This window comes from Halomonas sp. DP5Y7-2 (genome assembly GCF_019802025.1).
Classification (GTDB): domain Bacteria; phylum Pseudomonadota; class Gammaproteobacteria; order Pseudomonadales; family Halomonadaceae; genus Halomonas; species Halomonas litopenaei_A.
The window spans coordinates 288,358-344,775 of record NZ_JAHVHY010000007.1 but is presented as its reverse complement, the minus strand read 5'-3'; the positions used below and the strand labels follow the sequence as shown (position 1 = coordinate 344,775).

General features: G+C 61.5%; 52 protein-coding genes (2 of these 52 cut by a window edge). 31 read left to right on the top strand and 21 right to left on the bottom strand.

Annotated elements, in window-relative coordinates:
* The 13 genes from KUW18_RS15365 to ihfA form a co-directional block, all read left to right on the top strand.
* On the top strand, nucleotides 1-421 hold the 3' portion of the coding sequence (locus KUW18_RS15365) for an SURF1 family protein (RefSeq protein WP_222238389.1). Its footprint begins 299 nt before the window's first position; only the last 421 of its 720 coding nucleotides appear in the window; its start codon lies beyond the left edge, outside the window; its stop codon occupies nucleotides 419-421.
* Between the two features lie 23 nt (nucleotides 422-444).
* The gene (locus tag KUW18_RS15360; protein ID WP_222561784.1) at nucleotides 445-1,215 is read left to right on the top strand and encodes a hypothetical protein; all 771 of its coding nucleotides are present in this window, start codon (nucleotides 445-447) and stop codon (nucleotides 1,213-1,215) included.
* Nucleotides 1,208-2,362, top strand: coding sequence for a COX15/CtaA family protein (locus KUW18_RS15355; RefSeq protein WP_222561783.1), 1,155 nt, complete (start codon nucleotides 1,208-1,210; stop codon nucleotides 2,360-2,362). The genes KUW18_RS15360 and KUW18_RS15355 overlap by 8 nt, the downstream gene beginning before the upstream one ends.
* Nucleotides 2,355-3,272 (top strand): heme o synthase, encoded by a 918-nt coding sequence (gene cyoE, locus KUW18_RS15350; RefSeq protein ID WP_222561782.1) that lies wholly within the window; start codon nucleotides 2,355-2,357, stop codon nucleotides 3,270-3,272. Before KUW18_RS15355 ends, cyoE begins: the two co-directional genes overlap by 8 nt.
* 320 nt (nucleotides 3,273-3,592) lie before the next feature.
* Nucleotides 3,593-4,060, top strand: coding sequence for a DUF2489 domain-containing protein (locus tag KUW18_RS15345; RefSeq protein WP_206938501.1), 468 nt, complete (start codon nucleotides 3,593-3,595; stop codon nucleotides 4,058-4,060).
* 319 nt (nucleotides 4,061-4,379) lie between these two features.
* Complete coding sequence (locus tag KUW18_RS15340; protein WP_206938504.1) at nucleotides 4,380-5,186, top strand: OmpA family protein; 807 nt, start codon at nucleotides 4,380-4,382, stop codon at nucleotides 5,184-5,186.
* Nucleotides 5,187-5,429: 243 nt separating this feature from the next.
* Nucleotides 5,430-7,328: a threonine--tRNA ligase gene (thrS, locus tag KUW18_RS15335; RefSeq protein WP_222561781.1), complete on the top strand. Its 1,899-nt coding sequence runs from the start codon at nucleotides 5,430-5,432 to the stop codon at nucleotides 7,326-7,328.
* A gap of 97 nt (nucleotides 7,329-7,425) precedes the next feature.
* Complete coding sequence (gene infC, locus KUW18_RS15330; protein WP_315857894.1) at nucleotides 7,426-7,965, top strand: translation initiation factor IF-3; 540 nt, start codon at nucleotides 7,426-7,428, stop codon at nucleotides 7,963-7,965.
* 86 nt (nucleotides 7,966-8,051) lie between these two features.
* The gene (rpmI, locus tag KUW18_RS15325; RefSeq protein ID WP_045991495.1) at nucleotides 8,052-8,246 is read left to right on the top strand and encodes a 50S ribosomal protein L35; all 195 of its coding nucleotides are present in this window, start codon (nucleotides 8,052-8,054) and stop codon (nucleotides 8,244-8,246) included.
* Between the two features lie 36 nt (nucleotides 8,247-8,282).
* Nucleotides 8,283-8,636 (top strand): 50S ribosomal protein L20, encoded by a 354-nt coding sequence (gene rplT, locus KUW18_RS15320; RefSeq protein WP_045991494.1) that lies wholly within the window; start codon nucleotides 8,283-8,285, stop codon nucleotides 8,634-8,636.
* Nucleotides 8,637-8,789: 153 nt separating this feature from the next.
* Nucleotides 8,790-9,809 carry a phenylalanine--tRNA ligase subunit alpha gene (gene pheS, locus KUW18_RS15315; RefSeq protein ID WP_206938518.1) on the top strand — a complete coding sequence of 340 codons (1,020 nt, stop codon included), beginning with the start codon at nucleotides 8,790-8,792 and terminating at the stop codon, nucleotides 9,807-9,809.
* Between the two features lie 66 nt (nucleotides 9,810-9,875).
* A complete protein-coding gene (gene pheT, locus KUW18_RS15310) occupies nucleotides 9,876-12,257 on the top strand; it encodes a phenylalanine--tRNA ligase subunit beta (protein ID WP_222561780.1) in 2,382 nt (793 codons plus the stop codon).
* A 57-nt stretch (nucleotides 12,258-12,314) separates the two neighbouring features.
* Entirely contained in the window at nucleotides 12,315-12,614 is a 300-nt protein-coding gene (gene ihfA / locus KUW18_RS15305; protein WP_206938522.1) for an integration host factor subunit alpha, read from the top strand.
* Nucleotides 12,615-12,726: 112 nt separating this feature from the next.
* Here ihfA and KUW18_RS15300 read toward each other — a convergent pair whose 3' ends face one another.
* On the bottom strand, nucleotides 12,727-14,007 hold the full coding sequence (locus tag KUW18_RS15300) for a uracil-xanthine permease family protein (protein WP_409995837.1): 1,281 nt from the start codon (nucleotides 14,005-14,007) through the stop codon (nucleotides 12,727-12,729).
* 657 nt (nucleotides 14,008-14,664) lie between these two features.
* The gene (locus KUW18_RS15295; RefSeq protein ID WP_206938526.1) at nucleotides 14,665-14,871 is read right to left on the bottom strand and encodes a DUF2788 domain-containing protein; all 207 of its coding nucleotides are present in this window, start codon (nucleotides 14,869-14,871) and stop codon (nucleotides 14,665-14,667) included.
* 141 nt (nucleotides 14,872-15,012) lie between these two features.
* Between KUW18_RS15295 and KUW18_RS15290 the strand changes: the two genes are divergently transcribed.
* On the top strand, nucleotides 15,013-15,477 hold the full coding sequence (locus KUW18_RS15290) for a flavodoxin domain-containing protein (protein ID WP_222163866.1): 465 nt from the start codon (nucleotides 15,013-15,015) through the stop codon (nucleotides 15,475-15,477).
* Nucleotides 15,477-15,845 (top strand): hypothetical protein, encoded by a 369-nt coding sequence (locus KUW18_RS15285; protein WP_206938530.1) that lies wholly within the window; start codon nucleotides 15,477-15,479, stop codon nucleotides 15,843-15,845. The genes KUW18_RS15290 and KUW18_RS15285 overlap by 1 nt, the downstream gene beginning before the upstream one ends.
* 115 nt (nucleotides 15,846-15,960) lie before the next feature.
* Here KUW18_RS15285 and ppnN read toward each other — a convergent pair whose 3' ends face one another.
* Together ppnN and KUW18_RS15275 are read right to left on the bottom strand one after the other, a co-directional pair.
* Complete coding sequence (gene ppnN, locus KUW18_RS15280; RefSeq protein WP_242520577.1) at nucleotides 15,961-17,334, bottom strand: nucleotide 5'-monophosphate nucleosidase PpnN; 1,374 nt, start codon at nucleotides 17,332-17,334, stop codon at nucleotides 15,961-15,963.
* 26 nt (nucleotides 17,335-17,360) lie between these two features.
* Nucleotides 17,361-17,651 (bottom strand): YfcL family protein, encoded by a 291-nt coding sequence (locus tag KUW18_RS15275; protein WP_222163865.1) that lies wholly within the window; start codon nucleotides 17,649-17,651, stop codon nucleotides 17,361-17,363.
* 205 nt (nucleotides 17,652-17,856) lie between these two features.
* Between KUW18_RS15275 and KUW18_RS15270 the strand changes: the two genes are divergently transcribed.
* Nucleotides 17,857-18,774, top strand: a complete 918-nt coding sequence (locus KUW18_RS15270; protein WP_206939245.1) for a LysR family transcriptional regulator — start codon at nucleotides 17,857-17,859, stop codon at nucleotides 18,772-18,774.
* A gap of 54 nt (nucleotides 18,775-18,828) precedes the next feature.
* Here KUW18_RS15270 and gcvP read toward each other — a convergent pair whose 3' ends face one another.
* Nucleotides 18,829-21,723 (bottom strand): aminomethyl-transferring glycine dehydrogenase, encoded by a 2,895-nt coding sequence (gene gcvP, locus KUW18_RS15265; RefSeq protein ID WP_222561779.1) that lies wholly within the window; start codon nucleotides 21,721-21,723, stop codon nucleotides 18,829-18,831.
* 255 nt (nucleotides 21,724-21,978) lie between these two features.
* The gene (gene gcvH / locus KUW18_RS15260; RefSeq protein ID WP_206938536.1) at nucleotides 21,979-22,371 is read right to left on the bottom strand and encodes a glycine cleavage system protein GcvH; all 393 of its coding nucleotides are present in this window, start codon (nucleotides 22,369-22,371) and stop codon (nucleotides 21,979-21,981) included.
* Between the two features lie 754 nt (nucleotides 22,372-23,125).
* On the opposite strand from gcvH, the gene KUW18_RS15255 reads away from it, so the two are divergent.
* Both KUW18_RS15255 and gcvT read left to right on the top strand, forming a co-directional pair.
* Entirely contained in the window at nucleotides 23,126-24,460 is a 1,335-nt protein-coding gene (locus KUW18_RS15255; protein ID WP_261389732.1) for an alanine/glycine:cation symporter family protein, read from the top strand.
* A gap of 81 nt (nucleotides 24,461-24,541) precedes the next feature.
* Nucleotides 24,542-25,651 (top strand): glycine cleavage system aminomethyltransferase GcvT, encoded by a 1,110-nt coding sequence (gene gcvT / locus KUW18_RS15250; RefSeq protein WP_222561778.1) that lies wholly within the window; start codon nucleotides 24,542-24,544, stop codon nucleotides 25,649-25,651.
* 222 nt (nucleotides 25,652-25,873) lie between these two features.
* Here gcvT and KUW18_RS15245 read toward each other — a convergent pair whose 3' ends face one another.
* From KUW18_RS15245 to KUW18_RS15220, 6 genes are all read right to left on the bottom strand, one after another.
* Nucleotides 25,874-26,473, bottom strand: a complete 600-nt coding sequence (locus KUW18_RS15245; protein WP_222561777.1) for an alpha-ketoglutarate-dependent dioxygenase AlkB family protein — start codon at nucleotides 26,471-26,473, stop codon at nucleotides 25,874-25,876.
* A gap of 155 nt (nucleotides 26,474-26,628) precedes the next feature.
* Nucleotides 26,629-27,204 carry a phosphatase PAP2 family protein gene (locus KUW18_RS15240; RefSeq protein WP_222486020.1) on the bottom strand — a complete coding sequence of 192 codons (576 nt, stop codon included), beginning with the start codon at nucleotides 27,202-27,204 and terminating at the stop codon, nucleotides 26,629-26,631.
* Between the two features lie 64 nt (nucleotides 27,205-27,268).
* Nucleotides 27,269-28,429, bottom strand: a complete 1,161-nt coding sequence (locus KUW18_RS15235) for a glycosyltransferase family 4 protein (protein WP_222163859.1) — start codon at nucleotides 28,427-28,429, stop codon at nucleotides 27,269-27,271.
* A gap of 238 nt (nucleotides 28,430-28,667) precedes the next feature.
* Nucleotides 28,668-29,606, bottom strand: a complete 939-nt coding sequence (locus tag KUW18_RS15230; protein WP_222561776.1) for a LysM peptidoglycan-binding domain-containing protein — start codon at nucleotides 29,604-29,606, stop codon at nucleotides 28,668-28,670.
* Nucleotides 29,549-30,424, bottom strand: coding sequence for an acyltransferase (locus KUW18_RS15225; RefSeq protein ID WP_222561775.1), 876 nt, complete (start codon nucleotides 30,422-30,424; stop codon nucleotides 29,549-29,551). Before KUW18_RS15225 ends, KUW18_RS15230 begins: the two co-directional genes overlap by 58 nt.
* A gap of 127 nt (nucleotides 30,425-30,551) precedes the next feature.
* Entirely contained in the window at nucleotides 30,552-31,478 is a 927-nt protein-coding gene (locus KUW18_RS15220) for a LysR family transcriptional regulator (protein WP_222561774.1), read from the bottom strand.
* A gap of 179 nt (nucleotides 31,479-31,657) precedes the next feature.
* Here KUW18_RS15220 and KUW18_RS15215 point away from each other — a divergent pair, with 179 nt between their 5' ends.
* From KUW18_RS15215 to KUW18_RS15205, 3 genes are all read left to right on the top strand, one after another.
* A complete protein-coding gene (locus KUW18_RS15215) occupies nucleotides 31,658-32,359 on the top strand; it encodes a CoA transferase subunit A (RefSeq protein ID WP_206938569.1) in 702 nt (233 codons plus the stop codon).
* A gap of 90 nt (nucleotides 32,360-32,449) precedes the next feature.
* Nucleotides 32,450-33,109 (top strand): CoA transferase subunit B, encoded by a 660-nt coding sequence (locus KUW18_RS15210; protein WP_206938571.1) that lies wholly within the window; start codon nucleotides 32,450-32,452, stop codon nucleotides 33,107-33,109.
* A 331-nt stretch (nucleotides 33,110-33,440) separates the two neighbouring features.
* Entirely contained in the window at nucleotides 33,441-34,718 is a 1,278-nt protein-coding gene (locus tag KUW18_RS15205; protein ID WP_222561773.1) for an MFS transporter, read from the top strand.
* Between the two features lie 66 nt (nucleotides 34,719-34,784).
* On the opposite strand, the gene KUW18_RS15200 is transcribed toward KUW18_RS15205, so the two are convergent.
* The 3 genes from KUW18_RS15200 to KUW18_RS15190 all read right to left on the bottom strand — a co-directional run bounded on the left by KUW18_RS15200 (nucleotide 34,785) and on the right by KUW18_RS15190 (nucleotide 37,224).
* Nucleotides 34,785-35,543 (bottom strand): DUF1338 family protein, encoded by a 759-nt coding sequence (locus tag KUW18_RS15200; RefSeq protein ID WP_222238411.1) that lies wholly within the window; start codon nucleotides 35,541-35,543, stop codon nucleotides 34,785-34,787.
* Between the two features lie 354 nt (nucleotides 35,544-35,897).
* The gene (locus KUW18_RS15195; protein WP_206938577.1) at nucleotides 35,898-36,161 is read right to left on the bottom strand and encodes a GrxA family glutaredoxin; all 264 of its coding nucleotides are present in this window, start codon (nucleotides 36,159-36,161) and stop codon (nucleotides 35,898-35,900) included.
* Between the two features lie 226 nt (nucleotides 36,162-36,387).
* The gene (locus KUW18_RS15190; RefSeq protein WP_206938579.1) at nucleotides 36,388-37,224 is read right to left on the bottom strand and encodes an inositol monophosphatase family protein; all 837 of its coding nucleotides are present in this window, start codon (nucleotides 37,222-37,224) and stop codon (nucleotides 36,388-36,390) included.
* Between the two features lie 98 nt (nucleotides 37,225-37,322).
* Here KUW18_RS15190 and KUW18_RS15185 point away from each other — a divergent pair, with 98 nt between their 5' ends.
* The gene (locus KUW18_RS15185) at nucleotides 37,323-37,796 is read left to right on the top strand and encodes a [NiFe]-hydrogenase assembly chaperone HybE (RefSeq protein WP_222561772.1); all 474 of its coding nucleotides are present in this window, start codon (nucleotides 37,323-37,325) and stop codon (nucleotides 37,794-37,796) included.
* A gap of 136 nt (nucleotides 37,797-37,932) precedes the next feature.
* Nucleotides 37,933-38,700: a 3-hydroxybutyrate dehydrogenase gene (locus KUW18_RS15180; RefSeq protein ID WP_222561771.1), complete on the top strand. Its 768-nt coding sequence runs from the start codon at nucleotides 37,933-37,935 to the stop codon at nucleotides 38,698-38,700.
* A gap of 70 nt (nucleotides 38,701-38,770) precedes the next feature.
* Here the strand turns inward: KUW18_RS15180 and KUW18_RS15175 are convergent, their stop codons facing one another.
* Both KUW18_RS15175 and KUW18_RS15170 read right to left on the bottom strand, forming a co-directional pair.
* A complete protein-coding gene (locus KUW18_RS15175) occupies nucleotides 38,771-39,310 on the bottom strand; it encodes a response regulator transcription factor (protein ID WP_206938592.1) in 540 nt (179 codons plus the stop codon).
* A gap of 21 nt (nucleotides 39,311-39,331) precedes the next feature.
* The gene (locus tag KUW18_RS15170) at nucleotides 39,332-40,591 is read right to left on the bottom strand and encodes an ATP-binding protein (RefSeq protein WP_222163852.1); all 1,260 of its coding nucleotides are present in this window, start codon (nucleotides 40,589-40,591) and stop codon (nucleotides 39,332-39,334) included.
* 334 nt (nucleotides 40,592-40,925) lie between these two features.
* Between KUW18_RS15170 and KUW18_RS15165 the strand changes: the two genes are divergently transcribed.
* Nucleotides 40,926-42,272, top strand: a complete 1,347-nt coding sequence (locus KUW18_RS15165) for an efflux RND transporter periplasmic adaptor subunit (protein WP_222561770.1) — start codon at nucleotides 40,926-40,928, stop codon at nucleotides 42,270-42,272.
* Complete coding sequence (locus KUW18_RS15160; RefSeq protein ID WP_315900679.1) at nucleotides 42,269-45,430, top strand: efflux RND transporter permease subunit; 3,162 nt, start codon at nucleotides 42,269-42,271, stop codon at nucleotides 45,428-45,430. Before KUW18_RS15165 ends, KUW18_RS15160 begins: the two co-directional genes overlap by 4 nt.
* Nucleotides 45,431-45,635: 205 nt before the next feature.
* Here the strand turns inward: KUW18_RS15160 and KUW18_RS15155 are convergent, their stop codons facing one another.
* The 3 genes from KUW18_RS15155 to KUW18_RS15145 form a co-directional block, all read right to left on the bottom strand.
* A complete protein-coding gene (locus tag KUW18_RS15155) occupies nucleotides 45,636-47,186 on the bottom strand; it encodes an alkaline phosphatase D family protein (RefSeq protein WP_222561769.1) in 1,551 nt (516 codons plus the stop codon).
* A gap of 606 nt (nucleotides 47,187-47,792) precedes the next feature.
* Nucleotides 47,793-48,830, bottom strand: a complete 1,038-nt coding sequence (locus KUW18_RS15150) for an aromatic ring-hydroxylating dioxygenase subunit alpha (protein WP_222163849.1) — start codon at nucleotides 48,828-48,830, stop codon at nucleotides 47,793-47,795.
* Between the two features lie 91 nt (nucleotides 48,831-48,921).
* A complete protein-coding gene (locus KUW18_RS15145; protein ID WP_222238420.1) occupies nucleotides 48,922-49,896 on the bottom strand; it encodes a PDR/VanB family oxidoreductase in 975 nt (324 codons plus the stop codon).
* A gap of 263 nt (nucleotides 49,897-50,159) precedes the next feature.
* Here KUW18_RS15145 and KUW18_RS15140 point away from each other — a divergent pair, with 263 nt between their 5' ends.
* The 3 genes from KUW18_RS15140 to KUW18_RS15130 all read left to right on the top strand — a co-directional run bounded on the left by KUW18_RS15140 (nucleotide 50,160) and on the right by KUW18_RS15130 (nucleotide 53,685).
* Nucleotides 50,160-51,068 (top strand): LysR substrate-binding domain-containing protein, encoded by a 909-nt coding sequence (locus KUW18_RS15140; RefSeq protein ID WP_222561768.1) that lies wholly within the window; start codon nucleotides 50,160-50,162, stop codon nucleotides 51,066-51,068.
* A 246-nt stretch (nucleotides 51,069-51,314) separates the two neighbouring features.
* On the top strand, nucleotides 51,315-52,904 hold the full coding sequence (locus KUW18_RS15135; RefSeq protein WP_206938603.1) for a peptide chain release factor 3: 1,590 nt from the start codon (nucleotides 51,315-51,317) through the stop codon (nucleotides 52,902-52,904).
* Between the two features lies 1 nt (nucleotide 52,905).
* Nucleotides 52,906-53,685, top strand: a complete 780-nt coding sequence (locus KUW18_RS15130; protein ID WP_222163845.1) for a TatD family hydrolase — start codon at nucleotides 52,906-52,908, stop codon at nucleotides 53,683-53,685.
* Between the two features lie 28 nt (nucleotides 53,686-53,713).
* On the opposite strand, the gene KUW18_RS15125 is transcribed toward KUW18_RS15130, so the two are convergent.
* The gene (locus KUW18_RS15125; protein ID WP_222561767.1) at nucleotides 53,714-54,742 is read right to left on the bottom strand and encodes a YgfZ/GcvT domain-containing protein; all 1,029 of its coding nucleotides are present in this window, start codon (nucleotides 54,740-54,742) and stop codon (nucleotides 53,714-53,716) included.
* Nucleotides 54,743-54,985: 243 nt separating this feature from the next.
* Here KUW18_RS15125 and KUW18_RS15120 point away from each other — a divergent pair, with 243 nt between their 5' ends.
* The 3 genes from KUW18_RS15120 to uvrB form a co-directional block, all read left to right on the top strand.
* Nucleotides 54,986-55,183 (top strand): hypothetical protein, encoded by a 198-nt coding sequence (locus KUW18_RS15120; protein WP_206938615.1) that lies wholly within the window; start codon nucleotides 54,986-54,988, stop codon nucleotides 55,181-55,183.
* Nucleotides 55,183-55,590, top strand: a complete 408-nt coding sequence (locus KUW18_RS15115) for an OsmC family protein (RefSeq protein ID WP_222163843.1) — start codon at nucleotides 55,183-55,185, stop codon at nucleotides 55,588-55,590. Before KUW18_RS15120 ends, KUW18_RS15115 begins: the two co-directional genes overlap by 1 nt.
* Before the next feature lie 184 nt (nucleotides 55,591-55,774).
* Nucleotides 55,775-56,418 carry the 5' portion of an excinuclease ABC subunit UvrB gene (uvrB, locus tag KUW18_RS15110; RefSeq protein ID WP_222561766.1) on the top strand. 1,387 nt of this gene lie beyond the right edge of the window, so 644 of the gene's 2,031 nt are visible here — the first part of the coding sequence; it begins with the start codon at nucleotides 55,775-55,777; its stop codon lies off the right edge, out of view.

Genomic DNA, 56,418 nt, shown 5'->3' with positions numbered 1-56,418 from the left:
ACCCTTTGTTGACCTGGAGGGACGGCGTTGGTTGGTGGAGCGCGGGTTTATCGAGACCGGCGTTTCAAGGATGGCACCGAGCGCTGATACGCCAGAGGGTACGGTCACGATCCGTGGCGAATGGCAGATCGACAGCCGCCGCGCGCCACGCTTTGGTGACAATCTCGAGGGCACTCGGTTGCAGCGAATCGAGCTGGCCAGCTGGCAGCAGCCTTTCACCTACCCCGGCTGGCTGCACCAGCGGCAAGGCGAGGGCCATCTGCTTGATTGGTGGGTGCCCAGCGTCATGCCCCCCGAGCGCCATCTTGCCTATGCGGTGCAGTGGTGGGCCTTGGCAGGGGTCGCGACGATCGCTTTGGTGGTGGGTGCCAGGCGGATGCGACAGGACCAGCTGATCAAGACAGACCTTGATGCACGGTAGCGACCGAAAAGACGGGAGGGCCCATGACGGCATTGGCATGGCAGCGCACGAAACTGATCGCTCTGATATCGATCTTCGTGGCACCGATGTTGGTAGCGTGGATCATGGCCGAATGGCGTATCGGCATCCCCGTTGAGCGAACGGCACACGGCTCGCTCGACAGCCAGGTGCCGGTGTTGTCGGAGTGGCCCATCGAGGCTCTGGAGACGGGGCAGGGGGTGACAGGGTCTGCTGATGAGGACAGACAGGCCAGCGGCGAACCCATGGCAAGTTCAAGGGCGTGGCGGCTGGTGTTTGATTGCGGTAGTGGCTGCCAAGCAGATGCTGACCGTTGGTGGCGGTTGCACCGTGCATTGGGTAAGGAAGCGCATCGGCTGACCAGGCTTCGCATTGGCGGAACGCCGCCTGCTTTACCCGGCGAATCCCTCTGGCGTTGGTCGACGGTGCCAGAGTGGAGTGGCCAAGGCAGAGCCTGGTTGCTGGATCCCGTTGGGAATGTGGCAGTGGCCTATGCCGATGGCACAGAGACCAGGGCAGTGATGGATGACATCGAGCACCTGTTCAAACGCAATCCAGAGTGGCCAGCCGCGGCAAGGCATCAGCAGGCTACGCCTGGGGTTGCCGACGCACTTGATGGGCCTCCTTCGATGTCCGGATCAATGTCTTTTCTCGGTGGTCGCGTTGATGCAGTCGCTATAGCTGGCGCTGAGGCCTTGGCGGAGACGCGGCCAATGGCCTTGTCTAGTGCACAGGCTTTTACGTCGCTGGTCAGCAGGGAGGTGGCCCATGAGTGATCGGCGGCTGTTCTGGTTGCGAGTGTTGAGCCTGGCGGGGGCCGCTTTCACGGCGGTGGTGATACTGGCAGGGGCATGGACGCGGCTGCTTGATGCGGGGCTTGGCTGCCCGGACTGGCCGGGCTGTTATGGCAACTTCATGGTGCCGGATGCTGACCAAGCGCTGCGACACAGTCCCGACAGTCCGCTGGATGCCACCAAGGCCTGGATGGAGATGATCCATCGCTATCTGGCCAGCGGGCTGGGATTGCTGGTGGTCAGCCTGCTGGTGATCGCCTGGCCCCACCGTCGACGGCAAGGCATGCCCTGGCGCCAGATGCTGCTGCTGTTTGCGGTGTTGATGGTGCAGGGCGCCTTTGGCGCTTATACCGTTACACTCAAGCTGTGGCCTCAGGTCGTCACCTTGCATTTGCTGGGTGGACTGTCTGTGATGAGCCTCTTCGTCTGGCTGCATCTTCGCCTGAGGCGCCTGGCCCGTGGGCAAGGTGTTGGCGCAGCGCGCCGGCCCGGTCGTGTGCTGACCATCGCGTTGTTGCTACTGGTGATGCAGCTGGCATTGGGTGGCTGGACGTCGAGCAATTACGCCGGACTGGCCTGCCAGGGGTTTCCTACCTGCAACACACAATGGTGGCCGGAGACCGATTGGGGGGAAGGTTTTCATCTCACCCAGGCAGTGGGGCCCACTTACCTGCATGGGGCTTTGCATGCTGAGGCGCGAACCACCATCCACCTAGCCCATCGCCTTGGGGCAGGGTTGCTGGGCATCGCCTTGATGGTCGTCGTGGTCTGTTACTGGCGGCGTCGCGAGATGCGGCCCTGGCTGGTGAGCCTTGCTGCCGCGCTACTGCTACAAGTCGCTCTGGGCGTGGCCAATGTACTGTGGTGGCTACCCCTTGGCCTGGCGTTGCTGCATACAGCGGGGGCTGTTTTGCTGGTGTTCACGTTCACGCTGGTGGTCTGGAAACAGCGCTACAGCACGGCCGTGGTGGTCCGCCAACGTCGACCAACGTCGCTGGTGCTGGCTGTGGATGACCTGGACGCCGACCGGCGGCGAGTCGGCAGCGCAGGCTCTTTGATACCTTCACGCCTTGGGCAAGATGTCGGTAGCGAGCCCCAGCGCAAGAAGCGGGGGTGGCTACATGCGTGATGGCCAAGCGGTAGTTCCCGGTATGGCGCCTGTGTCCGTATGGCGTGACCTGTTGGTGCTGTGCAAGTGGCGTGTCGTGGCGGTGATGCTGGTCTGTGTCCTGGTGGGCATGCTGCTGGCGGTGCCCTTGCCGCCGCTCGATACGGTGGTGCTCGGTCTAATGGGGATTGGCCTGTCTGCGGCCGGAGCCGCAGCGATCAATCATGTGGTGGATCGCAAGCTTGATGCCAGAATGGGGCGCACCGCTCGCCGGCCGCTGGCCTCAGGTCGGCTATCAACGCCCCTGGCATTAGGGTGGGCGCTGTCGCTGTGCGTGGTGGGGGTAGGGGTGCTGGCCATCGCCGTCAACGACCTGACGGCCTGGTTGACCTTGGCCTCGCTGGTGGGCTACGCGCTGGTGTACACCGTTTTTCTCAAGCGCGCCACACCGCAGAACATCGTCATTGGCGGTGTTGCCGGGGCCGCGCCACCGCTGCTGGGCTGGACCGCGGTGACGGGCGCCATGGCGCCCGAGCCCCTGTTGCTGGTGCTGATTATCTTTGCCTGGACACCTCCGCACTTCTGGGCCCTGGCGATCTACAAGCGAGACGAATACGCCGAGGCCGGAATTCCCATGCTGCCGGTGACCCATGGCCTGGACTTTGCGCGTTTGCAGGTGTGGCTTTACGGCTGGCTCACGGTCGCGGCGACGCTGTTGCCATTTGTCATTGGCATGAGTGGATGGTGGTACCTGTGCTGCATCCTGCTGCTGAATATACGGTTCATGCATTGGAACCTGAGGGTTTGGCGTGGTCGCGATGAACAGGTGCCGCTGCAGGCATTCTGGTTCTCGATACGCTATCTGTTGGGCGTGTTTCTGGCGTTGCTGAGCGACCACTACCTATCTCTGGTGCTGACACTCTGGGCCTGATGCTCTCTTTCAGGTTCGCCCTTGCAGATGGGCTCTTAGGTATTCCCGGGATTTAGGCCCGGGTGTTAGGTCTCGGGCTTAGGCGTCAATTTCATGCCTCGGTTTTGGCCTTCAATGTTAGGGCTCGGTGGTAGGTCTGGGGCATGGGTTCATCTGATCGTCACTGATAGCCGCTATGCTTCCTCGAAAGGGGGCCGAGACCGATTGCCGCTGTGCAGGTCTGCTGGCGCGGATGGGGACGTCCGCCCTCGGCGAAAGCGGTTCCGCCCATTGTCAGGATGTGTAGAATGCGCCCTTTGACCATTGCAAAGGGGGCTTCTATGTCCACGACGCTTGCACTTGTCCTGCTGGGAATTGGCTGTGCCGTGATTGCAGGCATGGGCGGGTACGCCTGGTCACTGCGCAAGGAAGTGCGTCGCCGCGAGGCCTTCCGTCAAGACGAGGAACGTCGCGCGCGGGAAAACGGCCTGGAAAATCTCGGACTGGTTGCGTCGGCCCTGGTGCAGCGACAAGTCGATGTGACAGAGGGCTGCTGGCGCCTGAAAGTCCTGTTTGAACTGATCGACCCTGCGCTGCTTGAGCGGCGCGAGTTTCGCGTTGTTGCAGAGGTGTACGAGCAGACCCGGCATCTGCACACGCACCAGGCTCGTCAGGCACTTACACCGAAAGAACGGTTTGCCGAGGACAAGCAGAGGTTGGCCGTGGAAGAGGCAAATCGTGAGGATGTGCTGGCTGCGGCACAGGCTGCGCTGGATTTTCAGGCCCGTTACCCCGACAGTCTCAATTGAGCGATCTCGAACACTGTTCGATGAAGTGAATGACGGGCGTCTATCGGCTGTGCTAATTTGATTGTACAGAAGCGATACGTCATGATGTCGCCTGCAAGGGATTGGTCGTGCAGCGCATTTCTTGCACGATGGGCCGTCGGCGGAAGACGTTGAGATATCGAAGGCTATCAGACTGGCTAGTCGCGATATTTCATGCTTTTCTTGCCTATGAGGAAGTAGGGTACCTATCCTGTTTCTCGATCGGCACAACATTGGACCCGCTGAAGAACAGGGTTACCCGTATTCAGCATTGAGTGTCAGAAAGAAGAAGGAGTCTTAAATGAAAAAATCAACGACTGGCTTGCTGCTCGGTTCTGCTCTGGTTGTCGGCCTCTCTGGCTGCGCCAGCTCCGCTTCACAGTCTTCCTCCGGCATGAGCGACGCTAAGCCGTGGTACCAGCACCCGATGGTGTGTGGTATTGCTGGCGGCCTGATCGGCGGCGGCATCGGCTACGGCACCACCAGCGACGACGACGAAGAAACCGGCGCAGCTGTTGGCGCTACTGTCGGCACCGTGGCTGGCGCTCTGCTGTGTGCTGAGCCGAACAAAGAGCCGATGGACGCTCCGAAGGATTCCGACGGTGACGGCGTTTATGACGCCAACGACCAGTGCCCGGGTACTCCGGCCGGTGTCGCGGTTGACGCCGTGGGCTGCCCGCTGGATTCCGACAACGACGGCGTGCCGGACTTCCAGGACCAGTGCCCGGGTACTCCGGCTGGCGTCCAGGTCAACTCCCTGGGCTGCGAAAAGGACCTGGTCCTGCGTGACGTGAACTTCGAGTTCGACTCCGCCACCCTGACAGCTCAGGCTGAGCAGGTACTGGTCGGTATCGCTGAGCGTCTGCGTGCCAACCCGAACGTCGGCGTGCGCATCGAAGGCCACACTGACAGCGTCGGTTCCGACACCTACAACAAGCAGCTGTCTCAGGAGCGTGCCGCTTCTGTTGCTCGCTTCCTGGCCAGCCAGGGCGTGCAGCCGAACCGCATGCGTGCTATCGGCTACGGTGAAGAGCAGCCGATCGCTACCAACGACACTGATGCAGGTCGTGCGGAAAACCGTCGTGTCGAGCTGGGTGAGTGGCAGTAAGTTTGCCCTGACCGAGTCTGTCTCGATCATCTGATCGAGCGCGACGACATCAGCGAGGCGCCTTCGGGCGCCTCGCTGCGTTTGGTCGCGCAAGATTGTTGCGACATTCGCCCGCCGCGAAGGTAGAGCGTGGCATCGACGACGCTGCATCTGGTAGGCTATGTCGCTGTTTCACCCATTGAATCCATTTTGGCGACACGTGATCCCTGGTATGGATCACCACTGCGCACAAGGACAGCTTGCATGCCCATCGTGACACTGCCTGACGGCAGTCAGAGAACCTTTGATTCCCCCCTTAGCGTCATGGAGTTGGCCGAAAGCATCGGCCCGGGACTTGCCAAGGCCTGCGTGGCTGGCAAGATCGACGGCGTATTGGTGGACGCCGCGGACCTGATCGAGACGGACGCCGAGGTGGCGATCCTGACCGCAAGAGACGAGGAAGGGTTGGAGATCATCCGGCATTCCTGCGCCCACCTGATCGGGCACGCGGTCAAGCAGCTCTATCCCGAGGCCAAGATGGCCATCGGCCCGGTGATCACCGACGGCTTCTATTACGACATCGATTTCGGCCAGTCGATCACCCCGGAAGACCTCGAGACCATCGAGAAGCGCATGAAGCAGCTGATCGATGAAGAATACGATGTGGTCCGCGAGTACGTGGATCGCGACAAGGCGATGCTCGAGTTCCTGCATCGTGACGAGCCCTACAAGCAGGAAATCGTTCGCGGCATTCCCGAGGGCGATACCATCCGGCTGTACCGGCATCAGGAATACACCGACATGTGCCGCGGGCCTCACGTGCCCAACACCCGTCATCTGAAGGCGTTCAAGCTGACCAAGCTGGCGGGCGCCTACTGGCGCGGCAATGCGGACAACGCCATGTTGACCCGTATCTACGGCACCGCCTGGTGCGACAAGAAGCAGCTCAAGGCCTATCTGCACCGGCTGGAAGAGGCCGAGAAGCGTGACCATCGCAAGCTGGCGCGTCGTCTTGACCTGTTTCACATGCAGGAAGAAGCTCCGGGCATGGTGTTCTGGCACCCCAATGGGTGGACGCTGTGGCAGCGTGTCGAGCAGTACATGCGCGGTGTCTACAAGGAGGGCGGCTATCAGGAGATCCGCTGCCCGCAGATTATGGACGTGTCGCTGTGGAAGAAGTCTGGCCACTGGGACAACTACGCCGACGGCATGTTCTTCACCGAGTCCGAGAAGCGTGAATACGCGCTGAAGCCGATGAACTGCCCGGGGCATGTTCAGGTCTTCAATTCCGGACTGCGCAGTTATCGCGAACTGCCGGTTCGCTTTGGCGAGTTTGGCGGGTGTCATCGTAACGAGCCCTCTGGTGCGCTGCACGGCATCATGCGCGTGCGTGCGTTCACCCAGGACGACGGGCACATCTTCTGTACCGAAGAGCAGGTCCAGCCTGAAGTGACCAGCTTCCACCGTCAGGCACTGAAGGTCTACAGTGACTTCGGCTTCGAAGACATCGCGATCAAGATCGCGCTGCGCCCTGAGAAGCGTATCGGTGATGACGAGACGTGGGATCGTGCCGAGAACGCACTGCGCGGTGCGCTTGAGGCCTGCGACGTCGAATGGCAGGAACTGCCTGGCGAAGGTGCCTTCTATGGTCCCAAGATCGAGTACCATATGAAGGACTGCCTGGGCCGCGAATGGCAGGTCGGGACCATGCAGGTCGACTTCATGATGCCGACTCGCCTGGGTGCCCAGTACGTGACAGAAGAGGGCGAGCGTAAGCCACCCGTCATGCTGCACCGTGCCATTGTCGGCTCCATGGAGCGCTTCATCGGCATCCTGATCGAGCACTATGCCGGTGCCATGCCTTTGTGGCTGGCTCCTGAGCAGGCGGTGGTGATGATTATCACCGACGCGCAGAAGGAATATGCCGAAGCTTTGACCTCTCGTCTGCAAAAAATCGGTTTACGCGTCAAGTCGGACTTGAGGAACGAGAAGATCGGCTTTAAAATTCGCGAGCATACGTTGCAGAAGGTACCCTATCTCCTGGTGGTCGGAGATAAGGAAGTAGAGGCCGACTCGGTGGCTGTGCGTACGCGCAGCGGCGAAAATCTAGGCACCATGACGGTGGATGCCTTCATCGAGCGAGTTCAGGCCGAGCGGTACTAACGGGTAGGCGGCATGGGCCGCCCCCTCGTGCGAAGCTCGTAAAGGCACGCACCTTCCCAGCTCTCGCACCTTCCAAAGCTATAGTGGAGACGGAACCATCAAGCGAAGCAACCCCAGAGGACGCCCCCAGGACAAGCGTCCGCCAATGAACGAGCGTATCACCGAAGATCAGGTCCGCCTGATCGCTGCTGACGGCGAACAGCTTGGTATCGTGGATACCCGCGATGCTCTTGAGCGCGCCGAGGCTGAAGGCCTTGACCTCGTGCAGATTTCAAATGCCGATCCCATCGTCTGTAAGATCATGGATTACGGCAAGTTCGTCTTCGAGCAGAAGAAGCAGAAAGCTGCTCAGAAGAAGAAGCAGAAGCAGATCCAGGTCAAGGAAGTCAAATTCCGGCCTGGCACCGACGAGGGCGACTACCAGGTCAAGATGAAGAATCTGATCCGGTTCCTCGAAGGTGGCGACAAGGGCAAGGTCACCCTGCGTTTCCGCGGGCGTGAAATGGCGCACCAGGACATCGGCCGCAAGCTGATGGAGCGGATCGCGGCCGATCTCGAAGAGATCGGTACCGTGGAGTCCTTCCCCAAGATGGAAGGCCGCCAGATGATCATGATCATTGCCCCCAAGAAGAAGTGATTCGACGGCCCGTCCAACGAATGGCCAGCTCCAGAGCTGGCCATTGGCCCCGAATTTTCTAAAGAAACTCGAGCGGAGTTATTCTCATGCCGAAGATCAAGAGCAACAGTGGCGCTGCCAAGCGCTTCAAGAAGACTGCTAACGGCTTCAAGCACAAGCAGTCCTTCCGTAGTCACATTCTGACCAAGAAGTCCACCAAGCGTAAGCGTCAGCTGCGCGGCATGCAGCAGATCCACGATGCCGACAAGGCACTCGTGCGTCGCATGCTGCCGTACGTCTAATCCTTGGTGAACCCCCTTTAACGTCAGGAGAGTGCTATGACTCGTGTCAAGCGTGGTGTCGTCGCCCGTCGTCGTCACAAGAAGATCATGAAGCAGGCCAAGGGTTACTACGGTGCCCGTTCGCGTGTTTTCCGCGTAGCCAAGCAGGCCGTCATCAAGGCCGGTCAGTACGCCTATCGCGACCGTCGTCAGCGTAAGCGTCAGTTCCGTGCCCTGTGGATCCAGCGTATCAACGCCGGTGCTCGTCAGCACGGTCTGTCCTACAGCCGCTTTGTTGGCGGTCTGAAGAAGGCCGGCATCGAAATCGACCGTAAGGTCCTGGCTGACCTGGCTGTTCACGAGAAGGCGGCATTTGCTGCCATCGTGGAAAAGGCCAAGGCTGCCCAGTAAGCGCGTTCGATGGATGACCTGACCCTCTTGAAGGAGGGTCAGTGCATGATCGTCCCAGGGGAAGAGCAGCCGCTCTTCCCCTGTTTTTTTGGCGACGCTTTTATCATCGCTACTCTCCACTAAAGAAAGATCAACGCTACCGGAGCTCAACGTATGGACCACCTTCCCGATCTGGTTCAACAAGCTCGCGACGCCATCCAGTCCGCCGAGGGCATGGCCGGGCTAGACGATATTCGTGTCAGGTATCTGGGCAAGAAAGGCGAGCTGACGGCGCTGCTCAAGGGGCTTGGCAAGCTGCCGCCGGAAGAGCGTCCGGCCGCAGGTGAACGCATCAACCAGGCCAAGCAGGAGCTGGCCAAGGAGCTTGAGGCACGTCGTGACACCCTGGCCAAGGCAGAACTGGACGCCAGGCTCGCTGCGGAGCGTCTTGACGTCACTCTGCCCGGTCGCGGCCAGCCCGCTGGTGGCTTGCACCCGGTGACTCGAACGCTGGAGCGGATCGAGGGACTGTTCAAGCGGATTGGCTACGATGTGGCGGTAGGGCCTGAGCTTGAAGATGACCACCACAACTTCGAAGCGCTGAATATTCCTGCCCACCATCCTGCCCGTGGCATGGCCGACACCTTCTATTTCGACGCCACGCGACTGCTGAGAACGCACACCTCTCCCGTACAGGTGCGCACCATGAAGGCAGAGGAGCCCCCGATCCGCATCGTGTGCCCGGGACGGGTGTATCGCAGCGACTCGGATCTGACTCACACGCCAATGTTCCACCAGGTCGAAGGCCTGCTGATCGAGGAAGACGTCAGCTTTGCGGACCTCAAGGGCACCATCGAAGACTTCCTGCAGGCGTTCTTCGAGCGTGACGACCTGTCCGTGCGCTTCCGTCCGTCTTACTTCCCGTTCACCGAGCCGTCTGCCGAGGTCGACATTGCCTGTGTGATGTGCGCCGGAGAAGGCTGTCGGGTCTGCTCCCACACCGGCTGGCTGGAGGTGATGGGCTGCGGCATGGTGCATCCGGAGGTGTTCCGCCACGGTGGTATCGACCCCGAACGCTACACAGGCTTTGCCTTCGGCATGGGGGCCGAGCGCCTGGCGATGTTGCGCTACGGCGTCAATGACCTGCGCCTGTTCTTCGAGAACGATCTGCGCTTCCTGCGCCAGTTCCATTGATCAGAGGCCCGCACAGCGGCCCTGCGAAGAACATTGACTGCGTGAACAGGACGTCAAGGAGTCCTCATGAAAGTATCTGAACAGTGGCTGAGGGAGTGGGTTTCCCCTCAGCTGTCTACCCAGGGGCTGGCCGACCAGATCACCATGGCGGGGCTCGAGGTAGATGCCGTCGAGCCCGTTGCGGCGTCATTCAGCGACGTCGTGGTGGCGCAGGTGACCGACAAGGTCCAGCATCCCGACGCTGACAAGCTGAACGTCTGCCAGGTTGACGATGGCAGCGGTGAGCCGGTTCAAGTGGTGTGCGGCGCCCCGAATGTGGCGGTGGGACAGCGGATTCCCTTTGCTCGCGTCGGCGCCGTGCTACCCGGCGATTTCAAGATCAAGAAGGCCAAACTGCGTGGTGTCGAATCTCGCGGCATGATCTGCTCCGCATCGGAGCTGGGCCTTGAGGAAGGCACTTCCGAAGGCATCCTGGTGCTCCCCGAGGACGCACCGGTAGGGACGGCCCTGCGTGAGTACCTCGCGCTGGATGACCACACCATTGAAGTGGACCTGACGCCCAACCGTGGCGACTGCTTGAGCGTGCAGGGTCTGGCTCGGGAAGTGGGCGTGCTGAATCGTCTCGGCCTGACTGAGCCAACCATTGACCCGGTTGCTGCACGTCACGACGAGACCTTCCCGGTACGCGTCGAGGATGCTCAGCGTTGCCCGCGTTATATCGGTCGCCTGATCAAGGGTGTCGACATCAGCCGCCCGACGCCAATGTGGATGATTGAGCGTCTGCGCCGCAGCGGCGTGCGTGCGATCGATCCTGCCGTTGATGTCACCAACTATGTCATGCTCGAGTTGGGACAGCCGTTACACGCCTTTGATCGTGCCAATCTTGAGGGTGCCGTCGTGGTGCGCCTGGCGCGCCAGGGTGAGGAGCTGGTGCTGCTTGACGGCCAGACCGTGTCTCTCGATCCGAGCACCTTGATCATTGCTGACGACAAGGGTCCTCTGGCCTTGGCGGGCGTCATGGGCGGCGAGCACTCCGGTGTGGGGGCCGAGACGCGAGATATCTTCCTGGAAGGCGCGTTCTTTACTCCTCTGGCGGTCGCAGGCCAGGCGCGCTCCTACGGGCTTCACACTGACGCGTCCCATCGTTTCGAACGGGGCGTCGACCCCGAGCTGACGCGACGTGCCGTGGAACGTGCGACTGCGCTGCTGGTCGAGATCTGTGGCGGCGAGCCGGGCCCGCTCAACGAGCAGGCGGATGACGCTCATCTGCCCGGTCAGCGAGACGTCACGCTTCGCGCTGAGCGGTTGGCGAAGGCACTGTCAAAGCGCCTGGACGACGCTGAGGTCAGCGAAATCCTGGAGCGTCTCGGTATGGCGGTTGACGCCCATGATCGTGGTTGGACGGTCAAGGTGCCGAGTTGGCGCTTTGATATCACGATCGAGGAAGACCTGATCGAGGAGGTGGCCCGCATCCATGGCTACAATCGTCTGCCGGTACGCCGTCCCGCAGTACGCTTGGGCTTGAAGGCCGATCATGAGGCGCACAGCCCGCTGGGCAGATTGCGCAGGCAGATGACGGCCCGTGGCTACCAGGAAGCGATTACCTACAGTTTTGTCGCGCCTGAGCTGCAGCGGACCTTGCTGCCTGAAGCGGTATCGCCGGTTCTCGCCAACCCCATCTCCGCGGACCTGTCGGTGATGCGTGCCAGTCTGTTTCCGGGGCTGGTGAGGGCGCTGGAACACAACCTCAATCGTCAGCAGACCCGTGTGCGCCTGTTCGAGAGCGGCCTGGTCTTCCGCGGCGAGCTCGATGACCTGGAACAGGTGCCGATGCTAGGCGCTGTCGTTTGCGGTTCGCGTCTGCCCGAGGGTTGGACTGGTGGCCGTGACAAGGTCGACTTTTTTGATCTCAAGGGAGATCTGGAAAGTCTGTTGGAGGTCAGCGGTGACGCCGACGCCTGGCGTTTCGAACCAGGCGAGCATCCCTCGCTCCACCCGGGGCAGTGCGCGCGGATCCTGCATCGCGGTGAAGAAGCCGGCTGGATTGGTACGCTGCACCCCGCGGTCAAGGGCAAGCTGGGCCTCAAGACTGACGCCGTGTTGTTCGAGGTTCGCCTGGATGCACTCAGCCAGGGCCGTATCCCGGCCTTCGCACCGCTGTCGCGCTACCCCGAGGTGCGGCGTGACTTGGCCTTCGTCATCGATGAGGACCAACCGGTACAGGCGCTGCTCGACCGGGTCAGGGCCGAGGCGGGTGAATGGTTGACGGATCTGGCGCTTTTCGACGTCTATCAGGGCAAAGGTGTAGCCGAAGGTCGTAAGAGTGTGGCCTTGGGCTTGACCTGGCAGCATCCATCGCGCACGCTAAATGACGAAGAAATCAATCAGTTGGTCGATGCCATCGTGGCAACGGCTCGGCAGGGAGTCAATGCTGAGCTGCGTGCTTGACGCTTTAGCCTGACGGGCGCGGACGGTTGGCGTGACCATCACCATGAGGATGACGACATGGGAGCGTTGACCAAGGCAGAACTGGCCGAGCATCTGCACACGGAACTTGGCCTGTCCAAGCGGGAGGCGAAAACCATGGTGGAAGCCTTCTTCGAAGAGATCCGTGCCTGTCTGCGAGAGAATGAGCAGGTCAAGTTGTCGGGGTTCGGCAACTTTGATCTGCGCGATAAGCGCGAACGTCCTGGCCGTAACCCCAAGACCGGGGAAGAGATCCCCATCTCGGCGCGGCGTGTGGTGACCTTCCGGCCTGGCCAGAAATTGAAGAGCCAGGTAGGTCATCCAGACGACGAGGAATGACCGGCTGTAAAGCTGAAGCGCCGCCTGATATCAGGCGGCGCTTTTTTTGGTGCTGGTCCCGCTGTATCGATGGGCTGGTCATGTCGGTAGCCCGATGCGGGTTGTCGACCGCTTAGCCGTTGTCAGAGCCGGTGGCCGCCGCGCTGGGTGTCGCTGTCGTCGGTGGCTCGTCTCTCTCGGCGGCCTCTTCGGCCAGCGTCTTGCGTGGCAGCAGCAGGTTGAGCAGAAAGGCGCTGAGGGCCGCAATGACGATGGGCGCACCGCTCACGACATTCTTGAAGGTTTCCGGGAATTGCTCGATGGCGGCTGGCTCCGAGGCGATGCCAAGGCTCAGTGCCAGTGATAGGCCAACGATGGTCATGTTGCGGGCCGTCATCTCGTCTTTGATCAACAGCTGAATGCCGGTCACGGTGATCATGCCAAAGACCGTGATGGTGGCGCCGCCGATGACAGGGTAGGGGATGGTCGTCATCAGGGCGCTGAATTTAGGACTGAACCCCGCCACCAGCACGATAATGCCGGCAAGCAAGAAAACCGTGCGGCTGACCACCTTGGTAATGGCGACAATCCCGACGTTCTGGCTGTAGGTGGAGGTCGGCAGGGCACCGAAAAGGGTGCTGATGGTGGTTGTCAGGCCATTGCCGAGAAGGCCTCCGGTAAGCTCCTTGGTGGAGAGCTCCCGGTTCATGCCGGCGACGCTGGTCGCAGATAGATCCCCAATGGTCTGCACTGAGTTGATCACACAGATGACCACCATGGAGATGATCGCAGCAGAGTGAAACTCCATGGCAAAAGGCATGGCCTTGGGCACTGCCAGCCAGGGCGCGTTATGGATCGGGCTAAGGTCGATCATGCCCAGCGGGATGGCAGCCAGATATCCCACCAGCATGCCGATGATGATGGCGGACAGCTTGATGATCCCGCGACCAAACTGTGATGCCAGCAGCACGGCAATCAAGGTCAGCAGTCCGAGCCCCCAGTTGGAGAGATTCCCGAAACCCTCTGCATTGACGTTGCCGCTTCCTGCAATGTAGCGGATCGCGATGTCATACAGCGACAGGCCGATGACCAGTACCACGGTGCCCGCCACGACCGGTGGAAACAGGTGACGAATGAACTGTATGAAGTAGCCCACTATCACCATGGTAATGCCGCCGATAAGTTGGGCGCCGAGAATACCTTCGATGCCATATTGGCTGCCGACGGCGATCAGCGTCGGAACGTAGGCAAAGCCGACACCGAATATGGCCGGCAGGCGAGCGCCAAACTTCCAGAGTCCGTACAGGTGGAACAGGGTACAAGCGCCGGAGGCCAGGATAGCGACCTGGATGAGCTGGAGTTTCTCGGCAGGGCTCACCCCCACCACGCCCGCCACGATAAGCGGAGGAGTGATGACTCACGCAATCATTGCCAGCACGTGCTGTAACGAGATGGGAAGCGCCTTGGCCAGGCCTGGACGCCCGTGGAAATCAAACAGTGTCTTGGGAGGAGTGTGCATGTTCTCGGCCATTGTCATCGTTGTTGTTGTGCCAACAAGATCGGCCGGCACGAACTGTTGGCCAGACGTAGGGGCAGGGCGTGGGCGCTGCTCCTGATCCTGATGGCGAGGCGGTTGCTGTTGCCTACCTGGCTCTAGGCTAGTGTATTCACGACAATGTCGCGTGTGTATACAGGATAAGTGCGCGATGGTGCGTCATGATTTGATCGATATCACACAGAGGCGAAGAAAAAGACGACTCGAGTTGAGGTTCTGGTTCAACTCGATGGGAGAGCGCCGCGTGGGCAGGGCACCCAGCCGCGTATGTCTTTGTTGTTGGTAGAGGGCCTGGCGGCAGACAATTCTGTGCTGATTGGCTGGGCTGTGCGGATCGGCTGTGCGGATCGGCTGTGCTGATTGGCTGCGCTGTGCTGATTGAGTGGTCCGCGCAAGTGGTTCGTACGCTGAGGTCCGTACGGATGCTGATGGGATATATGGCAAACGGCGCTCCACGACCTGCTGGCGTGGACCTGGGCGGGGCGCAGCAGGGGGAAGAGACCGACCTTGGCGGGTCTAGACGCCGTGGCTTTCGAGGTACCAGGTGATCGCCACCTTGGCCACATAGCCGAGCATTCCGGCCCCGAGCACGATGAACAGCATCAGGGTGCCAAAGCGCCCCGCCTTGGATTGCTTGGCCAGATCCCAGATGATGAAGCACATGAACAGCATGAGTCCGCCGATCATGATGGGGGTGATCCATGTCTCGAAGGTGTCTTGCATAGAGGTCTCGCTGTCTGGGGAGGCGTCTTGCTTGCGCCTGCCATGGTAGCGCCTTGCCGGGCAGATTGCAGGTCGCCGGGGATGCGTCGGTCTCGGCCAGCATGCTAGAATCCGACCAGAATTCTCAGGTAATTCCTTTACATGCCTACACTCAAGATACTGGTTGGCACCATGTATGGTGGTGCACTCGACGTGGCGGAGCAGGTCAAGCCGCTGTTCGAGGAGGCCGGGTACGACGTCTCGGTTCTCGAAAATCCCTCTCTGGCTGATGTCACCGACGATGCGCCGGATCTCGCCCTGTTCTGCGTGTCGACGACAGGTAGCGGTGATTTCCCCGGCAATTTCGTCAGTTTCGTACGCGAATTGCAGGACAAGAGCCCGGGGCTGGGCCACCTGCGCTATGGACTGATCGCCCTGGGTGACAGCTCCTACGGCGACACCTTCTGTGGTGCCGGCCGCCGTCTGGATCAGCTGCTCGAGGAGCAAGGCGCGACCCGCCTTGATGACCGACTGGAGATCGACGCCATGGAAACCTTCATGGCTGACGATGAAGCCTTGCCCTGGGTCGAGGGCTGGATTTCTCGCCAAGATCTCAAGGTGGCATGATGGCACGGGCAATCGCGAGCCCTGCTCGCCTCAGCCTGATGGTGGGTCTGATGCTGGTATTGGCGCTGACCCTGCCACGTTATCAGATGGCCGGCCTGGCGACCCGCGAGACGCTGGTCTACATCGTGCTGGGTGTGCTCGCCCTGGCTTCCCTGTTTCAGTGGCGCCTGCTCGATGGCGCCGGGCGCTCTCGCTTTCTGCGCATGTTGTTCACGCTGCTTGGCTGCATGGTCGTGGCGCTGGTCGCCATGGTGATCTACAAGCTGGTGGTGGGCGGCGTGGCCCTGGGCGTCATCACGTTATCCCAGGGAGCGACCGCAGGCCTTTTGTTGCATGCTGTAGTACTGGTGTTTTCCAAGCGAGATTGAGCTGAGTTCAGCTGACGCCAGCCAGGGCGAGGTCCTGGCGCGGCCGACGCGATGACAAAACGCCCTGAATCATGGATCCAGGGCGTTTTTTTACCTGCCAAGAAGGCGATATCCGTCAGCCGGATCTACCTCCAAGGGTGTAGCACGGCACGTAGTCGCCGGCCAGCTTCATGCGTCCTTGGGCAACGAAGGAGGTCAGCAGGGCGTCCAGCTTCTCCATCAGATCCGCTTCGGCGTGCAAGCGGAAGGGGCCGTGTGCTTCGATGGCGCGAATCCCTTGCTCCTTGACGTTACCGGCCACGATGCCTGAGAACGCGCGGCGCAGGTTGGCGGCCAACTCATGCTTGGGCAGTTCACGATTGAGCTCGAGCCCGGCCATGGCCTCGTGGGTGGGGACGAACGGCTCCTGGAAGTTTCGGGCAATGGTCAGGCGCCAGTTGTAGTAGAAGGCATCCTGACGGGCGCGCCGATACTCCGTGACCTTGTCGATGTTGGCGCGCATGGTGCGGGCGACCTGGGTGGGGTCGTCGATGATGATCTGGTAGAGCTCGCGCACGGACTCACCCAAGGTATAGACCAGAAACTCATCGATACGCTGAAAGTACTCCGCGGCACTCGCCGGCCCGGTGAAGACCACCGGCAGCTCCATGTCGACATTGTCGGGATGCAGCAGGATGCCGAGCAGATACAGAATCTCTTCCGCCGTGCCCACGCCGCCGGGGAAGACAATGATGCCGTGGCCCAGGCGGACGAAGGCTTCGAGGCGCTTCTCGATGTCCGGCATCACCACCAGCTCGTTGACGATGGGATTGGGCGCTTCGGCAGCAATGATCCCGGGCTCGGACACGCCGAGGTAGCGTCCTGGATAGCGCCGCTGCTTGGCGTGGGCAACGTTGGCCCCCTTCATGGGGCCTTTCATGGCACCGGGACCGCAACCGGTGCAGATGTCCAGGTCACGCAGGCCGAGATGGTATCCCACGTCCTTGGTGTATTCGTATTCCTCTCGAGAGATGGAATGACCACCCCAGCAGACGACCAGGCTAGGGTCGCGGCTCGGCTTGAGCGTGCCGGCCTTGCGCAGAATGTGGAAGACGGCGTTGGTGGTGCCTTCTCCCGTGGACAGGTCGAAGCGCGACTGGTTCTGGATCTCGTTGTAGACGTAGACGATATCCCGCAGCACGCTGGAGATGTGCTCGCGGATGCCGCGGATCATGCGGCCGTCGACAAAGGCTTCGGCCGGGGCGTCGGTCAGCTTGAGGCGCACGCCGCGGTCTTGCTGGAGCAGCTCAATGTCAAAGTTGGGGTAGGTTTCCAGCAGTGCCAGGCCGTCATCCATGGGGTTGCCGGAATTCAGTACCGCCAGCGTGCAGCGACGCAACATTTCATGCAGCCCGGTTTGAGAGCTGTCGCGGAGGCGGTTGACTTCATGCTGGGACAGGATTTCGAGGCTGCCCTCAGGGGAAATCGTGGTGGAAATGGTCTCGGCCATTTTTGGGCTTCCTTGTCAGAGGCGATTCAAGGCATCGGTGCCTTGTCGCACGCCTGGTTGAAGAGTTCGCGCACGGCTGTTTGGTCCGCGTCGCTCATGCCATCCTGGGCAAAGGCGCCATCCAGCCATTCATGGAAGACGGCGTCGAAGTCGTCGCTGCTTACCTCGCTGGGGTTGTAGTCAAGCTGGTCCACCACCAGGGGGATCTGCGGAATCAGATACCCGAGGGGAAACAAGTCGTCGGCACTGGCCTCACGCTCCATGTCCAGCAGGGCATCATGAATGGCGTCGGCACGTGCGGCGATGGGGTCATGCATGGAAAGTGACTCTTGTGCTGTGGTGGAAGGTGCTGTGGCTGACATCGAACTCTTGATCATGGTGTGATGCTATCACGGCCGTGCGTTCAGGCGCACCGCTGCGGCCCCCGGGTGGAAGTGGTAAACTATGCCGCGTCACCCGGATTGTGCCTGGCCCCGTCGCCTGATGGCCCAGGACGCCGGCGAATCATCCTGGCGTCATTCCATGTTCAATGCCCTGTATTTTCGTACCTTCATCACGCTGGTGGAAACCGGTAGTTTTACCCGTACCGCTCAGCGTCTCGAGATGACCCAGCCTGGGGTCAGTCAGCATATTCGTAAGCTTGAGCGGTACCTGGACAAGCCGCTGCTGGAGCGCCAGGGGCGACGTTTCCGGCTGACCGAGGCAGGGCGCCGTGTCTACGACTACGCGGTGAAGCTGTTTTCAGAGCACGAGCAGTTCCGACATTCTCTGGACGACGAGAGCCTGGACAGCGGTGAGTGCCGGCTGGCGTCGCCGGGCAGCATCGGCCTGATGCTGTATCCGTTTATTCTCGGCCAGCAGCAGCGCCATCCCGGGCTTACCGTCTCCTACTGCTTTGCCTTTCATCAGGAAATCCTGGCCGATGTACTGGCCGGGCGACATGACCTTGGGATCGTGACGGAGGCAACCCGGCATCCGGACCTGGTCTGCGAGCCATGGCACGACGAACCCCTGAGCCTTGTGGTGCCGGCAGACTTTACCGGTACCACCCTCAACGACCTGCTCGGACTGGGCTTCATCAGCTATACCGACGGCCTGGACAAGGCGGTGAGCCTGCTGCGTGCCAATTTTCCCGATGACTTTCGCTCGATGAGCCACTTTCCCCGCCAGGGCTTCACCAACGAGGTAGGCATGGTGCTGGATGCGGTGGCTCGAGGGCTGGGTTTCAGCGTGGTGTCTCGGCTGGTGCTGGAGACGTCGCCGTGGCAGCGCCAGGTGCGCGAAATGACGCTCAGCCAGCCGTTGGATGAGACGCTCTATCTGGTGAGTCGTCGCGGTGCTCAGGTGCCGAGTCGTTACCACCATTTACTGGAAGCCTTCCGTGAGCAGCGCCACCTGGAACGCTTCGGTCATCCTGATGGGCGAGCGCTGGAAGGCTAGCTTCAACGCACGAACCCCGCCAATTGGCGGGGTTCGTGGTCTAGCGAGGTCCGCTTAGTCGCGATACTCGTCGATGCTCGGGCAGGAGCAGATCAGCTGTCGATCGCCCAGCACGTTGTCCACCCGGTTGGCGGCGGGCCAGTACTTGGCCCCTTTGACCGCCTCGGACGGGAAGGCCCCGATTTCCCTGGAGTAGCCGCGGCTCCAGTCGGGGTCCATCAGGTCCGCCATGGTATGCGGCGCATGCACCAGCGGGTTGTCGTCGAGCGCCCATTCACCCTTCTCGACCCGAGCGATTTCCTCACGAATGCCGATCATGGCGTCACAGAAGCGGTCGAGCTCGTAAAGAGACTCGGACTCGGTTGGCTCGATCATCAGGGTGCCTGCCACCGGGAACGACATTGTCGGTGCATGGAAGCCATAGTCCATCAGGCGCTTGGCAATGTCTTCCTCGCTGATGCCGGAGGCCGCCTTGAGCGGACGAATGTCGATGATGCACTCGTGTGCCACTGTGCCGCTTTCGCCCTTGTAGAGCACCGGATAGTGTCCGTCGAGGCGCTGGGCGATGTAGTTCGCGCCGAGGATTGCCAGTTCGGTGGCCTCGCGCAGGCCCCGTGCGCCCATCATCTTGATGTAGGCCCAGGAGATCGGCAGGATCGATGCGGAGCCAAAGGCCGCTGCCGATACCGCGCCTGAGTCCGCCTCGACGCCGTCGAGGGGGGTGACGCTGTGATTGGCAACATGGGGGGCGAGGTGCGCCTTGACCCCGATGGGGCCCATGCCGGGGCCGCCGCCGCCGTGGGGAATGCAGAAGGTCTTGTGCAGGTTGAGGTGGCTGACGTCGCCGCCAAAGTCGCCCGGGCGGGCGAGACCCACCTGAGCATTCATGTTGGCACCGTCGATATAGACCTGGCCACCGTTGGCGTGAACGATATCGCAGGCGTCGCGCACTCCCTGCTCGAACACTCCGTGGGTCGACGGGTAGGTCAGCATGATGGCGGACAGGGTGTCGGCGTGCTGCTCAGCCTTGGCCTTGAGATCGGCAAGGTCGATGTTGCCGCGCTCGTCGCATTCCACCACCACGACCTTCATGCTGCACATGGCAGCGGAAGCGGGGTTGGTGCCATGGGCAGAGCTTGGGATCAGACAGACGTCACGATGGCCTTCGCCCTGCGCCGCCTGGTAGCGACGGATGGCCACCAGCCCTGCGTATTCGCCCTGTGCGCCTGAGTTAGGCTGCATGGAAATGTGGTCGTAGCCAGTGATTTCGACCAGGAAGGCCGACAGCTCGTCGATCATCTGGCGATAGCCCGCTACCTGGTCCTTCGGCGCGAAGGGGTGGATGCGGGCGAACTCCGGCCAGGTGATCGGCATCATCTCGGTGGTCGCGTTGAGCTTCATGGTGCAGGAGCCCAGCGGAATCATGGCGTGGGCCAGCGACAAATCCTTGTTTTCGAGGCGCTTCAGGTAGCGCAGCATCTCGGTTTCGCTGCGATAGCGCTGGAACGTCGGGTGCTCGAGGAAGCGACTCTCGCGGCGGCAGGCGCTGGGGATGCCGCTGGCCTTGTTGTCGAGCACGCCATCGTCCAGTTCGCGCACGCCAAGTCCGTGTTCTTCGCCCAGCAGGACGTCGAACAGCACGTCCAGGTCGTGGGCGGTGGTGGTCTCGTCCAGGCTGACGCCGACGTCGCCGTTGTCGAAGTAGCGCAGGTTGACCTCGTGGGTCATGGCGCGACCCAGGATCTTGCCACGATCAACGCCGGTCAGGCGTAGCGTGTCAAAGTAGCTGTCGTTGGCGAGGGAGACGCCTTTCTGTTCCAGGCCCGTGGCCAGAATGGTGGTCAGGCGATGAATACGGCCGGCAATGGTGCGCAGTCCCTCTGCACCGTGGTACACCGCATAGAAGCCGGCGATATTGGCCAGCAGCGCCTGGGCCGTACAGATGTTCGAGGTGGCCTTCTCGCGGCGAATATGTTGTTCGCGGGTCTGCATCGCCATGCGCAGCGCGGTGTTGCCGCGGGCATCCTTTGACACACCGATGATACGCCCGGGGATCGAGCGCTTGAGCTTGTCGGTGGTGGCGAAGAAGGCGGCGTGAGGCCCACCGAAGCCCATGGGGACACCAAAGCGCTGGCTGGAACCGACTACGATGTCGGCACCCATCGCACCAGGCTCCTTGAGCAGTACCAGGGCCATCAGGTCGGTGGCCACGCAGGTCATGATGCCGCGGTCCTTGGCCTCGGCGATCAGCGGCGCCAGGTCATGCACGCGGCCGTCGTTGCCCGGGTATTGCAGTAGCGCGCCGAACACATCGTGCTGGCCGAGCTCTGCTGCCGGAGCGGTAACGATGTCGTAGCCGAACCACGAGGCCCGGGTCTTGAGCACGTCCAGGGTCTGAGGGAAGACGTCGTCGGCGACGAAGAAGGCATTGGTCTTGGCCTTCTTGTTGGAGCGACGACACAGCGCCATGGCTTCGGCGGCGGCGGTAGCTTCATCCAGCAGGGAGGCATTGGCCAGCTCCATGCCGGTCAGGTCCATGACCATCTGCTGGAAGTTCAGCAGGCCTTCCAGGCGGCCCTGGGAAATTTCTGGTTGGTAAGGGGTGTAGGCGGTGTACCAGCCTGGGTTTTCCAGCACGTTGCGTTGAATGACGGCGGGCAGGTGAGTGTCGTAGTAGCCCTGACCGATGTAGCTCTTTGCCACCTTGTTCTGGCGCGCCAGCCGGTACAGATAGTCAAGTGCCTCGGCCTCGGCCTTGGGCGGGTCCAGGTCGAGCTCACGACCCAGACGGATATTCGCGGGGACTGTCTTGTCGATCAGGGCATCCATGCTATCGACGTCAAGCGCTGCAAGCATCTTGGCTCTGTCAGCGGAGCCGGGACCGTTGTGACGACGAAGAAAGGCATCATGATCGGCCAGTTCGGCCAGGCGACGTGTATCGAAAGCCATGGAACACCTTGAATGTGGTGGATCGACGAGATCCAGTGTGAGTGAAGCGTTAGAAAAGATGACAGAAGTGCCTGAGCTGATGCGCCTGTGCGTCACAGGCTGCCAACGTCCTCAGCGATACGGCAGTGGGGGCAGGGAGGGCGCTATCTGCTGCTTGCCCTCTGACCTGTACCCTCAGCCCTCAGCTCTTCCTGGGCGGTAACCGGGGCCCTGGTAGGCCCCGGTGGTGGTGGCGTGGCTCGCCACCAAGCCGGATCAGCCTTCGGCGTCGACCACTGCCTGATAAGCCTCTGCATCCAGCAGATCGTCGAGAGCGCTCTTGTCGTCCAGGCGCACTTTCATGATCCAGCCATCTTCGTAGGGAGCTTCGTTGACGGTCTCCGGCGAGTCTTCCAGAGATTCGTTGACCTCGATGACCTCGCCGTCCACCGGCGCGTACAGGTCGGAAGCCGCCTTGACCGATTCGATGACGCCAAACTCGTCACCTTTAGACAGGCTGCTGCCGACGTCAGGCAGGTCAACGAACACCACGTCGCCCAGGGACTCCTGCGCGTGGTCGGTAATACCGATGGTGACAGTTCCGTCGCCGTTGTCCTGAATCCATTCGTGGCTGTCGACGTAGCGCAGGTTGGCGGGGATTGAGCTCATCTCGATTTCCTATACGAAAAAGGTTTTCCGGTTTCGCGCATGCTAACGCCATTCAAGGCATTTGGCGAGTCCATGACAAGAGAATACCGAGTCGGTTGACGTATCCTCACGACATAGGGTGGATCGAAGCGCTCGTCGCGTCCAGCCCGGCGGGAAAGTTCGTGATGCAGTTCGCTGGCAGGTCACGCCTCTTCCTCACCCGACGTAGCGCTGGCCAGGGCTGCTTGGCGCTTGAGGGTGACGGGTCAGGCGGGCGGTGGGCAGCAGACATGGCGGGGGACTATGCTGATATTGCAGAACGGAGGTGTGCGCCCCGTGCTGCGGGCAATGTTTGCCAGGAAGCGCCGTCTTGGATATGGTGTCAAAAGTTTCCAATAAGAAACTTTGATGGAGGTGTCGCAAGCTCGCAACGCAGCAAATCGTCGGCGTGGGTCTTTATTCGGTGGTTGGCTTATGCCGGTGTCGACGGGCCTGTCTTATGCAGCTTGGGCCAGCGTTTGCGAACAGGGGCTTGCGTGAAACAGCGTGACTGGTGCGCGTGTAGCAATATCCGCTATCTTAGGCGGGTCCGTGCTACCTAATCCGCTGGCAGATCCGTTGTTTCGATAGAGTTTTATCGGAATGCGGCAGGGCAGCAGCGGGTAGCGCATCAATACGTGGCGCATAATAACAAGTGCCGAGTCAAAGGGAGACTTCCGTGGACGCACTCAACAACATCTTCTCCGCCATTAATGGCGTGGTGTGGGGGCCAGTCATGCTGGTCCTGCTGCTGGGGGTAGGCATCTATCTGCAGATCGGTCTGAAGATCATGCCTATTCGCAAGCTGGGTATGGGCTTCAAGTTGATGTGGGGGGGACGAGACAGCAAGGCGTCCTCCCAGGACGAGGGGGAAATTTCTCCCTTCAACGCCCTGATGACGGCGCTGTCCGCGACGATCGGTACCGGTAATATCGCCGGCGTGGCGACGGCGATTGCGCTGGGTGGTCCAGGCGCGGTGTTCTGGATGTGGATCACCGCACTGGTCGGTATGGCCACCAAGTTTGCCGAGGCCGTGCTGGCGGTGCGTTATCGCGAGACTGACGAGAACGGCTTCCACATCGGCGGGCCGATGTACTACATCAAGAACGGTCTTGGCCGCAAATGGCTGTGGCTGGGTGGCGCTTTCGCCTTCTTCGGCGCCGTGGCCGCCTTTGGTATCGGTAACACGGTGCAGTCGAACTCCGTCGCCGATGCGCTGGATTCCAGCTTCGGTATCCCGCACTGGGTCACCGGTCTGGTGATCATGGTGCTGGCGGGTGCCGTTATCCTGGGGGGGATCAAGCGCATCGCCAAGGTGGCGGGCAAGCTGGTGCCGGTCATGGGCATCGCCTACATCATTGCCGGCGTCTGCGCGCTGTCCGTGAATGCCGACCAGATTGGTAACGCCTTCTCCGACATCTTCTATTACGCCTTCAACCCCCATGCAGCAGTGGGTGGCTTTGCTGGTGCAGCGGTGATGGCGGCCATTCGTTTTGGTGTGGCACGCGGTATCTTCTCCAACGAGGCGGGCCTCGGTAGTGCCCCCATTGCTCACGCCGCGGCGCAAACCAAGAATCCGGTGCGTCAGGGCCTGATCGCCATGCTGGGTACCTTTATCGACACCATCATGGTGTGCACCGTGACGGCGTTGGTCATCTTGACCGCCCCCATCTGGGAGACCGGTGAACAGGGTGCCTCGCTGACCGCGATGTCCTTTGAAAACGCCTTGCCTGGTGGATGGGGTGACATCATCGTCTCCATTGCCCTGGCGGTGTTTGCCTTCACCACGATTCTGGGCTGGTCCTTCTACGGCGAGAAGTGCTTCCAGTTCCTGTTCGGCACGCGCTCCATCATGCTGTATCGCATTCTGTTCGTGGCTGCCATTCCGGTAGGTGCACTGGCGCAGCTTGGCTTCATCTGGCTGATGGCAGACACCTTCAACGCCATGATGGCGATTCCCAACTTGATTGCCCTGGCCCTGTTGTCGCCGGTGGTGTTCAAGCTGACCAAAGACTACTTCGACGGCAAGGACATCCTGCCGGGCGAAGACCTCGACCATCACAAGTCCTGAACCCAGGCCGTCGGCAGGAGGTGCCTCAAGGGCACCTCCTGTCGTTCGGGGGTTCTTTCATGAACCACGAGATGAGACGCCATGAGTGACCTCAAGACCACACCGCTGAATGCCCTTCACCGCGAGCTGGGGGCCAAGATGGTGCCCTTCGCTGGCTATGACATGCCTGTTCAGTACCCCCTGGGGGTGAAGAAGGAGCATGAGCACACTCGGGCCGCCTGTGGCCTGTTCGACGTGTCGCACATGGCACAGATCCTGATTCGCGGCGATGACGCATTGGTCGCCCTGGAATCGCTGGTACCGGCGGACCTGGTGGGACTGCCGGAAGGCATGCAGCGCTATGGTCTGTTCACCAGCGAGGAGGGTGGCATTCTCGATGACTTGATGACGGTCAATGCCGGGGACCATCTCTATCTGGTGGTGAATGCGGCTTGCCGGGAGCAGGATATTGCGCACCTTCGCCGCGGGCTGCCGGATCATGAGATTGAAGTGGTAGACCGTGGCCTGCTCGCCCTTCAGGGCCCAAAGGCTGCCAATGTCATGCAGCGCCTGTGCCCGGCGGCTTGTGATATGGTGTTCATGCAGCATGGCCGTTTCGACATCGATGGTATTCCTGTGTGGGTGAGTCGCAGCGGTTACACCGGCGAGGACGGCTTCGAGATTTCTGTGCCGGCAGAACAGACGGATGCGCTTGCCCGCAAGTTGCTGGCAGAAGACGAGGTCGAGGCGATCGGTCTTGGGGCCCGGGACTCGTTGCGCCTTGAAGCGGGGCTTTGCTTGTACGGTCACGATATCGATACCACCACGACTCCGGTCGAGGCAGGGTTGATCTGGGCGATCGGCAAGCCAAGGCGTCGCGGTGGCGAGCGTGCCGGCGGTTTTCCGGGGGCGGACATGGTGCTGCACCAAATTGAGGTCAAGGACCATCAGCGCAAGCGGGTCGGGCTACTGGCCGAGGGCCGGGCGCCGGTGCGTGAGGGTGCCGAGCTGTACAGTGAAGACAACCAGCTGTTGGGCAGCGTGACCTCTGGAGGCTTTGGGCCCAGCGTGGGCAAGCCCGTGGCCATGGGCTACGTCACGCTCGACCACGCGGAGTTGGGCACCACGGTCTACGCCGAGGTGCGTGGCAAGCGGCTGCCGATGACGGTGACACGGATGCCGGTCATCACGCCTGGCTACTATCGGGGATAGGCCGCCAGCGAGCGTTCGTCACTTTAGGCCTGAGCTGTCAGCGTAGTGAATTTTATACCGTTATCTTGTGTGTCAGATTCGGGGACAACAGCCACAAAGCCTCAGCTGAACGCAAGCATCTCTACGAAACGGCGCCCATCGGCGCCGTTTTTTGTGTCAGCACGACACTATTGCGATCTCGGTGCGCCTTCGTTGTCCGGCCACTACGTCAGCTGTGACGTGTCAGGAGGCCGTGTCGAGGTGGCGAAAGGTCAAGTTGACCCGCTGGCCGACGCTGCTGCGGGGCAGCAGCGCATGCTCCAGCTGCTCCTGACAGCCAGGTCCCATCCACAGCAGGCTGCCATGGTCGAGCCAGACATTGAACGCCGGTGATCGGCGGTCCTTCCAGCGAAAGCGCATGGGTCGGCTGGCGCCGAGGCTAATGGAGGCGATGACGGGCAGGGGGCCAAGCTCTCGCTCATTGTCGCAGTGCCAGCCCATGCGATCGTCTCCGCTACGATAGCGGTTGATCAGTACGCTGTTGAAGAGAGGCGTTGCGGGAGGAAGCTGATCATTCAGTCGGTCCCGCAGATCAGCGACCAGCGGGTGCCAGGGGCATGGCAGAAAGTCGTTGCCGGAGAAGCGATAAGCGTGGTCGCCCATCCATACCTGCTGGCGCGGGATTAGATGGGTCTTGCCGTAGAGGCGGATAGCGGGGCGCTGCCAATCCAGGTCCCTCAGCAGTCCTTCGAGGGTGTCAGCGGCGACGTCGCTCGGCAGAAAGCGTGAGACATACTCCAGCGGGGGCGACGTCAGAATGTGATGGGCATCAGGGTTGGGCATGGCGTCAGCATAACAGCCCTGCAGGGCCATGGCATGAGGGCCAGGCTCTTGATATGAAAAGCTGTGGCTCTTAGGAAGGGACGCTGTGAAAGCGCTGGGCGCTGTGTCAGATTAGGGCGGACCCGCTGGCAGGCAGTACAGGGTCCGCATTCGGTTCACGACGTGGTTGCTACCATCAGCACGGAGGTGGTCGAGAGCCCCAGGCTGACCAACGCCATGGCATATCCCAGCGCGGCACCGGCGACGACATCGCTGTAGTAGTGCAACCCCAGGCCAACCCGGGAGATGGCAATCAACCCGGCCAGAGGCAATAGCCAAGGCAACAGGGCGGGACTATGCACTGCTGCAAGGGTGCAGAACATCACGGCGTGCATGGTATGCCCGCTGGGAAAGCTGTAGCGGTCTCTGGCGGGCTCGTTGCATTGGATGCTGCCGCCGAAGGTAATGAAGGGACGCTCACGACACAGGCGCGTCTTCAGCAGCTTGTAGACCGCGATGGCGACAAGCGCAGTAGCGATGTATTCGAACATCAAGCGCAGTCCGATATCACGGCCATGCAAGGCCGGCAGGGCGATGATCAGCGCCACCCACACCGGCCAATCGCCAAGCTTGCTGGCGATTTTCAGGGTAGACAGCCAAGGCCGATAGATGCTGAATCCGGCGGTGCGCTGGCAGAGCTGCCACTCGAGCATGTCGAGTCGGTCGAACCACTGAGGAATCTTGTTGGTCATCTCGTGTCTCCTCTCCGTTACATCAATCAGCGCCCGGCCCGGCGTGGCGTGGGTCATGCCACTCTCAGGCTTCGGCAGGGTTCGAGAGCTGTCCGCGTGCATGGCGTGCGTGTTCGTGGGCGTCCAGGAAGGTCTGAGCGATAGTGGGCCAGCGGTAGGCCAGTGCTCGTTCCCGAGCCGCTCTGCCCAGCCGCGCGTAGCGGGCCTGCTGTTGGCATAGCGCCACAGCCTCTTGGCGGAAGGTCTGGTTATCTCCCGGCGGGATACTGACTCCATCGTGATCGGTGCTGATCAGCTCTGCTCCTGCGGCATGGCGAAAGGCGACGACGGCGAGCCCGCTGGCCATGGCCTCGAGTATTACGTTGCCCCAGGTTTCCGACAGGGAGGGAAAGACGAAGATGTCGGCGCTGGCGTAGTGTGTCTGCATCTGGGCTGAGTCAATGAACCCCGTGAAGATGGCGTCAGGCAGCGCCTTCTCGAGGCTCGCTCGTCCAGGACCATCGCCCACCACGACCAGGCGCATGTCAGGACGAGCCTCCAGCATGTCGAGGAAGGTGTCTCTGAGCAGATCGAGGTTCTTTTCTGGCGCCAACCGACCGACGTACAGGGCTACCGGCTGGTGCTGACCGACTCCCCAGGAGTCCCGGAGCTCCTGGCTCCGCTTGTCAGGAGTGAAGCGGTCACCTTCGATACCACGCGCCATCACAGACACGCGCTCGAATCCTGCCGTCGCCAGTTCACGCGCCTGCTGATGTGTCGGCACCAGCGTGGCGGCGCAGCGGTTGTGGAAGTGGCGCAGGCGCTGGCGGACCAGCGGAGCTAGCCAGGGCACACCGTAATCCTGGCAATAGTGGTCGAAGTTGGTGTGCCATCCACTGACCACTGGTATGTCCAGTTTCTCGGCGGCACGCAAGGCCGACCAGCCTAGCGGGCCTTCGGTGGCCACATAGATGGCATCTGGCTTGGTCGTCTGCCACAGGCGCTTCAGCGTGCCGACGCTGGCCCAGCCAATTCGAACTTCCTTGTAGCGTGGCATCGACATCCCGCGCACACGTAGCTCGTGCTCCATGCCCTCCGCCTTGGCGGCGCTGGCATCGACCGGCTCCGGGCGCACCAGCTGCAAGGTGACGCCGAGGGCAAGCAGCTCCCGGCTGATACGTCCGAGTGTGTGGGCGACTCCGTTGATGTCGGGAGACCAGGTTTCGCTGACCAGACAGATGCGCATGGCGTTCCTCGTGCCCGTCGGGCCCCACTTGGCCCGCTCGAGGACGAGCATGCAATGCGCCCATGACAGCTCTGGGTCAGCCACGTGAATAGCCTGTTACTACAGGCGGACGGAGCGGGTGGCGCGAGCAGGAAAAAGCAGCTGCAGAGAGAAGCGACGGAAAGACGCGGCGCAGGGCCAAGGGGTGAGCCGTCGCTCTGGGAGTAAGAGCGACGGCAGAGGGCGACGGCCGAGGCGTTTAACGCAGGATGGTGCCAGGATCGATGGGTTTGCCCCCATGGCGCATATCGAACAGCAGGTCATAGCGGCCGGTCGACGAGTGCTTGCCGACCGAGCACAGCGGCGTCCCGCGGGTGACCTGGTCGCCCTTGGATACCAGAATGTCGCCGCACAGCGCATAGACGCTCTGCAGGTTATCGGCATGGTGGACGATGACCACCTTGCCAAGCTGGCGCATGCTGTCAGCGAAACTGACTTCTCCATCGGCGACCGCCTTGGCATTTGCACCCTCGTCGGTGGCCAGCAGCATCGGCTGCAGCCTGCCGCGACTGTCATTGCCGTAGCGGCGTACTACACGATAGTCGTCCAGCGGCCATGGCCAGCCACGTGCCCGCGATGTCACCGGGCCAGGGTCCGGCAGGCGGGCGCTGCTGGAAGGCGCGCTCGACGCAGCGGTCGCTCGGCTGGTCGATGCGCTGCTGGCGCGCAGTGGAACCTGAATCAGTTGCCCGACCTTGAGATCAGTAGCGCGGACACCGGGGTTCGCGCTTTGAATGCGCGCCGTGGTCGTGCCGAAGCGTCTGGCGACGGCGCTGTAGGTATCGCCGGGCCTCACCTGATAACGGTAGGGGCCGCCGGAGGGCGCGCGTTCCTGTCGTGACGGCACCAGCAGGCGTTGCCCCACCGCCAGATGACGAGAATCGACACCCGGGTTAAAGCGCTGAAGACGCAGCAGCGGAATGCCAGCCCTGCGGGCGATCGTGCCGAGGGTGTCGCCGCGTTGAACGCTGATCCAGTCTCCTGCGATGGAGGCGCTCGCCACATGGCTGGATCTCGCGCTGGGGGTGCTGTTGGCGCCGGAACCAGCGCACCCGGTGATCAGCAGCGCCATGCTGGCGATCACCAGCGGTGCGAGGCGAGCGAAGCGTCCTTGTCTTGCCAAAGGGCATTGAGCCATGAATGGAAGCGTTCCTTGTAGATCGGGTCGTCGTGGTAGCGGCCATCCAGCATCCAGTCAGCGACGTCCAGGCGACGCACATCAAGCCGAATGGCCTTTTCCTTGCCACACAAAAAGCGCCAGAAACTCGGCGCGCTCGACTGGTAGTCGATCGTGACGTCGAGGATCGCATCCAGGCGATCTCCCAGCAGGGCCAGCACCTGCGCGATGCCCCCCGCCTTTGGACGCAGCAGATGGGTGAACGGACTCTGGCGCGCATCACGCTTGGCCGGCGTAAAGCGGGTACCCTCGACAAAGTTGATGATGGCGATGGGGACATCCCGCGCACGCTCGCACATGCGCTCGGTGGCCTTGCGGTCACGTTCCGCCAGGGCCGGATTGGCCGCCAGCTGTTCCTTGCTGTAGCGCCGCATAAAGGGAAATTCCAGGGCCCACCAGGCCATGCCGACTACCGGAATCCAGATCAGCTGCTGTTTAAGGAAAAAGCGAGGCATGGGAACCTTGCGATGCATCGCCATCATCAACAGGAAGATATCGGTCCAGCTGCGGTGATTCGACAGGATCAGGTACCAGGACTCCGGAGACAGATCGTCAGGCACCGTTATCCTGACGTCAGGGCGTACCCAGTGGCGTATCCACCACAGGTTGAAGCCTATCCAGTTCAGAGCGATCGCGTTTAGGCCGCCCAGCACACGACGCTGCAGATGGCGTCCTGGGGTGATCAGCTTGAGCAGGGTCAAGCACACCAGGGGCAGGGTCCAGAACAGGGTGTTGGCCACGAGCAGCAGAATGCTGACCAGTCCCTTGAGGCTAGACATCAAGTTACATACCTCATCTCAGAATTGTGTCGCTTGGTTCGCTGCAGGGGGGCAGCGGGGAGCTCGCCAATCCTAATGGATATGCCGCTGGCTGCCCAGCCGAAGGCGCATCCTCGGCGCTGGCCACTCACTGTTGCGCCTCTTGCTGCGCTGTACGGGAAGGTAGCTGTGGGGGCGGCGTGGCACCCTCCAGGATATCGACCATGGCGCGGGCGGCGACAGACAGTTCATGGGGATTCCAGGTCACGATACCGACCCTGCGCTCGATCGCCGGGTCGGAGAGTGGCCGACAGACGGCTCCGGCTTCTTGCATCTGCGACATGCACAGTGCTGGCACGGCACTGACCCCAAGCCCGTTGGCGACCATGCGCCCCACACTTGCCAGCTGATGGGTCTCAAAGGCGACCTTGAGCGCGCCATGGCGGCTGCCCAGCTGTTGTTCCAGCAGGCGCCTGACCATGGAGGGACGCTGAAGGGCAACAAAGTCCCAGTTCATCAGGGTGTCCCAGGACAACGATGAGTGCTGTACCAAGGGAGAGCGGGGGGGCAGCACCGCGATGAAGCGATCGCTGAACAGCGGGGTAAAGTGCAGGCTGCCTGTGGCTTCCGGCTCAAAGGCAATGCCCATCTCGACCTGGCGTTGGCGGACCATGTCGATGACCTGCTCGTTGACCACATCGTGCACGGTCACGTTGATACGTGGGTGACGGCGGTGAAAGACCGCCAGGGACGGCGCCAGCAGATTGCCCGCAAAGGCGGGCATGGCCGCCAGCGAGAGGCGACCCAATTGCAAGGTAAAGCGCTGGCGCAGGGCGTCCTCAGTGTTATCCCACTCCACCAGCAGGCGCTTGGCCAGGGGCACCAGCGACTCGCCTTCCGGTGTCAGTCGCACGCTACGGGTGGTGCGGATCAGCAGGCGCCCGCCCAGGCTGTCTTCAAGCCCCTTGATGGCCAGGCTAAGGGCGGGCTGAGACAGGTGCAACTGCTCGCAGGCCTGGGTGAAACTCAGCGTCCTTGCGACGGCGAGAAAGGCGCGGAGTTGCTTCACGGTCATGGCGTGCTACCAAGGTCAAATTTATAAGGATGGTAAAACAATCAATAAATAAAACAAACTTAACAAATATATTATCCCGGGCAACACTGCCATCAGTGCTACCTTGTAGCAGTGTCCTGCTGCCCATTGACGGCTGCCAGGCATATCCTTCACTGATCATCGACAGACGAGGCGCCCACATGGCCGGATTCGACAAGCGCGTGTATTCCTATGAAGAGGCGATGGACGGCATCGAAAGCGGAATGACGGTACTGGCCGGAGGCTTCGGCCTCTGTGGTATCCCTGAAAATCTGATTGCCGAGATCAAGCGTCGCGGGGTCAAGGACCTTACCGTCGTATCCAACAACTGCGGCGTGGATGGCTTCGGCCTTGGTGTGCTGCTGGAAGATCGTCAGATCAGCAAGATTCTGGCGTCCTATGTGGGTGAGAACGCGCTGTTTGAACGTCAGATGCTTGACGGTGAAATCGATGTCCAGCTGACCCCGCAGGGCACCCTGGCGGAGAAGATGCGCGCTGGTGGCGCCGGGATTCCCGCGTTCTATACCGCCACTGGGTACGGGACACCTATCGGCGAGGGCAAGGAAGTCCGCGAGTTCAATGGACGTCACTACATTCTTGAGGAAGCGATTGTCGGCGACTTTGCCATCGTCAAGGGCTGGAAGGCGGATCGCTACGGCAATGTCGTGTATCGCAAGACTGCCCAGAACTTCAACCCGATGGCGGCCACCGCAGGCAAGATCACCGTGGTCGAAGTGGAAGAGATCGTCGAGCCTGGCGAGCTGGATCCGGCCGAAATTCATACGCCGGGTATCTATGTGGACCGCCTGATCCAGGGCACCTTCGAGAAGCGCATCGAGAAGCGCACGGTGCATCAGGGCTGACAGGCCAGTAGATTCAGACCCGTTGAGGGTGCTTGCCGAGGTAAGCGCCAACGGGCAACCAGCTCCATGACATAGACAAGAGGCATCAAGATGGCACTTACTCGTGAACAGATGGCACAGCGTGTCGCCCGTGAACTCGAAGACGGTTTCTACGTGAACCTGGGCATCGGTATTCCCACCCTGGTCGCCAACTATGTGCCGGAAGGCATGGACGTCATGCTGCAGTCCGAGAACGGGCTGCTCGGCATGGGCCGCTTCCCGACCGAAGAAGAGGTCGATCCGGACATGATCAATGCGGGTAAGCAGACCGTGACGGCGCGCCCTGGTGCGGCCATTTTCTCGTCTGCAGAATCCTTCGCCATGATTCGCGGCGGTCACGTTGACCTGACCGTACTGGGCGCCTTTGAGGTAGACCAGAACGGAAACATTGCCTCGTGGATGGTGCCCGGCAAGTTGATCAAGGGCATGGGCGGGGCCATGGACCTGGTGGCCGGGGCAGAGAACATCATCTGCACCATGACCCACGCCTCCAAGGATGGATCGTCGAAATTGCTGGAGTCGTGCACCTTGCCCCTGACCGGTGCGGGTTGCATCAAAAGGGTGCTGACCGATCTTGCCTACCTCGAGATTGATGACGGCGCCTTTATCCTCAAGGAGCGCGCGCCTGGTGTGAGCGTCGAGGAGATCAAGGAGAAGACCGCCGGCAAGCTGATCGTTCCAGAGCACGTACCGGAGATGGTATTTGACTGATTGACGTGTCAGCTTGAACACGCGTTATCGCGGCCCGGCTCTTGCCGGGCCGCTTTCGTTGAAGTGCTTCAAGGGGTTGTCGATTTTGTGACCATCTTGAGCATGCCCCCCCTGTGGCCGGGCCCCTGGGCCATTCAAACGCCTTGATGCACAGCCTTATCCACAGATTTTGTGGATGAACCTCCTGCGAGGGATGGTCTCCTCTCAACGGATCGGTACAATGCGGCGCCGTTGCCCCCGTATCGTCCCTGTCCTGTCCCTGTAGCCCACCCACGCAGAGTGGACGACAGGCAGGTCGATCGTCCACGTCCCATACCCACGGAGGTTCCCCTTGCGCGCGCTGCCCGCCACGCTACCTGTGCTTTTTCTGTGTGAGATGTGCTTTCTGCTAGGTCACGGCCTGATCATGACCTTGCTGGGGGTCAGGATGTCACTGGAAGGGTTTCCTTCGCAGATGGCAGGCCTATTGATGTCGAGCTTTTCGCTGGGGTTCGTGGCGGGAAGCTATTGGCTCGAGAAGCGCATCCGCAGCGTCGGCCATATTCGCGTGTTTGCGGCCTGCGCCGCCTCCCTGGCAGTCACGGCCATGCTCCATGGTTTATGGGTAAATCCCTGGGCTTGGCTGGTGTGGCGGCTGATTGGCGGTGGTGCCACCGCGGGCCTGCTGATGGTGATGGAGTCATGGGTATCGGGTGAGTCCAGCAATGACAATCGGGGCAAGGTACTCGGCTGGTACATGGTGATCTCGACGACCTCACTGGCGGGTGGGCAATGGATGCTGAACATCGCCGACCCGGCCGGGCCAGTATTGTTCTCGGTAGTCGGTATGCTGTTTGCCCTGTCCCTGGTGCCGCTATCGATTCATCGTATCCACGGGCCCAGCCGCCATGGCGATATTACCCCTCGCAAGATCAAGCTGAAGACGCTCTATCGTCGTGCTCCGGTCGGGCTGGTCGGCGCCTTCACTGGCGGTCTCATGGTCCAGGCCTTCTTTGCCATGACCCCCTACTATGGACAGGAAATCGGTCTGACAACGGCCCAGACCGCGAAATTCATGGCGGTGACCACATTGGTGGCGCTGGTGGCCCAGTGGGGCCTCGGTCGCGTATCGGATCGGCTGGACAGGCGGCGCGTCATCCTGTGGATGGCCATCGTCATGACCGTCACCGGGGCGCTGATTTCGGTAGTGGCGGGCGGCAGTTTCTGGTGGTTGCTGGCGATCGCCTGTGGTCATACCGCCATGTTGCATACGCTGTATTCATTAAGCCTTGCCCACACCAACGACTGGCTGGAGCCGGAAGAAGTGGTAGCCGCCAACGCCAAGCTAATGATGTGGTACGGCATCGGCTCGGTCATCGGCCCCTTCAGTGCGTCGCTGGTGATGCAGGCGGCAGGCCCTGATGGCCTGTGGCTGTTCCTGGGCATGGCGGCGTTTTCGCTGGCCATGTTTGTGATGGTGCGACTGCATGATGAACGAGATCGCCACGTGGAGCAGGAGCCCTTCGTGGCTCAGCCGGTCATGGAGACACCGCATTTCGCCGAGGTCGATCCACGCTACGAACCGCAGCAGCTGGAACTGGATCTTGAGGCTGAGTCGACCCCGAGCTGACAGCCGGTGCGCCAGGTCGAGTGCATGTCGTCTTGGATATGCACGCAGGTGTTGACGCTATGTGCGCTAGAGGATTTCGCAGCGACTGTGGGGTGGCAGCATCACGTCGGCGGTGCGCTCCTGGCCGGCACTGGCCTGTTTTTCCAGCAGCAGCAGTCCACCCAACTGCACCCGATGTTCATCACCATGGGCGAAGGCCAGTCGGCGTGAACAGGTAGGGTAGAAGCGATGCTCGACCATGGCCGACATCGGCAACGGGAGGTCATCGTCGTCGCCGAGGGCAAGTCCTTGCTGGCGCACCGCATTATCCAGCTGTGACAGGGGTCGTCCCAAGTGGTGGCAGTCTAGCGCCACGTGATGGACCCTGGGGCCCATCACTGACAGCCAGGCAGCCAGCGGGTGGGCTGCATGCAGGCGTTCATACAGCGACCAGTCAGGCATCGGCCAGGGACGGCAAGCACCGGGAAGGGGCAGGGCCGAAGGGTGGCCCTGCTTGACCAGCGATAGCAGCGCGTCCCGAGGCGCTCGCGAGAGGCGGGTGGTCTGCAGCTCCACGATGATGATACGCGGGCCATCGCCAAGCCCCCCTAGCAAGCAGGCCAGCAGGCCTCGCTCGGGCAGGGCATAGCGGTGCAGCGGGCGGTAGTCATGGGCTTCCAGCATCGGCAGCAATGACGCGAGATTCCATGGCGACTGGCTCAAGGTCACCAAGGTAAAGCTCTCGATCGGCGCATCCACTGGCCACAGGCGCAAGGCACTGACATCCGGATGCTGGTGAATGTAGTCCAGCCTGAGTTGCTGAACGAGGCGCTGCTGCTCTGTCATTGCCGTTCCTTGCCTGCCCGATACCTGAGCCATGAGTATAGGCATGGCGTCGTCAGGACCATTCAACGACGCGAGAACGTTTGTCTGCTTGGATCTTGGATGACGTCGTTTTTGCTCGCTTGAGCATAAAAGCCTGCGCATAAAAAAACGGCGAGGGGTCCGATGGATCCCTCGCCGTGCTTTTACCAAGAGCTTTCTCGACGTGTTTTTTCACGTGTCTTTCAGGTGTCTTCCACGCGTCCTTCGCGTCGTTCAGCACATCAGGCTCCCCGATCACCGCCTACCGCGGTGTCTTTACCGCGTAGCCGTTCACGGTGGTGCCTGGCCAGGTGTCCAGCCGACTCCCGGTGGTGGTCAGGCAGGCAACATGGCGTTGTCACGGACGTACTGATCGAATTCCGTGAAACCACCGACGTGGGTCTGGTCCACGAAAATCTGCGGCACGGTGGTCACAGGCTTGCCAATGGTCTTTTCCATGTCGGCTTTAGTGATGCCTTCTTCATGGATATCTACGTAGCGGTAGCCTTCGATGCTGCCGGCATCGCTCAGGGTGTTGGCAAGCTCCTTGGCGCGCACGCAGAAGGGGCATCCAGGACGACCGAAAATAACAACAAACATGACATCTCCTTGCATACGCAATGCATTGACGAGTGGTGTCTGTGACCCGCGTGAAGACGCTTCGAAGACGACCTTCAAAGGCGTTGGTTAAGCCCTATCGGTTGGTCGTAGGTGAGAACAGCACAACGAAGCGAGCAGGTCGACGAAGAAAGTGGCGCGCATTGTGACGGATTGTGCTGTCGAAGGCCAATAGGTGGAACATATCTCTCCCTATCGGCCATCGCTATCACGCCTGGTCGGCGCTGTCCTCACGCAGCTCGCCGGCGTCGGCACGGCGCAGTAGATCGGCCAATTCGGCGTGGATGCTCGGTGCGCTGACCAACAGGTTTTCACCGTACAGGTCCTCCGGCAGACCACCAGGACAGGGGTAGAGGTGTCCGGTGGTGGCGCCAGCCTCGGCGGCAATTAGCCAACCGGCGGCGAAATCCCAGGGGGATACGGTTTCGTAATAGGCATCCAGCCGACCGCGAGCCACGTCACACAGGTCCAGCGCGGCGGAGCCATTGCGGCGGATGTCGCGGCAGCGATGAAGCACCGCGCCGAGTCGACGCATCAGCGGGGGACGGCTGTCACGCCGATAGGGAAAACCGGTACCGACCAGGCTGGCGTCCAGGCTCTTCGCCTGGCTCGCCTTGATCGGCTGGTCGTTGCACCAGGCACCCTTGCCGCGAACGGCGGTGTAGGTCTCTCCCAGGAACGGGGCATGCACCACGCCGAGTTGGGTGACCCCATCCTTGACGTAGGCAATCGACACCGCCACATGACACAGCCCGTGGGCAAAATTGACGGTGCCATCAATGGGGTCGACCACCCACAGGTCGCCACCTTGCTCCAAGGCATCCTTATCGGGCGAGAGTTCCTCGCTCAGGCGCTCTTCGCCGGGGAAAGCCGACTCCAGTCGCTGGCTGATCATGGTGTCGACGGCGACGTCGGTATCCGTGACCAGCTCCTGTCCGTCCTTGTAATGGTGCTGTAGATCGTCATTGTCGCGGGCGTCAGCGATCATCTGACCTGCGGCTTTCGCGATCTCGATGGTAACGGCCAGGCGCTCCTCGAGGTTCATGGGGCACTCCTTGCAGGGGACAATGGTGTAGAGTCTACCATCGCCACGATCTCACGCCGATATCTCGCACCCCGTGCCGCGTCAGTAGAGGAAACATCATGAGCGCCCTGACCCGCGATCAATACCGTCGTCTCGAGGCCCTGGCGGTCACCTATCGCGTTGCCCACCAGCAGGCATTGGACGTGTGCGCGGGCTCGCGCCGGGGGCTGAAGGTCGACGCGCTGTGTTTCGGGGGCTGTCCCGGTCATCCAGACTGGCTGCTGGGTGCCTGGCTGACGCCATGTCATCTGTCCCTTGCGCTGGTCAGAGATGTGTCGCAGCCGTCGGCGTCCGAAGCGCCAGGCCTGGGCGACCGTCCCGCCAACGTCCCCACCGATGAGGCTTTCCGTTCTCCATGGTATGTGACCCTGCCACGTGGTGAGTTCGCATTTTATCGGGAGGCGCTAGGCGACAGCTGGCTGTGGCGATGTGAGTTGCTGTCGGATCTGGACGATGTCGATGATATGGGCGAGGCCTGTCGCCTGGCTCAGCGGCTGATGGACCGCGTCATGACGGAAGCTTCCCCAGGCTGAACGATCCCTTGTTTCGACTATGGGATGGCTGGCGCTGCACTGCAGCACTATCTATGCTGGTGCCCTAATGTACGGCGCCGTTAGTGGCGAACCGTACGGGCGATAACCTGCAGACGCCTCGCGCAAGGAGAGAGAGATGAGTGCCAATTCCCCGACCAGGGTCGCGCTGGTGACCGGCACCAGCAGTGGCATCGGAGCCGCGGTCGTGGCCGAGCTACGAGCCCAGGGACATGAGGTGCTGGCCGTCGACTTCAACCCGGAAGGGCGCCAGACTGCAGAGGCCGAGGGCGCCGCCTTCTATCAGGCTGACCTGACCCAGGGCGAGGCGTGTCGCGGCGCAGTGGATGAGGCGCTGGCACGTTTCGGTCGCGTGGATATTCTGGTCAACAATGCGGGCATTCAGCATGTCGCACCGATTGTCGATTTTCCCCAGGAGCAGTGGCGCCGGATCATCGATCTCATGCTCACCGCCCCCTTCCTGCTGACCCAGGCCGTGTGGCCGTCGATGCGTGACAATGGCTGGGGGCGGATCATCAACATTGCCTCGGTGCACGCTCAGGTGGCGTCGCCCGGCAAGTCGGCCTATATCAGCGCCAAGCACGGCATGATCGGGTTGACCAAGACCGCTGCATTGGAAGGGGGCGCGCAGGGGATTACGGCCAATGCGCTGTGTCCTGCCTATGTGAAGACACCGTTGGTGGATAACCAGATCAGCGATCAGGCCAAGCTGCATGGCATGGAGGAGCAGCAGGTCATTGAGCAAATCATGCTCAAGAACGCTGCGGTGAAGCGGTTGATAGAGCCCAGCGAGGTCGCTTCTCTGGTGGCGTACCTGGCCTCGGATGCGGCTGGCGCGGTTACCGGTGCCAGTTGGAATATCGACCTGGGCTGGACAGCACAGTAGTCATCGCGGAGACGTCACATGGGTCAGACGCCGACCAGTCGACCGGCGTCTGACACATCGCACCAGCGCGTCAGCGCCTGACCGGGCGCTTCTGCAGCTTGCGTTGCAGGGTTCTGCGGTGCATGCCTAGCGCTCTGGCGGTGGCTGAGATATTGCCATCGTGCTCCTGCAGAACCTTTTGAATATGCTCCCAGGTAAGCCGGTTGATCGAGGGAGGGTTGTCCGCCACTTCCGTCTCGGGGTTGCCTTCACGCTGCTCTAGCGCGGCCAGCACCTCGTCGGCGTCTACCGGCTTGCACAGGTAGTTGACGGCACCCAGCTTGATCGCCTCCACCGCCGTCGCGATGCTGGAGTAGCCGGTCAGTACCACGACGCGACACTGGGGAACGACTTCCAGCAGTTCGGGCAGCAGTTTCAGCCCGGACTCCTGGTCGAGTTTCAGGTCCAGGGTGGCGACATCGGGCTGGTGACTGCGGGCCAGTTCCAGCGCCTGGGTGGCGTCCAGCGCCACCTTGACGTCATGTCCTCGGCGCTGCATGGCGCGTTCAAGGACGTGGCAGAAGACGTCATCATCATCAATGATCAGTAGCCTGTGTGCGGTGTCTTGCATGATGTCCTCTATCGGGGAGACTCAGCTGACGCGGGGCAGTGACACCTCGGTCAAGGTGCCGCCTTCGGGGTGATTATACAGACTGACGCCACCGCCGAAGCGATTGATGGTGGCATGGGTAAGAAACAGTCCAATACCAAGTCCCTTGCTCTTGGTAGAGACGAAGGTGTCGCCCAGCTGATCGGCAATCGACATGGGAATGCCCGGACCGTGGTCGCGAATGTCGATGACGACCTGGTCCGCCGTCCAGTCGAGCTGGATCGCGATGTCGTCCGGTCGTGCATCGGCCGCATTGTTCAGCAGGTTGGTCAGCGCCTGGTCCAGGGTGGTATCGACGGCAATCATCGGTTGTCCCCGGCGTCGCAAGACACTGACTTCATGGGTGACATCCGGTCGCAGGACACGCCAGCGATCGATCACCCCTTCAAGCCAGGTCCTGGCATCGAGTCGTTTGGGCTCATCCTTGCGTTGCAGGTCGGCGCTGTCGACGAGATGGCGCAGGCGGGCCTTGCAGGTATCGACCTGCTGGCGCAGCAGGTCAATATCCTCCACCAGGCGTGGATGGTCGGCATGTTCACTCTTCAATTCGGACAGCACGACCGCCATGGTCGACAGTGGGGTACCCAGCTCATGGGCGGTGCCGGCGGCCTGTGTTGCCACGGCCAGCACCTGTTCGGAGCGCAGCGCGGCCTCCCGAGTTCGGGCCAGGGCCTGCTCCCGATGGCGCAGTGCGTGGGCCATCTTGTAGATGAAGAAGGTGACCAGACCGGCAGACAGGAAGAAATTGAGCCACATGCCGAGCACATGCAGGTTCACGCTCGAGGCATAGTGAGAGCCCAGCTGCGGTACGGGGTGATAGACCACCATCAGCGCGCTGTAGCAGGCCATGGCCGTGATGGCCAGAATCCAGGCATGACGCCAGGGCAAGGTGGCGGCGGCGATGGTTACCGGTACCAGATAGTAGGTGATAAAGGGATTGGTGGCCCCACCAGTGAAATAGAACAACAGCGTCAGGCCGGCGACGTCCAGCAGCAGGTGGAGTAGATACTCGTGGTGGCTGACATCCCGGGGGCGGCCGAGTCGCCACCAGGTGGCGATGTTGATGACGCCCATGGCCACAATCACGGCGATGACGGCAGGGACATCCAGGGCGAAGTCCAGCAGCTCGATACCCACGATGATGGCCACCAGGAAGCCGGTCCAGGTGATTCCCCGCACGAAGGTGAGGCGAACCAGATTACGGTTTGGCGTCGATAGGGGTAGCGGAAGTGCGGCTTGCATGATGTCTCCCTCATTAAGTGGCGGCATGATACCGCATCGCGCAATGGACCGTCGTATGTCTCGAGCTTGCTTGCCCAGATCAAGAGCTTTGGAGCCTGGCGATTGCGTTGTCACCCCAGCTGAGCAACAGTGGCAAGCTGATGTGGCGGCAGCGCTGAGGCCGCGTCGCTGACCTGGGCAGGCGGAACAACACTGGTAGCGCAGTGTCGGCAACGCAATGACAGCGCTTGCGGGAATATCGGTAGCGCAGACATTGCGCTGGTGCGGACATCGACGGCACTCACGCTTGGCCAAGCCAGCGGCCGTTGATGCAAGAACAAGGGACTGGATGTACATGTTGAAGCGACTGTTACCGCTGTTGATTCTAGGGCTCGGGGTCGGAGGATTTCTGCTGCTCAAGGCGACCCGGCCGACGCCGCCACCGGTGACGGTTGCAGAGCGGGAATGGCCAGTATCGGCAATGACGCTCTCTCTGGGGCGCCACACGCCCAGACTGGCGCTGTATGGGGAAGTGGTCGCGCCCGACCGGGTCGAGCTGATGGCCTCCCTGGATGGGCATATCGCCGAGCGCCCTGTGCGCGAGGGCGAACACGTGGCCGAGGGTGACCTGCTGGTGGCGCTGGCTGACGAGGATGTCGACCCGGTGGTGGCGCGGGCGGAGTCTGAGGTGGCGCGACTGGACGCGGAGGTGGAGGCCGAGCAGGTTCGCTTCGACAGCGACGGCAAGGCGCTGGCTCGGGAGCAGGAGCTGCTGAACAATGCCAGAAGCCAGCTTGAACGCATGCGATCCCTGGTCAACCGAAACCTGGCCTCCCGTGCTGAGCTGGACGCCGATGAAAATGACATTGCCCGCGCTCAGGTCACTCTGGTGAGTCGTCAAGGCGAGCTTGACGGTCATCCGGCCAGGCTGGCCAGCCTGGAAGCACAGCGACGCCAGGCACAGGCTGCCTTGTCAGAGGCGCGTCGAGACGCCAGGCGGGCCAGGGTCCAGGCACCCTTTGCGGGGATAGTCAGTCAGGTCCAGATTGCCCCTGGGGACCGTGTCCGCGATGGAGACCCGTTGCTCGAATTGATACCTCTTGCTGGCCTCGAGGTGCGGGCGAGGGTGCCTCGTGGTGTGCAGGCGGAGTTGATGACAGGTCTCGACCAGGGCGTCGACGTCTACGCCTTTGACGACGAAGGGGGACGCTATCGGCTACGGGCCTTGTCCGGTCAGGGAGATCCTGCCGGTACGGAAGCCATCTTCGAGGCGCTGCCGTCGACGCCACGTCTGCGTCCTGGGGCATTGGTGTCGCTGTTCGTCGAGCGTCCGGCGGTTGCTGACAGCGCCTTGATCCCGTTCAGCGCCGTGTATGGGGCGGACCGAATCTATGTGATCGAGCAAGGCCGCCTGGTCCCCATCAGCGTGACCCGGCACGGCGAAGCGCCGGGGCCAGGCGGTGGCTCCTGGATGATCATCAGCGGTGAGGGCCTGGCCGATGGGCAACGCTTGGCCACGACTCACCTGCCCAATGCCATCGAAGGGCTGCGGGTGACGGATCTGTCTTCCCGTGAGTCCGAATCAACCTCCCAGCCGCCAGCCCAGCGTTCATCTCAGACCCAGACTCCGTCACAGGAGCAGAGTACCACCGACACGGCCACGGTTGCCGGCAGCGCATCCATCGAGGAGGACGCGCCGTGAGCAACGACCCACGGTCCTCGGGTGTCATCGGTTTCTTCACACGTCATCGGGTCGCCGCCAACCTGGTGATGGTGGTCATGCTGATGGGTGGGGTGCTTGGGCTGAGCCGGATGAACATCCAGTTCTTTCCGGACTTTGCCCTGGACATCGTGTCGGTACAGACGGTCTACACCGGTGCCTCGGCCGAGGACGTCGAGCAGGGCATCACGATCCCGCTAGAGCAGCGGCTGCGCAACCTTGATGGACTCAAGCGAATGACGTCGACCTCCGCCCAGGGGGTGTCGAGCATAACTCTGGAGTTCTACGAGGGGACCGACCCGGTGCTGGCGCTGGACGATGTACGCGAGCAGGTTGACGGCTTCGATAACTTGCCGAGTGCTGCAGAAGAGCCCCGGGTGGCCCGGGCCAAGGAGTATGAACCGGTCGCCCGCCTGCTGGTGTCTGGTGACGTGGATGCGCAGGCGCTGCGGAGCCTGGCAAGGCGCTTCGAGGACGAGCTGCTGGCGGCGGGTATCGATCGGGTGGTCCTCGATGGCATGCCTGAGCAGCAGATCAGTGTGCAGGTGCCTGTGGAGCGTCTGGGGCAGCTTGACTTGACGCTGCCGGAGGTGGCCCAGCGTCTCGATGGTATGTCCGTTGACCTGCCGGCGGGACTTCTCGGCAGCCAGGACGGCGAGCGGGAATTACGTGCGGTGCAGCAGCGCCGTGATGCCCAGGAGTTTGCCGATATCGCGGTGCGTGGCGGACAACGCGTGCGCCTGGCACTGGGAGATATCGCCTTTATCCGTCAGGAAGATCGTCCCCGGCAGATGGCCATGCAGTATGCAGGGCGACCTGCGATCGAGCTGGTGCTGCAGCGCTCCGAGAGCGGCAACTCGCTGGAGGCCGCCACCACGCTGCAGCAATGGCTGGACACCACTCGGCCCAATCTGCCCCAGAGCATCAAGCTGGATGTCTACGATGAGAGCTGGCAGTTCCTCTCCGAACGTATTGGGCTGTTGATCAACAATGGTCTGGGCGGCCTGGTCCTGGTCCTGGGCCTGCTCTATCTATTTCTTCCCGCCAGGGTGGCCCTGTGGGTCGCCATTGGCATTCCGACGGCGTTTCTTGGCGCCATGGCCGTGTTCTGGCTGATCGGTGGATCCGTCAACATGATGTCACTGTTTGCGTTGATCATGGCGCTGGGGGTGATCGTGGATGATGCCATCGTCGTCGGTGAGGACGCTGATGCCCACTTCCGGGCCGGTGAACCCGCGCGGCTGGCCTCATCGGGGGCCGCTAACCGCATGTTATGGCCGGTGGTCGCCTCATCCCTGACCACCGTCGCAGCCTTCATGCCACTGCTGATGGTGGGGGGCATCATCGGCAATATCCTGCGCGATATCCCGGTGGTCATGATCTGCGTTCTGGTGGCCTCGCTGCTGGAGTGTTTCGTGGTGCTCCCGGCCCATCTTCGAAATGCCTTTGGCGTGACTGCCGAGAAGGCTGGCGGGGGGTGGCTTAACCGCCTTAGAGCTCGGTTCGATCGTGGCTTCGACCGTTTTCGAGAGGGGCCGTTTCGGCGCTTCTCCCAGACGACGCTGCGCCATCGGGCCGTGACCCTCTCTGCCGCCATCGCCCTGGTGATACTCACCATTGGTCTGCTGGCAGGGGGACGCCTCGCCTTCAACTTCTTTCCCGCCCCGGAACCCAGTGTGCTGTATGCCAACCTCAGCTTTGTGACGGGTACCGCCAGGGATCAGGTGGAGGAATATCTGGAGGACATGGTAGATGGCCTCGACGACACCGAGCAAGCGCTCGGCGGGGAACTGGTCAAACACGCCGTAGTGCGTATTGGCAGCACCCTTGCGGTGGACGGTAGCGGTCGTACGGGGGATAACGTCGGCAGCATTTTGGTGGAGCTGGTGCCATCGGATCAGCGAGATGTGCGCAACCTGGCCTTCATTCGTGCCTGGCGTGAACGGCTAACAGAACGTCCTGGGCTGGATACCCTGACCATCGTCGAGCAGACCAGTGGTCCGCCCGGCAAGGACGTCAACGTTCGCCTGACCGGTGAATCTGCCGAGGAGCTCAAGCGCGCGGCCGAGTCGCTGGCGCTGAGCCTGGAACAGATACCCGGCGTGCTGGAGCCCGAGGATGACATGCCCTGGGGGCGCGAGCAGCTGATCTACTCCGTCAACGACTATGGCCAGGCCCTGGGCCTTTCGACACGGGAGCTGGGGGATCAGCTGCGGGCTGCCTTCGACGGGGTGCTGGTTCAGACCTATCAGGACGGTGCCGATGAAATCGAAGTCAGGGTGCTGTTGCCGCAGCAGCAGCGTGATCACCTGGCAACGCTACCGCGGCTGATGATTCGGGTTGATGATGGACGTCTGGTGCCCCTTGACCAGGTCATGACGCTGAAGCACCGGCAGGGTTTCGAGGCGCTGAGGCATGCGGATGGTCAGTTGGCTATTGAGGTAGGGGCCGATCTCGACAGCGAAGTCACCAACACCGAGGAAGTGATTGCGGCGCTTGAGGCGTCGGTGCTCCCGGCGCTGTCTGAACGCTACCACCTGCGCTACAGCTACGAGGGCTTGGCCGCGGACCAGCGGGAGACCTTTGCGGACATGCAGACCGGGCTGATCATCGGTCTTGGCCTCATGTACGTGGTGCTGACCTGGGTGTTCGCCTCCTGGAGCCTGCCCTTGATCGTGATGGCAACGATTCCGCTGGCGCTGACCGGTGCGCTGCTGGGTCACTGGTTCATGGGGCTCGACCTGACGATCCTGTCGATCTTCGGCCTGTTTGGACTGTCCGGCATTGTCGTCAACAATGCCATCATTCTGGTCGCGTTCTATCGCATTCAGCGAGAAAAAGGGCTTGGCATCGACGCGGCGTTGAACGAGGCGGTGGTGCAGCGGGTTCGCGCGGTCTTCCTGACCTCACTGACGACCATCGGCGGCTTGACGCCACTGCTGTTTGAGACATCGCTTCAGGCCCAGTTCCTGATTCCCATGGCGGTCACGATCGCCTTTGGCCTTGGGGTGTCGACCTTGCTGGTACTGGCGGTGATTCCAGTGCTGCTCAGCTACCTTGAGCACCTCAGAGAGTGGCTTTATGCCCGCCGCCACAGATCGCCAGGGCAGCCATCGCCAGATCAGCCACAGGAACCTTGATGCTTGATGCCCGACAGGTCAGCGATCGTCGGCATCCGATAGGCTCGTTCTGGGAAAGGGACGTCCTGGGTTAGGGGCGTGCTGGGACAAACAGACGGCAGGTGCACGTCCAGCAAGCGGGCAGGTAATCGATTCCAGCATCACCTGCCCGCAGTCTCATCAGGCGCCTGCTCTGCGCGCCTGAAAGGTGGGTTGATCCAGCGGCTTATGCCGTCTCAGGTGTCAGGACTTGCTGATGCAGGGTGGCGCCTTCCACGTCCTTGAGGGTAACGGTCAGGGCCAGGCTGTCACCGTCCAGGTCGACCTGGCCGAAGAACTGGTACCCCTCGCTTGGCGGCAGGTTGACGCGACCATCGGCGGGGGCCTTCTGGAACACCACTTGCGGTCCGAAGGTGCCGTCCAGTGCGTTGGGGCCAAAGGTGCCTGCGTGAAGCGGTCCGCTGACAAACTCCCAGAACGGGGTGAAGTGCTTGAAGCTGGCGCGCTCCGGTGCGTAATGGTGAGCGGCGGTATAGTGCACGTCGGCGGTCAGCCAGACCACATTGGTAATGCGGTGGTCGGCGATGGCCTTGAGCAAACGCGCGATCTCATGCTCACGGCCGGACGGCAACCCGTTATCTGCGTTGGCGACCGCTTCAAAGTTGTCGCCATCACCGACCACCAGGCCGACTGGCATGTCGGAGGCAATGATCTTCCAGGTGGCCGTGGACGCCTTCAATGCCTCGATCAGCTCATCCACCTGGCGCTGCCCCATCAAGGCCGATGCCGGGTCCGTGGCGGCCTGTTGATTGGTGCTATTGGCGGCGCGATGGGTGCGCATGTCGAGCATGAACATCTCGAGCTCTGGCCCATAGTGGAAACGCCGGCGGATCATCTCCGGGGCTTCTGGCCGCTGACGAATCGGCATGTGTTCCAGGAAGGCGCGACGCGCTCGTGCCGCCAGCAGGGAGACGTTCTTTTCGCTGTAGCGGGGATCATCAAGGATTTCCCCGGGGTACCAGTTGTTGACCGTCTCGTGATCATCCCATTGGGCAAACATCGGCACCTGGGCATTGAAGCGCTTGAGGTTGTCATCCAGCAGGTTGTAAACATACTGGCCGCGGTACTCTTCCAGGGTCTCGGCAACCTTGCTCTTGGCTTCGGTCATGCGATTGCGCCAGACGCTACCGTCTTCCAGATTGACCGTTTCCTCGAGCGGGCCGTCGGCGTAGATAGTGTCCCCGGAGTGCAGGAAGAAGTCCGGAGACTGCTTGAGCATGGTGTCGTAGATGCGCATGCCGCCCCGTGACTCATCGATGCCCCAGCCCTGACCGACGGTATCCCCGGACCACACGAAGCGCACCGAGCGTGCGCGCTGGCCTGGCATGACCAATCGGCCCACCGTGGGCTCGCTCAGGGCTCGGGCATCGCCGAGCGCTGCGTAGCGCACGCGGTAATGCACTTCTTCCATGTCGCCCAGCCCGGTGATATCCAGCTTCGTGGTCAGGCCACTGGTGGGCAGGGCGGTAGGACCCTGTAACGTGCGGGCGTTGGCGAATGTCGGGTTGTCCGCGATCTCCACCAGCATCTGGGCGGGACGGTCTACACGGGACCAGAGAATGGCGCGGTCCTGGGTAACATCGCCGGTCATCACCCCTGAGGTCAGCAGGGGGCGGCGTGCCTCGGCTAGCACAATGCCTGGTGCCGCGGTCATCAATCCTAGTCCCGCGCCGGCCTTAAGGCCTAGGCCGAGAAACTGGCGTCGTGTGGTAAACATGGGGCTCTCCTTGTCATACGGTCCGGGGGATGCTGTCGTCAGCGGGCAGAGGTCGCGACAGGGGCTATCGACAGGGGCTATCGACAGGGGCTATCGACAGGGGGCTTTCGACAGGGGCTATTGATAGGGGCTATCGAAGAACTACCGATAGGGACTATCAAGAGACGTTGTCGACTTCCCAGATCAGGTGCCTGGCGTGGGCAATCGGTTGCGTATCAGGGTGGCGACCTGAGGCGGCAACCCGTCTTAAGCGTTGCTGCTCAGAGCCCTTCTGTTTTGTCCCCTCTGTGCTACCCACTGATTGGGCGCGCAGCCAGGCGTGGATAGCGTGGCCTGGATAGCGTGGAGTGGGTCAAACCGAGCGCTGACGACGGGAAATAGTGTCGTGCCGGCGCGTGACAAACTGATCGCAGAGATATGTCACTACGGTGTCTGGTGCCCGTGGCGATGACAGTACCGTTAGTCGGTGGCGTCCAAGGGAGGCTTCCGAAGGAGACTTGCGTGTAGGCGCTAACGGCCGGCGCCACCCGGCAGACGAGGCTCCCGGGTGGCGCTGGTGGGTGGGTGCACGCGCCCGTGAGCGGGCGCCATGGCAGCGATGAAGGATCAGGCAGAGTCGGTGGGTTGTTCTGCCGCGACCCGGCGCTCGACCATCTTGCGGATTCTGGCAGGGGCGTTGTCGATACCTAGACGGACCCGCTCACGAATGCCGGTACGATCCTGTTCCTTCTGAATTTCCTCAAGAATGTCGAGGTCCTCGTTGAAGGTCAGGGTCATCAAGTGCTCCACGTCGCGATCGACGTCGTCGTTGGTGGGGTGATAGTTGCGCACGTGCAGCCAGAAGTAGTGGGTGGTCGAGTCGGTTTCAGGCGTCAGGAAATTGAAACTGTAGGAGCGTAGTCCCTTGTCCTTGTTGTCCTCGGTAGGTTCGACGCCGGTATCGATGCCGCCGAAATCGACGTAGGACACCGACGGCATGTGCAGGTAATAGTACTGCCAGCGGTCGGTATTCCCCTTGAAGTTACCCATCTTTTCGAACAGCGGGACCGGCGGCTCATCCTTGATCCAGCGGTAGGCCAGTACGTGGCTGTCGCCCTGCTCTACCTTGACGCTGACGTCGCTGGCGCTGGCACCACCAATGGTACGCTTGTGCACATAGGTCGTATGGGCTGGATCCACCAGGTTGTCGGTGATGTTCAGATAGTTCGACTTGAAGTGCAGATACTGGCCATCCACCAGTCCCCAGCCGTCTTCACCGTAGTGGGGCACCTCCACAATCTGCGAGGGGTCGGCAAGCTCGGGTTCACCCATCCAGATCCATACGGCGTTGTAGCGTTCCACGACCGGGAAGGCTCGCACCTTGGCGCTGGGCGGAATATTGGGCTGTCCAGGGATGCGCGAACACTTGCCTGTGCAGTCGAACATCATGCCGTGGTAACCACATTCGACCTCGTCGCCTTTCAACTCGCCCAACGATAGTGGCGCCAGCTTGTGAGGGCAGCTGTCGAGAAGGGCGGCGGGTTCGCCGTTCTCGCGGCGATACATGACCACGGGTTCATTGAGAATGGTGCGTGGCAGTAGCTTGCGCTGCACTTCTTCGCTCCAGGCGGCGACGTACCAGGCATTGCGAATGAATTGAGCCATGGTGTTTCTCCTCTCTTGTTATTCGGTCCTGTTGTTCGGTCGTGTGTTTCGGTGGTATCTACTCGATGGGGCTATCAATGGATCAAGGGGGCTACGCTTTGAGTGACAGACTGGGGGTCGTGGATCGCGATACGCAGATGCACATGGAACTATTTGACTCGTGGTCTTCTTCGCTCAGGCAGTAGTCGCGGTGCTCTGGGGTGCCGTCGATGACATCCACCGCGCAGACCCCGCACTCACCGCGATTGCAGTCGTACAAGGGGTCCAGGCCGGCGGCGATCATCACTTCCAGAATGGTCTTGTCCGGCGGCACCTCGAGGGTCATGCCGGATTCGGTCAGTTCAACCTGGAAGCCGGTGTCACCTGTCTGCTGTGCGGTACTCGCAAACAGTTCAAAATGCACCTGTTCCGCTTCCCAACCGTTGGCCTTGGCCGTTGCAATGACGGCGTCGATCAGCCCGCGAGGGCCACAGACATAGACGTGCTTGCCGGGGGCTGGGGGACCCATCAGGGTAGCGAGCTGCAGGCCTTTGCTCGGGTCTCCACCGTCGAAGCACAGGTGAGCATGCTGACCGCACAGGCTTTCGATATGTGCTCGATAGGCCATAAGCCCCGGCGCTCGAGCGCCGACATGCATCTCATAAGAAGCGCCCTGTGCCTGCAACTGTGCGGCCATCGAGAGTATGGGGGTGATACCGATGCCGCCGGCGATCAGGACGTGGTGCGTGCCATCCTGTGCCAGAGGGAAGTCGTTGCGTGGACAGGATGCGCCAACAGTGACACCTTCCTTCAAACCATGCATGTAGGCGGAACCACCGCGGCTTTCCGGCTCCAGCTGCACGGCAATCTCGTAGTGAGAGGTGGGGTCCTGGCTATTGACCAGGGAGTAGGCACGCTCATCCCGACTGCCGTCAGCTAGCTGGACCTCTACTTTCAGGTGTGCGCCGGGAGTGAAGGCTGGCAGCGCCTGGCCGTCAGGGGATACCAGCTCGAAGGCTTTGATGGTGGGAGTCAGCTGGCGAATCCGGCGTACGGTCAGTGTGAGGCGAGTCTCTGCGGTTGGCATTATTGTTTCCTCTCTTGGCATCACGGCTGACTCCACTGTAGGAAGCCCCGACCACGAGAAAAACGCGGATATTGGAGAAAATAATTGCGTCGATGGGATAGTGGCTGGAGTCGTGTCTGAGATGGCCCTCAAGAGAGCCCTTAAGAGAGCCCCGCACGAGACAAGGCGTCAGCTGAGCGACGGTTATGCTGGCGCTGAGCAAGGTGACGATAGCCAGGATCGGCTCTAATCGTGGGTGTCCATGGAACAAGGAAGCGAGCGTCATGACCTACCCGAATGCCAACAGCATGCTGTGGTTCGCCTGCATCGTGGATCTAGGAAGCTTCGGGCAAGCCTCTGAGCGGCTGGGAATACCCTCCAGCACCTTGAGTCGCAAGTTGAGGGAGCTGGAACGCAACTTGGGGATACGGCTGCTGGAGCGCACCACCCGGCGTATGCACCTGACCGAGGCCGGCGCGGTGTTCTATCAACACTGTGTGGCCATGCGGCGGGAAGTCGAAGATGCACAACTGGCCGTGGGCCAGCTGCAGTCGACCCCGAGTGGAGTGCTGAAGGTGGCGTCGCTCTACACCTTTGGTTCTCAGTACCTGGCGCCGTTGTTGGGAGGTTTTCTGCAGCAGTATCCAGATATCCGCCTGCAACTGACCCTGAACGATACCTCGGTGGACCTGCTTGCCGAGGGAATGGATATCGCGCTTCATGTGGGGCCGGTGGAGCAGGGGGGCTATCGCTTTCGTAAACTGGGCGAAGCGGTGATGCGGCTGTACGCAAGCCCCAGGTACCTGGACCGTCATGGACGGCCTAGTCACCCGGACGAACTGGTCAACCACGTAACGCTTGCCCAATCGCCCAACCCCGAGAGAGAGCGGGTGGTGTGGCAGCTCTGGCAGCCGGAGCATGAAGCCCTGCGTGTGCAGCTAAGGCCTGCGCTGGTCTCCAACGAACCGCTGTCGGCGCTGAACACTGCTCTTGGGGGGCATGGGATCTATTTTGGGACCTCGCTGATGGCCAGGCCCCACCTCGCGGAAGGGGCTCTGGAGGCCGTACTGCCGTCCTGGCGTGGCCCGACGCTGGAATTTCACGCGGTGTTTCCCAGTCGTAGTGGGCTGCCACCCAAGGTGCGCGTGTTTATTGACTATCTGGCGGAGCATATAGAGGAGAGTCTGGCCTAGGGCTCGTCTGAAAAGTGCCTGCGCCTAGCTCCTGGGCGTTTTCGGCCAACTCAAGGGAAACTGGACTGGCCCGTGGAGGTTTCCCGGATATCCATTCAGGCTCAGGCTCAGGCTGGGGAGGGGCGGCAGCGGATGTCCCGTCTGGGTGGATGCAGGCAGGGGCCTCGTCGCGGTATCATGGCGACTTTGCACACGGCGCCTAAGTGCCCGTGTCCCCACTCGACGAGCAAGCAGGCGTAAGTCTTCATGTCCAACCCCAAGCAGGCTCAGGAAACCGGGCTTCGGCGTACCTTTGCCATCATCAGTCACCCGGATGCGGGTAAGACCACCATCACCGAAAAAATGCTGCTGTTCGGAAATGCCATCCAGATGGCGGGGTCGGTGAAGAGCAAGCGTGATGATCGTCATGCCACCTCGGACTGGATGAAAATGGAGCAGGAGCGGGGGATCTCGGTGACGACCTCGGTCATGCAGTTCCCCTATGGCGGACGCATGGTCAACCTGCTCGACACTCCCGGGCACGAAGACTTCTCTGAAGATACCTATCGCACCCTGACCGCGGTGGACTCTGCCCTGATGGTCATCGATGGCGCCAAGGGGGTCGAGGATCGCACCATCAAGCTGATGGAGGTCTGCCGCCTGCGTACCACCCCGATCCTGACCTTCGTCAACAAGATGGACCGCGATATCCGTGATCCCATCGAGGTGATGGATGAGGTCGAGACCGTGCTGAACATCCAGTGCGCGCCCATGACCTGGCCGATCGGGATGGGGCGCCAGTTCAAGGGCGTCTATCACCTCTACAATGATGTCATTCACCTCTACACCCAGGGGCAGGGCAACCGAATCCCCGATGACAAGCGCATCGAGGGATTGGACAGCCCCGAGGTCGACGCCGTGCTCGGGGAAGATGTGGCTGAAGAACTGCGCATGGAGGTAGAGCTGGTGCGCGGTGCTTCCCATACGTTCGACCTTGAGGCGTACCGCCGTGGGGAGCTGACGCCGGTGTACTTTGGTACAGCGATGGGTAACTTTGGTGTGCGCGAGATGCTCGATGGCTTTGTCGAGTACGCGCCGCCGCCCCAATCGCGGGAGACCGATGTGCGCGAGGTGCCCGCTGAAGACGAGCGCTTCACCGGGTTCGTGTTCAAGATCCAGGCCAACATGGATCCCAACCACCGCGATCGCATTGCCTTCCTGCGGGTATGCTCGGGCAAGTACGAGAAGAACATGAAGATGCGCCACGTGCGTATCAAGAAGGACGTCAAGATTGCCGACGCCCTGACCTTCATGGCGGCAGACCGTGCGCATGTGGAAGAGGCCTGGCCGGGTGACATCATCGGTCTGCACAACCACGGCACGATTCAGATCGGCGATACCTTCACGCAAGGTGAGGATATGCGCTTCACCGGGATTCCGCACTTCGCACCTGAGCTGTTCAAGCGCGTGCGGCTGAAGGATCCGCTGAAGATGAAGGCCCTGCAGAAAGGCCTGCAGCAGCTGTCGGAAGAGGGGGCGACCCAGGTGTTCATGCCGGTGGACAACAATGACCTGATCCTTGGCGCGGTGGGCACCCTGCAGTTCGATGTGGTCGCCCATCGCCTGAAGGAAGAGTACAAGGTCGATTGCATCTACGAGGGCGTGAACGTCAATACGGCGCGCTGGGTCTACTGCGACGATGCCAAGATGCTTGAGGAATTCAAGCGCAAGGCCAGTGCCAACCTGGCCATCGATGGCGGTGGTTATCTCACCTATATCGCGCCGACCCGGGTCAACCTGCAGATGACCCAGGAGCGCTGGCCGGACATTCGATTCCGCGAGACCCGCGAGCACTGACATGTTGATCGACGCCCATTGTCATCTGGACAACGCGGCATTTGATCCCGATCGTGACGCTGTCCTGGCCAGGGCGCGTCACGCCGGCGTCGATCAACTGGTGGTGGCGGGCACCCATCGCCAAGGATGGCAGGCAACCCTGCAGCAGAGCCATCACGATCGTGTGCATGTCTGCCTGGGGTTACACCCGGTGTTTCTTGCCCATCATCACCTGAGTGGTGGTGACGACGATCTGGCGGCGCTGGCACGGGCCCTGGATCAGCATCCCGAGTGTGTCGCCGTGGGTGAATGCGGTATCGATGCCCGCTTTGGCGATACTCTCGAGCAGCAGTGGCGACTGTTCGATGCCCAGCTGGCGCTGGCCAAGGAACGCGACTTGCCGGTGGTGGTGCATTGCGTGCGGGCCAATGACGAGGTGGCCAAGCGACTGCGTCAGCTGGCGCTGCCGGCCGGTGGCGTCATTCATGCCTTTTCCGGGTCCGCGCAGCAGGCGAGCCGGTTCCTGGACCTGGGTTTCGTGCTGGGCCTGGGGGGAGCGGTGACCTATCCGCGCGCGGCGAGGCTGAGGCGGGCCGTCGTCTCGCTACCTGATGACGGTTTCCTGCTGGAGAGCGACAGTCCAGACATGCCGCTATGCGGCCATCAGGGGCAGCGCAACGAGCCTGCCAGGGTGGCCCAGGTATGCGACTGCGTAGCCGAGCTGCGACGGCAGACCATCGAGCGGGTGGCAGACTGCAGCAGCGCTAACGCCCGCAGGGTGTTTCGGCTGCCACCCGGATGATGGCAGCCTCGCTGTATCGTTCTGAGACCTAGACCAGCGTCTCTGGATCAAGCCGTTCCACCGCATAGGGCAAATGCAGCAACTTGCACTTCTGGCCCTCGGCCTCAAGCGCCATCTCCTCCGCCTTGGTGTTGAGGACGGCCAACACCTCTACCTGTGCGTAGGCGTCCAGGGCGCTTGCGACGACCTCACCCTGGCGCTTTCCTTCTGAATCCAGCACGTCGGAGCCTGCGGCCGGTAATTGAGTGCCTGCAAGCTGGGCCCGGTAGAGACGCTTCTTTACCTGGCCACGGAAGTGCGCTCGGGCGACGACCTCCTGTCCGGTGTAGCAGCCTTTCTTGAAGCTGATGCCGGCCAGCCCCTCCCAGTTGAGCATCTGGGGCAAGAAGCTGTCCTGCTGGTTGGCGTCAATGAAATGCAGCCCCGCCTGAATATCCGACAGTCGCCAGACGTCATTGCCGACAATGCTGCATTGCTGCGCCAAGCGCTCGAGCAGGGACCTGGCATCTTGCTCCTGGAGCATGATGACGTAGCGATCCCGTTGGCCCGGGTGCGCCAGTACCATCAAGGTGTCCTGGGTGGCCTGATGCCATACGGCTGGCGCTTTAAGGTCACAGTCGACCTCTGCCAGCGCGGCGGCCTCCTGCCCGATCAGGCCGATCATGGCCAGATCATCCCGTTGCTCGAGGGATACCTTGTAGAAGGCAGCAAACTTGCCAAGATGGTTGGCCATTGGGGCGATCAGGCTGCGATGCATCAGCAGGCGATAGTGGTCCGGCGCCACCTGCATGAGCTGGCCATTGGCGAGCATGCGTCCCTTGGGCGTGCAGAAGCAGGTCAATGGCGCGAAGTCACCGTTGGCATGCTGGACCTGGGCACTGGTCTGCCCTTGCAGAAAAGCGCTGGCATCGGCGCCGGTGATATCCAGAGCACCCAGGTGCACCAGCGGTGTGACCACGGTGCCGTCGAGGGCCTGTCGAGGCGCGTCGGGGGTCGTAAACTCGACCTGATCCGGGCCGCTGATATGACCGCCTAGCGCGGTGATCCAATCCGTCATGAGACCGTCCTGTCCGGCGGTAAGAAGTGGGTGCAGCATGTGAGCATCATGCATGTTATGCGCATGCGTGCAATGTGAGGGCGGACCCAGCGTTTTGCAAGCACGCGACCGCCGCCTGTCGGGACGCCGTCTTGTCCCTTCCTGTACTCGAACGGTCGAGGCCGGAGGATTGCGCCGCTGTCAGTCATGGCTGCCCATGCTAAGCTTTCGGGTTCGTCCACAGCGTTCAGGAAGTGATATTCGATGGCTCAATATTCTCTTGAGTTTAAGGGCGTGGATAGCGCCGAGCAGGTCAACCAGATCACCACCGCGCTGATGATGCTCGATGGTGTCGACAGCGTAGAAGTCGGTCGGCACGGGGCCGAGGTGGAGGGGAGAGCGCGTCGAGAGGCACTGATTGAGGCGATCAAGCGCCTCAAGCTCGGCATCGAGGTGAAGTGATGACCATCCATGTCACCACCGAGAAAGACGGCAAGCTGAGGCAGCGCGTTTCCATCGAGAGCTTCGACGACATTCTGGTCGACGTGCCGGTGCCCTATGGCGGAGACGGCCTGGCACCGGACCCACACGACTACTTCGACCTGTCGTTAGGCGCTTGCAAGGCCATCACCGCCCAGATGTACGCTCGCCGCAAGGAATGGCCCCTGGAGGGGGTCAGCGTGGTGGTCACCCGCGATGAGCGCGATGAACGCAAGGGGATCTACCGGCTCGATGTGGCGATGACGTTTCACGGAGTTGCCGACGCTCAGATGCAGGCACGGCTGGAAGAGATCAGCCACAAGTGTCCCATTCATCGGCTGATGACCAGCTCCACGGTCGAGATCACCACGCGCACCCTGGCAGAGTGAGCGCGTCAGGGCGCCGCTATTGCCTGGCTTCCGCCGCACCCTGGCTTTCGTTGCACCGCTTTATGGCACGTTGGTCGTGGCAGCGATGGTGTGTAGCTAGTGTCGGAGACGTGGCGATGGCGGTGGGGCTTGAAGGATGGTCGCTTCGCCCCGACCTGTTGAATATCCCTCTGCAGGAGTCACGATGAGCAAGTCGTTCCGTCTTTCATCCAAGTTCAAGCCCGCCGGCGACCAGCCCAACGCCATCTCCGGTTTGGTCGGTGGTCTCGATGCAGGCCTGGCCCACCAGACCCTGCTGGGGGTTACCGGCTCAGGCAAGACCTTCACCATGGCCAATATCGTCGAGCGGCTCCAGCGGCCGACGATCGTCATGGCACCCAACAAGACGTTGGCCGCCCAGCTTTACGGCGAGTTCAAGGCGTTTTTCCCCGATAACGCGGTCGAGTATTTCGTCTCCTACTACGACTATTATCAGCCTGAAGCCTACGTGCCATCGTCGGACACCTTCATCGAGAAGGACGCCTCGATCAACGATCATATCGAGCAGATGCGTTTGTCCGCCACCAAGGCACTGCTGGAGCGCCGTGATGCGTTGATCGTCGTCTCGGTCTCGGCGATTTATGGCCTTGGGGACCCGGATCAGTACCTGAAGATGCGCCTGCACTTCACTCGTGGCGAGTTGATCGACCAGCGGGGGTTCCTGCGGCGTCTGGCGGAACTGCAGTACACCCGTAACGATATGGACTTCAAGCGCGGTACCTACCGGGTGAGAGGCGATGTCATCGATATCTTCCCGGCGGATGCCGAAGACGAGGCGGTCCGCGTCGA

Bases quoted from the DNA above. Each gene is read 5' to 3' on its own strand.
- KUW18_RS15360 (WP_222561784.1), top strand. From the start codon at position 445: ATGACGGCATTGGCATGGCAGCGCACGAAACTGATCGCTCTGATATCG.
- KUW18_RS15355 (WP_222561783.1), top strand. From the start codon at position 1,208: ATGAGTGATCGGCGGCTGTTCTGGTTGCGAGTGTTGAGCCTGGCGGGG.
- cyoE (WP_222561782.1), top strand. From the start codon at position 2,355: ATGCGTGATGGCCAAGCGGTAGTTCCCGGTATGGCGCCTGTGTCCGTA.
- KUW18_RS15345 (WP_206938501.1), top strand. From the start codon at position 3,593: ATGTCCACGACGCTTGCACTTGTCCTGCTGGGAATTGGCTGTGCCGTG.
- KUW18_RS15340 (WP_206938504.1), top strand. From the start codon at position 4,380: ATGAAAAAATCAACGACTGGCTTGCTGCTCGGTTCTGCTCTGGTTGTC.
- thrS (WP_222561781.1), top strand. From the start codon at position 5,430: ATGCCCATCGTGACACTGCCTGACGGCAGTCAGAGAACCTTTGATTCC.
- rpmI (WP_045991495.1), top strand. From the start codon at position 8,052: ATGCCGAAGATCAAGAGCAACAGTGGCGCTGCCAAGCGCTTCAAGAAG.
- rplT (WP_045991494.1), top strand. From the start codon at position 8,283: ATGACTCGTGTCAAGCGTGGTGTCGTCGCCCGTCGTCGTCACAAGAAG.
- pheS (WP_206938518.1), top strand. From the start codon at position 8,790: ATGGACCACCTTCCCGATCTGGTTCAACAAGCTCGCGACGCCATCCAG.
- pheT (WP_222561780.1), top strand. From the start codon at position 9,876: ATGAAAGTATCTGAACAGTGGCTGAGGGAGTGGGTTTCCCCTCAGCTG.
- ihfA (WP_206938522.1), top strand. From the start codon at position 12,315: ATGGGAGCGTTGACCAAGGCAGAACTGGCCGAGCATCTGCACACGGAA.
- KUW18_RS15295 (WP_206938526.1), bottom strand. From the start codon at position 14,871: ATGCAAGACACCTTCGAGACATGGATCACCCCCATCATGATCGGCGGA.
- KUW18_RS15290 (WP_222163866.1), top strand. From the start codon at position 15,013: ATGCCTACACTCAAGATACTGGTTGGCACCATGTATGGTGGTGCACTC.
- KUW18_RS15285 (WP_206938530.1), top strand. From the start codon at position 15,477: ATGGCACGGGCAATCGCGAGCCCTGCTCGCCTCAGCCTGATGGTGGGT.
- ppnN (WP_242520577.1), bottom strand. From the start codon at position 17,334: ATGGCCGAGACCATTTCCACCACGATTTCCCCTGAGGGCAGCCTCGAA.
- KUW18_RS15275 (WP_222163865.1), bottom strand. From the start codon at position 17,651: ATGCATGACCCCATCGCCGCACGTGCCGACGCCATTCATGATGCCCTG.
- KUW18_RS15270 (WP_206939245.1), top strand. From the start codon at position 17,857: ATGTTCAATGCCCTGTATTTTCGTACCTTCATCACGCTGGTGGAAACC.
- gcvP (WP_222561779.1), bottom strand. From the start codon at position 21,723: ATGGCTTTCGATACACGTCGCCTGGCCGAACTGGCCGATCATGATGCC.
- gcvH (WP_206938536.1), bottom strand. From the start codon at position 22,371: ATGAGCTCAATCCCCGCCAACCTGCGCTACGTCGACAGCCACGAATGG.
- KUW18_RS15255 (WP_261389732.1), top strand. From the start codon at position 23,126: ATGCTGGTCCTGCTGCTGGGGGTAGGCATCTATCTGCAGATCGGTCTG.
- gcvT (WP_222561778.1), top strand. From the start codon at position 24,542: ATGAGTGACCTCAAGACCACACCGCTGAATGCCCTTCACCGCGAGCTG.
- KUW18_RS15245 (WP_222561777.1), bottom strand. From the start codon at position 26,473: ATGCCCAACCCTGATGCCCATCACATTCTGACGTCGCCCCCGCTGGAG.
- KUW18_RS15240 (WP_222486020.1), bottom strand. From the start codon at position 27,204: ATGACCAACAAGATTCCTCAGTGGTTCGACCGACTCGACATGCTCGAG.
- KUW18_RS15235 (WP_222163859.1), bottom strand. From the start codon at position 28,429: ATGCGCATCTGTCTGGTCAGCGAAACCTGGTCTCCCGACATCAACGGA.
- KUW18_RS15230 (WP_222561776.1), bottom strand. From the start codon at position 29,606: ATGGCTCAATGCCCTTTGGCAAGACAAGGACGCTTCGCTCGCCTCGCA.
- KUW18_RS15225 (WP_222561775.1), bottom strand. From the start codon at position 30,424: ATGTCTAGCCTCAAGGGACTGGTCAGCATTCTGCTGCTCGTGGCCAAC.
- KUW18_RS15220 (WP_222561774.1), bottom strand. From the start codon at position 31,478: ATGACCGTGAAGCAACTCCGCGCCTTTCTCGCCGTCGCAAGGACGCTG.
- KUW18_RS15215 (WP_206938569.1), top strand. From the start codon at position 31,658: ATGGCCGGATTCGACAAGCGCGTGTATTCCTATGAAGAGGCGATGGAC.
- KUW18_RS15210 (WP_206938571.1), top strand. From the start codon at position 32,450: ATGGCACTTACTCGTGAACAGATGGCACAGCGTGTCGCCCGTGAACTC.
- KUW18_RS15200 (WP_222238411.1), bottom strand. From the start codon at position 35,543: ATGACAGAGCAGCAGCGCCTCGTTCAGCAACTCAGGCTGGACTACATT.
- KUW18_RS15195 (WP_206938577.1), bottom strand. From the start codon at position 36,161: ATGTTTGTTGTTATTTTCGGTCGTCCTGGATGCCCCTTCTGCGTGCGC.
- KUW18_RS15190 (WP_206938579.1), bottom strand. From the start codon at position 37,224: ATGAACCTCGAGGAGCGCCTGGCCGTTACCATCGAGATCGCGAAAGCC.
- KUW18_RS15185 (WP_222561772.1), top strand. From the start codon at position 37,323: ATGAGCGCCCTGACCCGCGATCAATACCGTCGTCTCGAGGCCCTGGCG.
- KUW18_RS15180 (WP_222561771.1), top strand. From the start codon at position 37,933: ATGAGTGCCAATTCCCCGACCAGGGTCGCGCTGGTGACCGGCACCAGC.
- KUW18_RS15175 (WP_206938592.1), bottom strand. From the start codon at position 39,310: ATGCAAGACACCGCACACAGGCTACTGATCATTGATGATGATGACGTC.
- KUW18_RS15170 (WP_222163852.1), bottom strand. From the start codon at position 40,591: ATGCAAGCCGCACTTCCGCTACCCCTATCGACGCCAAACCGTAATCTG.
- KUW18_RS15165 (WP_222561770.1), top strand. From the start codon at position 40,926: ATGTTGAAGCGACTGTTACCGCTGTTGATTCTAGGGCTCGGGGTCGGA.
- KUW18_RS15155 (WP_222561769.1), bottom strand. From the start codon at position 47,186: ATGTTTACCACACGACGCCAGTTTCTCGGCCTAGGCCTTAAGGCCGGC.
- KUW18_RS15150 (WP_222163849.1), bottom strand. From the start codon at position 48,830: ATGGCTCAATTCATTCGCAATGCCTGGTACGTCGCCGCCTGGAGCGAA.
- KUW18_RS15145 (WP_222238420.1), bottom strand. From the start codon at position 49,896: ATGCCAACCGCAGAGACTCGCCTCACACTGACCGTACGCCGGATTCGC.
- KUW18_RS15140 (WP_222561768.1), top strand. From the start codon at position 50,160: ATGACCTACCCGAATGCCAACAGCATGCTGTGGTTCGCCTGCATCGTG.
- KUW18_RS15135 (WP_206938603.1), top strand. From the start codon at position 51,315: ATGTCCAACCCCAAGCAGGCTCAGGAAACCGGGCTTCGGCGTACCTTT.
- KUW18_RS15130 (WP_222163845.1), top strand. From the start codon at position 52,906: ATGTTGATCGACGCCCATTGTCATCTGGACAACGCGGCATTTGATCCC.
- KUW18_RS15125 (WP_222561767.1), bottom strand. From the start codon at position 54,742: ATGACGGATTGGATCACCGCGCTAGGCGGTCATATCAGCGGCCCGGAT.
- KUW18_RS15120 (WP_206938615.1), top strand. From the start codon at position 54,986: ATGGCTCAATATTCTCTTGAGTTTAAGGGCGTGGATAGCGCCGAGCAG.
- KUW18_RS15115 (WP_222163843.1), top strand. From the start codon at position 55,183: ATGACCATCCATGTCACCACCGAGAAAGACGGCAAGCTGAGGCAGCGC.